The organism is Pseudomonas sp. GW823-FHT02F05 (assembly GCF_058797315.1).
Window position 1 is genome coordinate 1 of the sequence record NZ_JBXAJM010000015.1, and the last position, 57,671, is coordinate 57,671.

Sequence of the window (57,671 nt, forward strand, 5' to 3'; positions counted from 1 at the left end):
CCCCCCCCCCCCCCCCCCCCCCCCCCCCCCCCCCCCCCCCCCCCCCCCCCCCCCCCCCCCCCCCCCCCCCCCGCTCCTACAGGGTTAGGAAGCTCCAGATTGCAGTGGCTTTTAGAGGGCGATGGGTTTGCGGCCTGCGAACGAGTGCGCCAGGGTGCCGCCGTCCACCAATTCCAGCTCGCCCCCCAACGGTACGCCATGGGCGATCCGTGAAGTAATCAAACCTTTATTGGTCAGCAACTGGGCGATGTAGTGCGCGGTGGCTTCACCTTCCACCGTCGGGTTGGTTGCCAGGATCACTTCGGTAAAGGTGCCCTGCTCTTCGATTCGCGCCACCAGTTGTGGAATACCGATGGCTTCCGGCCCCAAACCGTCGAGCGGCGACAGGTGGCCCTTGAGCACAAAGTAACGCCCGCGGTAACCGGTTTGCTCCACGGCGTACACATCCATCGGCCCTTCCACCACGCACAGCAACGTGTCGTCGCGACGCGGGTCGGCGCATTGCGGGCAGAGTTCTTCTTCGGTGAGGGTGCGGCACTGGCGGCAGTGGCCCACGCCCTCCATGGCCTGGCTCAGGGCCTGGGCCAGGCGAGTGCCGCCGCTGCGGTCACGCTCCAGCAGTTGCAGCGCCATGCGCTGGGCAGTTTTCTGGCCAACGCCGGGCAAGGTGCGCAAGGCGTCGATCAGTTGGCGAATCAGGGGGCTGAAGCTCATGGGCGAAGGGTCCGACAAAACAACGAGACGCGGTTTATACCCGCGCCCCGGATTAGCGTCAAATACTCAATCCTGCGCGACGCGCACCACCAACTTGCCGAAGTTGCGCCCTTCGAGCAGGCCGATAAAGGCTTCGGGCGCCTGCTCCAGGCCGTCGACCACGTCCTCGCGGAACTTGATCTTGCCCTCGCGCACCCAAGGCGCCATGGCACTGAGGAACTCCGGCTGGCGGTCGCCGTAGTCATCGAACACGATAAAGCCCTGGATGCGCACCCGCTTGGTCAGCAAGGTGCGTTGCAGGGCCGGCAAACGGTCAGGGCCGCTGGGCGCTTCATGGGTGTTATAGCCGGCAATCAACCCGCACAGCGGCACGCGCGCTTTGGGGTTGAGCAAAGGCAGCACGGCATCGAAGACTTTACCGCCGACGTTTTCGAAGTAAATGTCCACGCCTTTGAAACAGGCCAGGGCCAGCTCATGGGCAAAATCTTCGCTCTTGTGGTCGATACAGGCGTCAAAGCCCAACTCATCCACCACGTAGCGGCACTTGTCTGCGCCACCGGCAATGCCCACCACGCGCAAGCCCTTGAGCTTGGCCACTTGGCCCACCACCGACCCCACTGCGCCAGACGCAGCCGCCACCACCAGGGTTTCCCCGGCCTTGGGCTGGCCGATATCCATCAAGCCCATATAGGCCGTCATGCCCGGCATACCCAGTACGCCCAAGGCCATCGACGGACTCGGCAACCCCTTGGGCAGCGGGATCAGGTTATGGCCTTCGCAAATGCAGTGGCTTTGCCAGCCGGTGGCGCCGACCACCAGGTCGCCCACTTCGAATTTCGGGTTGCGCGATTGCTCGACACGGCTGACAGCCCCACCGGTCATCACCTCGCCGATTTCCACGGGCGCGGCGTAGGACGGCGCGTCACTCATGCGTCCACGCATGTAAGGGTCCAGGGACAGGTACAGGGTCTTGAGCAACACCTGACCGTCTGCCAGGTCCGGCAGGCTCACACGTTCCAGGCGAAAGTTTTCCGGCGTGGGTGCGCCTTGAGGGCGTGAGACCAGAACGATGCGTTGGTTGAGCGTCATTTCTTGAGGCATCAGCGGGGCTCCTTTATCGGTGAGTGGTTTCAACGGTATAGGGTGCAGACCATCGGTGAAGGCCTGGGGTTCGATGTTTCGACCGGCCAAAAAAAATGCCAGGCGCGATGCCTGGCATTTGAGTCTAGCTAAAACCTGTATCAGAACGGCAGTTTCATGCCCGGTGGCAGTTGCATACCAGCGGTCACGCCGGACATTTTGTCCTGGCTGTTGGCTTCGATCTTGCGCACAGCGTCGTTGACGGCTGCGGCGAACAGCGCTTCGAGCATTTCCAGGTCATCTTCACCCACGCCTGGCAATACGCTTGGGTCGATGCTGACACGCTTGATGTCGTGACGACCGGTCATCACCACGCTGACCATATCGCCACCGGCTTTACCGGTGACTTCGGCGTTGGCCAGCTCTTCCTGCATCTTGGCCATTTTTTCCTGCATCTGCTGCGCCTGCTTCATCAGGCCGGCCATGCCACCTTTCATCATGGGAATCACCTCAAAAGTACGTGGATCAATGAGTAGCCCGGTGTCATGACGCTTGGGGCACCGGGGCTTCGACAGGTTCAATAGTATCGTGGCGGACGACCGCACCGAACTGTTGCATCATTTGTTGGATAAGCGGATCTGCGTGGATCGAGTCCTCGGCCTCGCGCTGGCGGTTAAGGCGCCGACGGGTCGCTGCCTGGGCCGGGGTTTCCTGCTCGGGCTTGATCAGCTCGATGGCGATGGTCAGCGTGCGCCCATGGTACTGGTTGAGCGCATCGTTGAGCCGACGCTGCTGGGTGGCGTTGAACAAGGCGCTATGGGCCGGGTCCAGGTGCAGCAGCCAGTGGTCGCCTTCGATGGAAATCAGGGTGCAGTTGGCGGCGATACTGCCGGTCATGCCGGAGATCGGCAATTTCGGAAACAATTCCAGCCATTGCAGGGCCAGGCCGGTAGCCGGGGCCGCGGCAGGTTCTGCCTCGGGCTCGGGCGCAGGTTCCGCGGTGTGCTCACTGGCCAAATCGTCCAGGTAGCTGTAGGCCGAATCCATGTCCGGCTCGATGTAGTCTTCGTCCAGCGGCGGTTCGTCGTCCAGGTCAATGCCGGGAGTGGCCGCGTCGACCTGGGCGACCGTCGGTTCAGGAACGGGGGCCGATACCCACTCAGGGGCATCCGGCACCACGCTGTCCGGAGTCGGCGCAGGCATCGGCGTCAGCTCGGGTTGCTCGCCGGTGGTTTCCAGCACGGGCTCCACGGCGGGCTGTTGCTCGGGCTCTACTTGCGCTTCGACCGGGTCATTCCAAGGCAAGTCGACCACGGGCTCGGGCTCGATGACCGGCTCGGGCTCGACCACCGGTGCGACGGCAACCGGCGCAGGTTCGGGCTCAGGTGCCGGCGCAACCGGCTCAGGCACAGCAACCGCAGGCGCAGTAACTACTGGCGCGACAACGGCCGCGCCAGCCACTGGTTTGGCGGAATCAACTGTGGCCTGGCTGATCCCCACTGGCTTTAGCGGCTGTCTCGGTGCGTCTGCCGAATCTGCCGGCCGGAATGCCAGCATGCGCAGCAGCACCATTTCAAAGCCACCCCGAGGGTCGGGTGCCAGGGGCAGGTCGCGGCGACCGATGAGGCCCATCTGGTAGTAGAACTGTACGTCTTCGGCCGGCAAGGCCTGGGCCAGGGCCAATACGCGATCTCGGTCGCCATGGCCGTTGTCCACGCCTTCCGGCAGGGCCTGGGCGATGGCGACGCGATGCAATACGTTGAGGATTTCCGAAAGCACGCCATTCCAGTCCGGGCCTTGCTCCGACAGGTGGCGCACCGCTTCGAGCAACGCCTTGGCGTCTCCTTCGATCAGCGCGTGGAGCACGTCGAACACCTGGCCGTGGTCCAGGGTACCGAGCATGGCGCGCACGTCGGCGGCCATGACCTTGCCTTCACCAAACGCGATGGCCTGGTCGGTGAGGCTCATGGCATCGCGCATCGAACCATCAGCGGCGCGGCCCAGCAACCACAGCGCGTCATCTTCGAACGGTACGTTCTCGACACCCAGCACATGGGTCAAATGCTCGACCACACGCTCGGGGGTCATGTTTTTCAGGGAGAACTGCAGGCACCGCGACAAAATCGTTGCCGGAAGTTTCTGCGGGTCGGTGGTGGCCAGGATGAACTTGACGTAGGGCGGCGGCTCTTCCAGGGTTTTCAACAAGGCGTTGAAGGAGTGGCTGGACAGCATGTGCACTTCGTCGATCAGGTAGACCTTGAAGCGGCCACGGCTCGGCGCGTACTGCACGTTGTCCAGCAGCTCGCGGGTGTCTTCGACCTTGGTTCGGCTCGCGGCATCGATCTCGATCAGGTCGACGAAACGCCCCTCGTCGATCTCACGGCACACCGAACAGGAGCCACAAGGCGTCGAGGTAATACCGGTTTCACAATTCAGGCACTTGGCGATGATGCGCGCAATCGTGGTCTTGCCCACCCCACGCGTACCGGTGAACAGGTAGGCGTGGTGCAGCCGTTGGCTGTCCAAGGCATTGATCAGAGCCTTGAGCACATGGGTCTGGCCGACCATTTCGCGGAACGAGCGCGGGCGCCATTTACGTGCAAGAACCTGATAACTCATCGAAAACCGTCGCAACTGGGAAGCAGAAGCCGGTAATGCTAGCGGAGCAAGGGGGAAATTGCATCCGGCACGCTCGTCTAATCTGACGAAGCTTGTTCGATTGGCCTCCCGGAGGGTACCTGCGGGCGTTTTGCTGGCACCTTGGAGCGCCAATGCCCTTCCAGACTGATAGCGGCGACACTTGCCAGCACGATCACCGCGCCCAGCATCACCTGCAGGGTGACGTGTTCGCCAAGCAGCGTGGCGGCCATCAGCATGGCAACCGGTGGAATCAGGTACATCGCCACCGACGCACGACTGACCTCGACGTGCTTCAACACGTAACCCCAGGCCAGATAGGCCAAGGCACTGGGAAAAATGCCCAGCACCAGCACGGCAAGATTCTCCACCATCGGTGCCTGCACGATGGCGACGGGCAGGCCCGGCAGGTTCACGCACAGCATCAGGGTGCCGGACCACACCATGTAGCACGCCATCGTCAACGGGCTGTAGCGATGGGCGTAATGTCGCTGAATGGCGAAGTACACACTCCATGAGCAGGCCGCCAACAAGATCAGCAAACCCCGTGGGTTGATATCGCCTATGCCCCGGTCGCCCCAGATCACCACCACTACGCCGGCCAACCCCAACAGCACGCAGCCCCAGCGCCAGGCGCTGACCTGCTCCTTCAAGCACAAAAACGCAATCAACACACTGAACAACGGCGCCGACTGTGCCAACACACTCGACGCAGCCGCCGTCACCCATTGCTGCCCGTAATTGAGACTGGTGTGGTGCAGGAACACCCCGAAAAAGCCCAGCACCAACAACCACGGCAGGTCGCGCAATGGTGGCCGTCCAATTCCCACCACCGAGGCCACGCCGCCCATGAATACCGACGCGATCAAAAACCGCAGCAGCGCCAATTGGCCGGGGCTGTAACTGTGCAGCCCCATGTGTACGCCGATGGGGGAATACGCCCAACAGAGGATGACGCTGGCAATGACTAGCGTAAGCTTCAAAGGTGACGGAGTATTCATCGACAGCATCCACGCAAAAGGAATGCTGCCAGTCTTGGCCCAGGCCAGGCATAGGACAATTAAGCGTTTCTGACTTCTGAAATCATTGGAACTGAGCAATGGAACTGGCCCAACTGAAAATGGTGCGAGCCGTGGCGCAAACCGGCAGCGTGGCCCAGGCTGCGCTGCAATTGCACTGCGTGCCGTCCAATATCACCACGCGCATCAAGCAGCTGGAAAGCGAGTTGGGCACACCGCTGTTTATCCGTGCTGGCCGAGGGCTGGCGATCAGCGCCGCGGGAGAGATCTTCCTGGATTACTGCGAACGTATCCTGGCCTTGGTGGATGAATCCAAACGTGCCGTGGATGCCAGCGCCATTCCCCGTGGCACCTTGCGCATCGGTGCGGTGGAATCCAGCGCCAGCGGGCGCTTGCCGCCGCTACTGGCGGAATACCACCGGCGTTATCCCGATGTCAGCCTGGAACTGGTCACCGGTGCCTGGGCGCAACTGCTGGACGACCTGCAGCACCACCGCCTGGATGTGGCGCTGGTGGCTGCCGGCGGCAAACGCACGAAGCTGGAACAGAGCGTGGTCTACAGCGAGCGCCTGGTGCTGATCGCCAGCGCGTGCAGCGCACCTATCAACAGTGCCGAGGACCTGGCCGGCCGAACCCTGCTGGTGTGGCCGCCGGGCTGCCCTTATCGCGCCGCCCTGGAAAACTGGCTCAAGCCCCATGACATCAAGCCAGCAATCGCCAGCTACGCCAGTTGGGGCACGATCATCGGATGCGTGAGCGCGGGGATTGGCGTGGCGTTGGCGCCCGAGGGGATCCTGGCGCGCTATGAACAGGCCAATCAGCTGGCATCGTATCGCTTTGAAGCACTGGCGCCCGTGGACAACCTGTTGTTCTGGCACACGGACACCCAGCGGCACCTGGCGCGAGATGCGTTTGCCGGGCTACTGCGCGAGACCTTTGGCTGACACAGTCCTAAATGTGCGACGAAAATCGCCCTGATACCAAGTAGGAGCGAGCTTGCTCGCGAAAAACTAACAAGCGCCGCGTTTATTCAGGAGGCACGCGTTATCGTTGACGTTTTTCGCGAGCAAGCTCGCTCCTACAATTCAGGGCTTCGGCGCAGCCAACCGTGCGTACTGGCCCTGGCTGATCCAGCCCGTGAACGAACGGTCATCAGCGTTGATGAATTCCACCTGCGCCCAACCGTCCTTGAACGCCAGTACGCCCACCACGTCATGCTTGACGATGTAGGGCCGCTTTGCCGCTTTGGCGCCCGGCGTTTTCAGCAAGTAAGCCTTGTCGGCAGACACCGTCACCAAGCCGATCCATTGTTTGCTGGCGGTCTGGCTCAGCTCCAGGCCGGTGGCGATTTCCGGCATCAGCACATTGATGCAGCCGGGGTGTTGACGGCCCTGCGCCACGGTCAGGGTCACCCCGTCGGACGCCGCTGCCACCCTGCCTGGGTAGGCAGCGTCCAGCCAGGTGGTGAGCGCTTCGGGCTTGCCTTGCAAGTAGAACGTGCAACCACGGGCCACACCCTCGCCCATCGACTCCTGGTAGAAACCCTCCACCTGATGCCCCGGCGTCACCGCCAGCATCAGCCCTTCATATTTGCCTGAATGCAACGCCGCCGAGCCGGCCAACGCAGGCGCCACGGCGCACCACGACAACACTCCCATCGCCAGATAACGAATCATCTTATTTCTTCCCTTCAAAGGCTTCGTAGGCTTGTTTCATCAGGACGTCATAGTTGCCGTAATCATCGCCGTTATAGTTTCGGGCCATGGCGGTAAAATCCTTGTTTTTCATGGCACTCAATAATGCCGAGTTGTGGCTGCAAAGGCTGAGATAGGCTTTGAGTTGGTTACCGGCATTGATCTTTAATGACGCCACGAACTCAAACACCGTCTTGAATCCGCACGCAGCAAAATTGAACCCCATGATTTGAAACATGCCCCAGGAGGCCGACATCAAGGCCGCTTCCTGGTCCAGCGCAAAGGCAGTGGCCATGGTCTCCCAGGCCTTGACCTGATCCTTGTTGTTCGTCTGCCATTGCGGGCCGGCTTTTTTCTTGTAGATATACGACAGCAACGGCTGCGACTGGTCGTAGATGTGCTTGGTGTACTTGCGAAAGTGGTGCCCTTCAAAAGCGATGATCGGCAACTTGGCCGGCCCAAACCCCACTTTCCCGCCCGACTCCACCGTGGCGAACGCCTTGACCACATTCACCGAAATGCCGTTGCCCAATTGCTTGGCGGCGTTCTGGAAATCCGTGTCGCTCAATGTCGTCCCGCCATCGCAGGTGGACTGCATCATCAACTGCCGGTTACGCCGCTCGGCCTCGATCACCGCACGCACGCGGTCCAGGTACACATTGACCGTGGCCTGTACCGCATCGACGTTGTTATTGCCGAAAATGTTGAGAAACGTCGGAATGCGCGTATTGGGAAAAGCCCGCACCGGTACCTTCAGCGCCTCTTCGATCAGACTGTTGAACGTCCGCCCGGTGGGGTCGATCACGCCATCGGGATGGGCGTACTTGAGATGGCGAAACTGATACTGGCTGATGCATTGCACCAACTGGCCGTCGCACTTGCCGTTTTCCAGCAAGGCAAACCCCATCTTGGGAATGATCAAATTGAATAAATACTGGATGCACTGAACATCGGCGGGCAAGTTGCGGGCTTTGCCGGGCGTCCCTACCGACGCGCTGATAAGACGAGGCAACCCTTGCAGGCTTTTCATGACAGACATCCTTGTGAGTGAAAGAAGCGATAGCACTTCAATATCAAATCCACGCCCCTGTCATATTCTGAAACAAGTGGCCGGCGCAAGCTAACAAGGCGGTCTGCGGATTGTCCAGAGGACGTTATGAAAGTTGTGAAACAGCCGGATTAAATCCGTCAGTAACCGTGGGGTTCACGGGTCTTTTGATACTTGTGGTAGTCGAGCCACTCGACCACATCGTAGGGCAGATACAACTGCACCCTGGCCCGTGAAATCGCGATATACACCGCACAGAGTCGTTGATCGAACGCGTAGGCGTCCTGGAACTTCACATTGGTCAACAGTTCCGGGGTAAGCAATACCCGGTCGAACTCCATGCCGCCCGCATCCTGCGCCAGCATCAACAGGACGCGCTCGTCCGGATGGCCAATCAACCTGTTCAAACGCGTGACATCCGCCACGTTAAAACCTTTTTCCAGCTCGGCCTCGACCCACAGAAACGCCTCATCGAACTGACAGGCTTCGCGCACCTGCTGCCAATCGGCCATGTCGCTGAAAAACGCATGGGGGCCGAGGTCATTGAACTCATTGCTATAGAAATCGGGTTTGAACAACGCGATGACCGTGTCCATGAAATGCTTGAGCGACTGCTGGGCCTCTTTGCTCGCGAGGCCGAACGCACAGCGGGCGTGGCTCAACTGGATCGCCCACTGCATGGTGTCCCAATGGGAAGCGGTCAACACCACGCAACCTTGCGGGGGTACGAAACCCTGCGGATAAAACTCAATGCCGACATCGGCATCGCGCGCGCCCTCGAAAAGCGATTTGCTTTTTTCCGAGTGCAAGCTGATCAACGGGTTGACCAGGCGCTCGACATTGCGCCCGGAACGCACGGAGTAGCACACGTCGGTATGGCGAACCTCACGGGCACGCTTGACCACGCCGCCACTGGCCTGCTGATATTCATCCCCCAAAGTGATCAGCACGTGGCGCCCGCGCTCGATGATTTGCAACAGCGGCGCCGGGATGTCCTGGCTCTCATCGATGAGCACGTGGGTATAGCGCTCGGGCACCACGCAGCCTGCAAGGCTGGCGCGCTTGATCATCAACAAGGCTTCAAACCCGGTATGCCGGCCCCAGGCCGGGTTCGCCTCAAGGTAGCCCCACAACCGGCTGGCATATTCGAGCAGCACCCTGGCATCGACGCCGGCGAGCGGTTGCTTGAAATGCGGCAAATGCTGGGCCGACAAGCTGTACTCCCAGGAGCGGCAGTAGGCCTCAAGCACCTTGAGGCACACCTCCACCACCGCTTGCCCTTCCAGGCGGCGGAAACCAAAGATATTCAGTTCTTGAGCGAGCGCCTGCTTGGTCGGCACCCTCACCGGCGTATTCAGCGGCTTTGGCCTGGGGCCATGCAATAGAGCATGGGCGAAGTCCTGAAAGGTATGCCCGGCCTTACGCTCCCGCGCTCCCACCATGCGCGCACGCAGGGTTTCGAGTTTTGCCGGGGTGCGTGCCAGCAGCAAGGTCTTTTCCGGGCGCAGGTGCTCCAGCAAAGCCACCAGCAGGTGACTCTTGCCAATGCCTGCGTAGCCTTGCACATGCAGGTCTTCGTTCAGGTTGGCACGGAAGGTTCTGAGCAGTTTGTCTTGCTCGGCGCTCAACCAGCGCTCGCGATGCCTGGGCGTGATCACCTGCTGGCTGAACGGATCATTGGCCTTGAGGTGGCGGACTTTATATTCGACATCCCATTTGCCACTGGGCAACAGGTAGTCCCGCGCCTGTACTTCCTCCTCCAACAGAAAGCGCAGCTTCAGGCTTTTGACCACATTGAGGCCGAAGTACAGCTTCCTCTGATCGAACAGCCGCTGCGCTTCAGAGAGCAGGGACACACTGGCCGAATGGCTGGCATCGACTGCCCAGTCAATCAGTTTGGCCAACACTTTTTCAGCACCATTGGCGCTCAGGTCGCTTTCCGGCACCTGCGCCAGGTTCTGGATCACCAGCACCGCCGCCAATTGCGGCTCACTCAGGGCTACAAGCGCATCGAAACCCTCGCCGCCCAACAAACCCGCACAGGTGTGCTCGGTGATCGGCAAGAATACGGGGCTGGATAAGTCGAAATGTTCCGAGTGCATAGAGCCTCGTAGCCTGGGGAAGAGACGCTTGGGAGTATGCCACTAGACGCGAAATGACCGTCATGCACTGTGCAGGAAGCATCACATATGACTGGCTGAAAATAACTTGAGTTTCAGAAGGGACTGCAGGAGGGAGCGTTATGGAGGCAACCCCACCAGCCACACCCCGGCACACAATGTTCCCGCTGTGGCTGCTGCCTTCCGGCTCTGACCAGGTTCACGGGTAATCGTTGCGGGGGGACCGATGGGGTCACCATAACGACGCTGCCTCTCGGCAAGCCGCGCCATTGTACCCATCTCATCGGAAGTTACAACCGTTGGTTCCGGATTAAAAAATGAGAAGGCTCAAGCACTTGCCATAACCCCATCGGCCCTGCCGCCCTCTTCCTGGATGACCAAGTGAATAAAGTGCAGCTTGGCAATCACCGCGGGCGGCAGCACGAAGGGGTAGAAATCCGGCTGGCCCATGGCGCGGGACAGTTCGTTGAGCATGCCGGCCAGTTCGATCCAGGCATTGACGAAGGAAAGGAATGCCGGGCCTCCAGGGTGTTGCGGGTCGTAGAGCGTGGTCAGGGGGAATGGCTGGTAATCCAGGTCCATCTCGCGGGCGCTCATACCAAAGCCCAGGGCCGTGTCCACGGCGTCCATCATGTGCAAGTAGTGGGCCCAGGTTTCGGCCCAGTCTTCCCAGGGGTGCATGGTGGCGTAGGCGCTCACGCAGGTGAGTTGCCAGTCCGGGCGCGGGCCGTTCTGGTAGTGCCGGTCGAGGGCCTCGGCATAACTGGCACGTTCATCGCCGAACAGGTTGCGAAAAGGTGTGAGCCAGTGACTGTTGGCGATCAGGCGATCCCAGTAGTAATGGCCGACTTCATGGCGAAAATGGCCAAGCAAGGTCCGGTATGGCTCGCGCATCTGTACACGGACTTTTTCGCGGTGGGCGTCATCGGCTTCCTTGATGTCCAGGGTGATCAGCCCATTGGCGTGGCCAGTGGTGGGCGCGTTGCCTTCCAGGTCGATACCGATAAAGTCGAAGGCCAGGCCAGTCTCTTCGTCAACGCTCTTGGGCACCACTTGCAGGCCCAGGCTGATCAGTTGCGCCACCAAGCGGCGCTTGGCGGTTTCGACCTTGCGCCAGCGTTCGGGGTTTTCCGCAATTGATAGGTCAGGAATGGTGCGGTTCAGGCTACAGGCCACGCACAACGGCGCGGTGCTGTGGGCAGGAATCAGCCAGTTGCACGCAGCCGGTGAGTCGAGGTTGGCGCAGCGCCGAAAAGCGCCAGCATCAAGATTGTCGTCGGCCAGCCAAGTACCGACCACCGGCCCAGGTTGCAAGGACGACAGGCGGCTTTGCTGCGGCTGGTAGCCCAATGCCGCCTGGCAGGCCAGGCACTGGCTGTTGCGAAAGAACAGCGACTGGCCACACCGGCATTGCCACACCTTGCTGTTGCGCGAGGTTTCGGCCATGAACGGAGCGGCGATGCGCGTGCTGAGTTGCTCGAAGTAGCGGAACATGGCGATCTCTCCCTGGGTGACAGAGACTAGATCATTTCTCGCTCGGGATCGTTCAACTGCTCCCTGTAGGAGCGAGCTTGCTCGCGAAGATCGTTAACGATAACGCAGGCTGCCTGGTTCACAGCGGCGCCCTCCGGTTCTTCGCGAGCAAGCTCGCTCCTACAGTGTTGAGAGATCGTTCCCACGCTCCGCGTGGGAATGCCGCCTTGGACGCTCTGCATCTGCGCGAAGGCCGTGACGCGGAGTGTCACAGGATGCGTTCCCACGCGGAGCGTGGGGACGATCAATCAGACGGTGATGTTGTGCTTGGCCAGGAAGGCGACGAAGGCCTCTTCGTCCAGTACTTTCAGGCCCAGCTCATTGGCCTTGGCCAGTTTCGAGCCAGCGCCCGGTCCCGCCACCACACAGTGGGTTTTCGCCGAAACGGAACCGGCCACCTTGGCCCCCAGGCTTTCGAGCTTGTCCTTGGCCACATCGCGGCTCATCAGCTCCAGGGAGCCCGTGAGTACCCAGGTGTGCCCGGCTTCGGGCAAGCCTTCAACGACCTTTTTCTCGCTCTGCCAATGCATACCAAAGTCCTTGAGCTGCTGCTCGATGGCCAAGGCATGGCTGGCGTTGTCGGCATTATCGAAAAAGTCCCGCACAGCCTTGGCTTGCTTCTCGGGCAGCGCCTGGCGCATATCGAGCCAGTCAGCCTTGATTACGCCTTCCAGCGAACCGAACTTGTCCGCGAGTTTCTGCGCAGCACCTGGACCCACCGACGGCACGTGCAGCTTGTCGAGCAAACCGCCCAAGGTGGTGCTGGCGGCGAATTCAGCGCTGAGTTCGCCCTGCTCCTGCAATTGCAAACCGCATTCGTCCGGTGACAATAGCGCGCCAATCACCTGCTGGTTGTGCCCGTCTTCAAAGAAGCTATGGATCTCATGGGCCACTTCCAGACCTACATCCGGCAAGTACGTCAGCACCTCTGGCAACGCCTTTTGAACGCGCTCCAGGGACGCCAGCGAGCGCGCCAGGACCTTGGCCGTCTCCTCGCCCACATCGGGAATGCCCAAGGCGTAGATAAAGCGTGCCAGGGTCGGGGTCTTGCTGTTTTCGATGGCACTGATCAGCTTCTTGCTGGAGATATCGGCAAAGCCTTCCAGGTCGATGATCTGTTCATATTTGAGTTTGTAGAGATCGGCCGGCGAACCAATGAGCTGTTCATCCACCAGTTGCTCGATGGTCTTGTCGCCCAGGCCGTCGATGTCCATGGCCCGGCGCGAGACGAAATGAATGATTGCCTGCTTGAGTTGCGCACCGCAGGCCAGGCGCCCGACGCAACGGTACACCGCGCCTTCGCTGACGGTTTCCTTGCCCTTGCTACGCTTGACCAGTTGCGTGCGCTCCACATGGGAACCGCACACCGGGCAATTCTGCGGGATCTGCACGGCGCGGGCGTTTTCCGGGCGGCGCTCGGTGACCACCGAGACCACCTGCGGAATCACATCACCGGCGCGGCGGATGATCACGGTGTCGCCAATCATCAGCCCCAGGCGTGCCACTTCGTCCATGTTATGCAGGGTGGCATTGGACACGGTCACGCCGGCCACCTTGACCGGCTTGAGGCGCGCCACCGGCGTGACCGCACCGGTACGACCGACCTGGAACTCCACGTCGAGCAGCTCAGTGAGTTCTTCCATGGCCGGGAATTTGTGCGCGATCGCCCAGCGCGGCTCGCGGGCACGGAAGCCTAGTTCACGCTGGTAGGCAATGCTGTTGACCTTGAACACCACGCCGTCGATTTCATAGCCCAGCGCATTGCGGCGCTCGCCGATGTCGCGGTAGTAGTCCAGACATTCCTGGATACCCTTGGCCAGCTTCAATTCGTGGCTGATCGGCATACCCCACTTCTGCAACTGCTTGAGGTTGCCGATATGGGTGTCGCTGATATCCGCGGTCACCTGGCCGATGCCATAGCAGCAGAATTCCAGCGGGCGACTGGCGGTGATCTTCGAATCCAGTTGGCGCAGGCTGCCCGCCGCGGCGTTGCGCGGGTTGGCGAAGGTCTTGCCGCCCACTTCCAGTTGCGAGGCGTTCAACCGCTCGAAACCGGCCTTGGACATGAACACTTCACCGCGCACTTCCAGGGTGGCTGGCCAGCCCGTGCCGTGCAGTTTCAGGGGGATATTGCGCACGGTGCGCACATTGACGCTGATGTCCTCGCCGGTGGTGCCGTCGCCCCGGGTGGCACCGCGCACCAGCTCGCCATCCTGGTACAGCAGGCTGACCGCCAGGCCATCCAGCTTCGGCTCGCAGCTGTATTCCACCGCCGCGCCAGCGCCAAATAGATCGCCCACCGGCAGATCAAGGCCCTCGGTGACCCGGCGATCAAACTCCAGCATGGTGGTTTCATCGAAGGCGTTGCCCAGGCTGAGCATCGGGATCTCGTGCTTGACCTGGGTGAACGCCGACAATGCCGCACTGCCGACCCGCTGCGTCGGTGAGTCACGCGTCACCAGTTCCGGGTGCTCGGCCTCCAGGGCCTTGAGCTCGTGGAACAGGCGGTCGTATTCGGCGTCCGGAATGCTCGGCTCGTCGAGGACGTGGTAGCGATAGTTGTGCTGATCCAGCTCAGCGCGCAGTTCGAGGATGCGGGTTTGGGCGGCGGTCATGGGTGTTCTCTCATAAAGCAAAAGAGCAGCCGAAGCTGCTCAATATGTTAGTGCACGGATTCTACAGACAACGCTTAAGATCGATCCTCAGCGTTTCTGTGTCAGGGCGCGACGCTCGAACTCGACGATGCGCTGACGGTAGTGTTCGATGGTCTGGGCGGTGAGCACGCTGCGCTGGTCGTCCTTGAGCTCGCCGTTGAGCTCCTGGGACAGCTTGCGGGCAGCGGCCACCATCACGTCGAACGCTTGTTTGGGGTGACGCGGGCCTGGCAGGCCAAGGAAGAAACTCACCGCCGGGGTGCTGAACAGGTCGATATCGTCCAGATCGAACGTGCCCGGCTTGACCGCGTTGGCCATGGAGAACAGCACTTCGCCGTTACCGGCCATGCTTTCGTGACGATGGAAGATATCCATCTCGCCAAAACGCAGGCCGCTTTCGAGGATGTTCTGCAAGAGTGCCGGGCCTTTGAAACCGCCGGCGTCGCGGCAGATCACGCTGATGACCAGGACTTCTTCGGCAGCCGGCTGATCGTTGACCGATTGGCGCGCCGCACTCTTGGCGGACGTCTCGTCCGGGAAATCGTCATCGCGGCTGCTGAAGCTCGGGCCATCATCGACGTCGAGGTTCAGGTCGCCCTGGTGCGGCTCGGCAACCGCCGCGCTACCGCGCTTGCCACGCTTGGACGACGGCTCGCGGGCTTCACGCAGCGGGGCGCTCATCGACGGCAGGTCGTGCTCGTCCAGTTGCGGCTCTTTATGGGTATCCAGCACACGGGGCGGCCCCAGCAGCTCGGCGGCGCCGTCGTCATCAGGCAAGTTGGACAGGTTTCGGTCCAGCCGGAACTTGAGCTTGCCCTTGCCACCGCGCATGCGGCGCCAGCCATCAAAAAGAATACCGGCAATGACAATAATGCCGATGACGATCAGCCACTCGCGCAGACCGATTTCCATGTAATCCCGTGCCTCTAATAAAAAATGCTGAAAAATAAGGGGTTTAGCACCGTGCAAACCGCTTTAAAACGTGGCGCCAACTCTATGTTCTGACTGACGTTTTGCCCACGCACACGAAAAATTGACATTAAACTAGCACGACCAAAGATAACTTTACACCGTCTGTCAAAATGCCTTGAACAAATATGTCCATTTGCCACTTTCCCCAGGCCGGTAAATCGCCCTACAGCGTGCTGTAAATTCTCTCTCCCAGCGTGGCTCAGGATTCCACCATCGCCATCGCCTCTTCCACATCCACCGCTACCAATCGCGAACATCCCGGCTCATGCATCGTCACCCCCATCAACTGGTCGGCCATTTCCATGGCGATCTTGTTGTGGGTGATATAGATGAACTGCACGGTCTGGGACATCTCTTTGACCAACCGAGCGTAGCGTCCAACGTTAGCGTCATCCAGCGGCGCGTCAACTTCGTCGAGCATGCAGAACGGCGCCGGGTTCAACTTGAAGATGGCAAATACCAGGGCCAATGCGGTCAGGGCTTTTTCGCCGCCAGACAATAAATGGATGGTGCTGTTCTTCTTGCCCGGAGGCCGCGCCATGATCGTTACCCCTGTATCGAGTAGATCTTCGCCCGTCAGTTCCAAGTAGGCGCTGCCACCACCGAAAACTTTTGGGAATAACGCCTGTAAACCGCCATTAATCTGATCAAAGGTATCTTTGAAGCGGTTGCGGGTTTCCTTGTCGATCTTGCGGATCACGTTTTCCAGGGTGTCCAGGGCTTCAACCAGATCGGCGTCCTGGGCATCCAAATAACGTTTACGCTCGGACTGCTGCTGGTACTCATCGATAGCGGCGAGGTTGATCGCGCCCAGGCGTTGAATACGTGCGGCAATCCGTTCAAGTTCTTCTTCGGCGTCTTTCTCGTTGGCCTGGGCGGTCAGGGTGTTGAGCACGCCGTGCAGGTCATAGCCGTCTTCCAGCAATTGGTCTTGCAAGGTCTTGCGGCGCACGGTGAGGGCTTGCCATTCCATACGCTGTTGTTCGAGCTGGCCGCGGATCAACTGCGATTGCTGCTCGGCCATGGTGCGACGCTTTTCGGCGTCGCGCAGTTCACGGTCGGCGTCTTCCAGGGCGATCTGGGCGGTCTTGAGTTCGACATCGACGGTCATGCGCTTGTCGAGCAATTCCTCAAGCTTGAGGCGCAGCTCTTCCAGCGGCGCCTCGCCCTCCTCCAGGTTGAGGCTCAGTTGCTCGCGCTTTTCGGTCAGGCGTTCGGACTGCATCTCCAGGCGCTCAAGGGCCTGGCGCGTGGAATCATGCTGGGCGCGCAACGAGCCCAGGCGTACGGCCAACTGATGGGCGTGGTCCTTGTGCTGCCGGGCTTCCTGGCGCACGCGGTCAAGGCGCTCGCGCAGGCTGTCGCGCTGGGCCAGCAGCAACTCGCGCTGTTCGGTGTCCAGGGCCATGCTGTCGAGGGCCTCCTGCAAGTGCAGGCGCGCTTCACCGATCTGTTCATGTTCCAGGGCGCGCTGTTCGCCCATCTCGGCCACTTCTTCGTCAAGACGGGTGCGGCGCAGGGTCAATTGCTCGACCTTGGCCCTGCTCGCGGAAAGTTGGGCTTTCAACTCGCCTTGCTGGCGCGCTTCGTCCTGCAACAGCCGACGCAGGTGTTCGCGGCCGGTTTCCTGCTGGCGCTGGGTAGCGCGCAGGGTTTGCAGTTCGGTTTCCAGGCTTTCCAGTGTGGCTTCGCGTTCTTCACGCTCGGCGCTCAGGTTGACGATTTCCTGGCCACGGGCCAATACGCCACTTTCCGCCTCACTGGCGCGGCGCACGCGCAGGAAGTGGCGGCCGACCCAATAACCATCGCGGCTGATCAAGCTTTCGCCGGCCGCCAATTGGCCGCGTTGGGCCAAGGCTTGCTCAAGGGTCTCCACGGGCCTGACCTGGCCCAGCCATGGCGACAGATCCATCGCCGCCTCGACCTTGTCCAGCAAGCTGCCCGGCACCCGTGCACCCTCGGGCGCCGGGCTGAGCAGGCGCAAATCGCCCTGGGCAAACCCGACCAGGTCGAAACCCGCAAAATCATCCACCAGCACCGCTTGCAGATCGGCACCCAACACGGTTTCCACCGCCAGTTCCCAGCCGGCTTCGACTTTCAAGCCTTCAGCCAGGCGCTGGCGCTCGGCCAAATGCTGGTCGCGCAGCCATTCGGCGGTGCCGGTGCCTGGGTCGAGCGCGGCCTGCTGCAAGGCTTCCAACGAAGCCAACCGACCATTGAGCCGCTGCAAGTCGCCCTGGGCTTGCTGCTGCGCCTGGGTCGCGGTGTGCAATTGCTGGCGCAGTTGCTCCAGGCGCTCCACTTGCTGTTCTTCGCTGGCCTCCAGCTCTTCCAGGGTCATTTCGCTTTCGGCCAGCTGTTCGCTCAGCGCCATGATCGCCGCGTCTTCCGGATCGGCAGCGAGCAATACGCGCTCCTCCTGCAACCGACGCTGGCGCTCGGCCAGGCGTTCCATGCTGGTTTCCAACTGCTGGATGCGCGACTGCTGCACCTCGGCCTGGCGGCGTGGCTCGGCGGATCGCAGGTTGAAGGCGTCCCACTGTTCCTGCCAGCCGTGCATGGTGGCTTCGGATTCTTCCAGGGCGGCGGCGGCTTCTTCGGCGGCGGCGCTGGTGATTTCCTGCTCGGGGGTGAGCATGTCCAGCTCTTCGCCCAGGGTCAGCAGCAAGGTACGGTCATGGCCCAGGTGCGATTCGGTTTCCAGGCGCGCGCGTTCAGCTTCCTTCAAGTCATCCTGCAACTGGCGCAAACGCTGCTGGCCGTGCTGGATACTCTGCTCGACCCGGGCAATGTCACCGCCCACCGAATAGAAGCGGCCTTGCACCAGATTGAAGCGCTCGGACAACTCATGGTGGCCGTCACGCAAGCGCTCAATGCTGGCGTCGGCATTACGCTGCTCGGCCACCAGCGCTTCAAAACTGACTTCCTGGGTGCCAATAATCGCTTCGCGCTGGCCCACCTGGTCATTCAATGCTTGCCAGCGCAGGGCCGACAATTGCGCCTTGAGCTGGCGCTCTTCACCCTTGTATTCCTGATACTTCTCGGCGGCCTGGGCCTGGCGGTGCAGGCGTTCGAGCTGGCGCTCCAGCTCTTCGCGCAGGTCGGTCAGCCGGGCGAGGTTTTCGTGGGTGCGGCGGATACGGTTTTCAGTCTCGCGGCGGCGCTCCTTGTATTTGGAGATGCCAGCCGCTTCTTCGATAAAGTTGCGCAGGTCTTCGGGCTTGGCTTCGATCAGCTTGGAGATCATGCCCTGCTCGATGATCGAGTAGCTGCGCGGGCCCAGGCCAGTGCCAAGGAAGATATCGGTGATATCGCGACGGCGACACTTGGTGCCGTTGAGGAAGTAACTGTTCTGGCTGTCGCGGGTGACTTTACGACGGATGGAAATTTCCGCGTAGGCTGCGTATTCGCCGATCAGGGTGCCGTCGGAATTATCGAATACCAGTTCGATACTGGCCTGGCTCACCGGCTTGCGGCTGGTGGAGCCGTTGAAGATGACGTCGGTCATCGACTCGCCGCGCAGGTTTTTCGCCGAGCTCTCGCCCATCACCCAGCGCACGGCGTCGATGATGTTCGACTTGCCGCAGCCATTGGGCCCCACCACCGCCGCCATGTTGCTGGGGAAGTTGACGGTGGTCGGGTCGACAAAGGATTTGAACCCCGCCAACTTGATGCACTTGAGCCGCACGCTTAGGCGTCCGCCAAGGCTGCGATGACCAGCGAACTGCTGCGCTGGCAATAGGCTGTGAGCACCAGGCGAATCTGCACCAGGTCACGGGCCAGTACTGCGGCGAGCAATTGCTCGAACAGCGCCAGGAACTCGCTCATGGACGCCTTGCGCTGATCCAGCGCCAGGTAATAGGCGCGGTTCATCGCCGGTTGCAGGTTTTCGACGGTTTCCTGCAAATACGGGTTGTTGGCGAAGGGGTACGCAGCGCGCATCACATTGAAGCTTTCTTCGACGAAAGCGCGGATGTCCTCACGCTCCAGGCTCAATTGAAGGCGTTGCTGGATCTGCAGAAACGGCGCCATGTCGGCCTGGGTCTGCCAGCCTTCGGCAACCGCATTGCCGAGCAGGATGTACATCTCGCCCATCAACGTACACAGGCTCTGCACCTTGTGCGCGGTGAGTTCGGTGACGTGGGCGCCACGGCGCGGCAGGATCGCAATCAGATGGCGGCGCTCAAGGATCAGCAAAGCTTCGCGCACGGAACCACGGCTGACGTTGAGCGCCAGCGTGACTTTCTGTTCCTGGATTCGCTCCCCAGGCATGAGATCGCCGCGAATGATACGTTCGGCGAGGTGGTGAGCAATTTGCTCGGCGAGACTGTCCGGCGCCTTGAACGTCATGTTTTCCCTTCGAAATCTGCTATCGGTACAAGCGCGGCAGTGTAGCGCATTGGCCCGCTGATGGCGCTACGCCAACCTTGGCGAATTTGGCACGAAATAAGCAACGTTGAAAGCCTGTAAGCCGCCAAAAACGCCGGTTCCAGAAGACTGAACCATAATTGAAAGTGTTGTGATCGTATTTTCTTGACCCTTAGGTCAGAAAAACATTGACCGAAAAGTCAGACATGACTAGATTCGGCGCAAAGCGGTTAACAACAATAATGAGTCTGCGAGGCCTTCCGTGATCCAGTTTTTACTTAACCAGGAACTCCGTAGCGAGCACGCCCTGGACCCCAACCTGACCGTGCTCAACTATCTGCGCGAGCATGTGGGCAAATCCGGTACCAAGGAAGGCTGCGCCAGCGGCGACTGTGGCGCGTGCACCGTGGTGGTCGGCGAGTTGCGCACCGACGAGCAAGGCGTCGAGCAGATTCGTTATCGCAGCCTCAATTCCTGCCTGACGTTCGTGTCGTCACTGCACGGCAAACAACTGATCAGCGTCGAAGACCTCAAGCACCAGGGCCAACTGCACAGCGTGCAACAGGCCATGGTCGAGTGCCACGGTTCGCAGTGCGGCTTTTGTACCCCAGGTTTCGTGATGTCGCTGTTTGCCCTGCAAAAGAACAGCGATGCCCCCGACAGCCAGAAAGCCCATGAAGCCCTGGCCGGCAACCTGTGTCGTTGCACCGGTTATCGCCCGATCCTCGCCGCCGCCGAACAGGCCTGCTGCAACAAACCCCAGGATCAATTCGACAGCCGCCAGGCTGAAACCATCGCCCGCCTCAAAGCCATCGCGCCGACGCAAACCGGTGAACTCAACAGCGGTGACAAGCGCTGCCTGGTGCCACTGACCGTCGCCGACCTGGCCGACCTCTATGACGCCTACCCGCAAGCCCGCCTGCTGGCCGGCGGCACTGACCTGGCGCTGGAGGTCACCCAGTTCCACCGCACCCTGCCGGTGATGATCTACGTCGGCAACATTGAAGCCATGAAGCGCATCGAGCAGTTCGACGACCGCCTGGAAATCGGCGCGGCCACCGCCCTCTCCGACTGCTACGCCGCGCTGCACCACGAATACCCGGACTTCGGCGAACTGCTGCAGCGCTTCGCCTCCCTGCAAATCCGCAACCAGGGCACCCTGGGCGGCAATATTGGCAACGCTTCGCCCATTGGTGATTCGCCGCCGCTGCTGATTGCCCTGGGCGCCCAGATCGTGCTGTGCAAAGGCAACACCCGCCGCACCCTGGCGCTGGAAGACTACTTCATCGACTACCGCGTCACCGCGCGCCAGGACAGCGAGTTCATCGAGACCATCATCGTGCCCAAGGGCCACACGCTGTTCCGGGCCTACAAGGTGTCCAAGCGCCTGGACGACGATATTTCCGCGGTGTGCGCAGCGTTCAACCTGAACATCGACAACGGTGTGATCAGCGCGGCTCGCGTTGCCTTCGGAGGCATGGCCGCCACACCAAAACGCGCAAAAAATTGCGAGGCCGCGTTGGTGGGCGCCATCTGGAACTTGGCCACGGTCGAGAAAGCCTGCGCCGCACTGGCACAGGACTTCACCCCACTGTCGGACTTCCGCGCCAGCAAGGAATACCGCCTGCTCAGCGCGCAGAACCTGCTGCGCAAATACTTCATCGAACTGCAAACGCCGCACATCGAGACTCGGGTGACCGCTTATGTCTAACCATCACGCCGTGGTAAAAACCCAGGCCGAACTTGCCGCACTCTTTGCCCAGGACCTCACCACCGGGGTAGGTCGCAGCGTCAAGCATGACAGCGCCGCCAAGCATGTCAGCGGTGAAGCGCAGTACATCGACGACCGCCTGGAATTTCCCAACCAGTTGCACCTGTATGCGCGCATGTCCGACCGCGCCTATGCCCGGATCATCAGCATCGACACCGCGCCCTGCTACGCCTTCGACGGCGTACGCATTGCCATCACCCATGAAGACGTACCGGGACTGAAAGACATTGGCCCGTTGATGCCCGGCGACCCGCTGCTGGCCATCGACACCGTGCAGTTCGTGGGCCAGGTGGTACTGGCCGTGGCCGCCCGCGACCTGGAGACCGCCCGCAAGGCGGCGATGGCGGCGGTGATCGAATATGAAGACCTGGAACCGGTACTGGATGTGGTCGAGGCGTTTCGCAACAAGCACTTCGTGCTCGACAGCCACACCCACCAGCGCGGCGATTCGGCCACTGCGCTGGCAAGTGCCAAGCACCGTATCCAGGGCACCTTGCATATCGGTGGCCAGGAACACTTTTATCTCGAAACCCAGATCTCATCGGTGATGCCCACCGAAGACGGCGGCATGATCGTCTACTGTTCCACGCAAAACCCCACCGAAGTGCAGAAGCTGGTGGCCGAAGTGCTTGACGTGTCGATGAACAAGATTGTCGTGGACATGCGCCGCATGGGCGGCGGGTTCGGCGGCAAGGAAACCCAGGCCGCCAGCCCGGCATGCCTGTGCGCCGTGGTGGCGCGCCTCACTGGCCAGCCGACCAAGATGCGCCTGCCACGGGTCGAAGACATGCTGATGACCGGCAAGCGTCACCCCTTCTATATCGAATACGACGTGGGGTTTGACGACAACGGCCGACTGCACGGCATCAACCTGGAACTGGCGGGTAACTGCGGTTGTTCGCCGGACCTGTCCAACTCGATTGTCGACCGCGCCATGTTCCACGCCGACAACTCGTATTACCTGGGCGACGCCACGGTCAATGGCCATCGCTGCAAGACCAACACTGCCTCCAACACGGCCTATCGCGGCTTCGGCGGCCCCCAAGGCATGGTCGCCATCGAAGAGGTAATGGACGCCATCGCGCGCCATCTGGGCCAAGACCCGCTGGCGGTGCGCAAGGCCAACTACTACGGCAAGACCGAGCGCAACGTCACCCACTACTACCAGACCGTCGAGCACAACATGCTCGAAGAAATGACCGCCGAACTGGAAGCCAGCAGCCAATATGCCGAGCGCCGCGAAGCAATCCGCCTGTACAACGCCCACAGCCCGATCCTAAAAAAAGGCCTGGCGCTGACCCCGGTGAAATTCGGTATTTCGTTCACCGCCAGCTTCCTCAACCAGGCCGGCGCGCTGATCCATATCTACACCGATGGCAGCATCCACCTGAACCACGGCGGCACCGAGATGGGCCAGGGCTTGAATACCAAGGTCGCGCAAGTCGTGGCCGAGGTATTCCAGGTCGAAATCGACCGCGTCCAGATCACCGCCACCAACACCGACAAGGTACCCAACACCTCGCCCACCGCTGCCTCCAGCGGCGCCGACCTGAACGGCAAGGCCGCGCAGAATGCGGCCGAAACCATCAAGCAGCGCCTGGTGGAGTTTGCGGCGCGCAAGTACGACGTAAGCGAGGCGGACGTGGAGTTTCGCAACGGCCATGTGCGCGTGCGCGAGCAGATCCTGAGCTTCGAGGCGTTGATCCAGCAGGCGTATTTCGCCCAGGTATCGCTCTCCAGCACAGGTTTCTACAAAACCCCGAAAATTTTCTACGACCGCAGCCAGTCACGCGGGAGACCGTTCTACTACTACGCCTTCGGGGCGGCTTGCTGCGAAGTGATCGTCGACACTCTGACCGGTGAATACAAGATGCTACGCACCGACATCCTGCATGACGTCGGCGCTTCGCTGAACCCGGCCATCGACATCGGCCAGGTGGAAGGCGGCTTCATCCAGGGCATGGGCTGGCTGACCATGGAAGAGCTGGTGTGGAACAACAAGGGCAAGCTGATGACCAACGGCCCGGCCAGCTACAAGATCCCGGCCGTGGCCGACATGCCGCTGGACCTGCGGGTGAAGCTGGTAGAGAACCGCAAGAACCCGGAGGACACGGTGTTCCATTCCAAGGCCGTGGGCGAGCCGCCGTTCATGCTCGGGATTGCTTCGTGGTGTGCGATCAAGGATGCGGTAGCGAGCTTGGCTGACTATCGCCAGCAGCCCAGGATCGATGCGCCGGCCACGCCCGAGCGGGTGTTGTGGGGGTGTGAACAGATGCGGCAGTTGCGGGCGCTAAAGGCTGTTGATCGTTCCCACGCTCCGCGTGGGAATGCCGCCCTGGACGCTGTGCGTCCGCTCTAGTGACGCTGAGCGTCACGGTATGCATTCCCACGCGGAGCGTGGGAACGATCTGACTGGAGGTAGACATGGACAACTGGATCAGCGCCCTCGCCACCCTGCAAAACCAGGGCGAACCCTGCGTGCTCGTCACCATCATCGAAGAACTCGGCTCAACCCCGCGCAACGCCGGTTCCAAGATGGTCATCAGCGCCGCGCACACCTTCGACACCATCGGCGGCGGGCACCTGGAATACAAGGCGATGCAGATCGCCCGGGACATGCTGGTGCGCGGCCAGCAGAACACCCATCTGGAGCGCTTCAGCCTCGGCGCCAGCCTGGGCCAGTGCTGCGGCGGCGTGACCGTGCTGCTGTTCGAACCCATGGGCCAGGCGCAAGCGCACATCGCCGTGTTTGGCGCCGGCCACGTCGGCCGTGCGTTGGTACCATTGCTGGCGAGTCTGCCCTGCCGGGTGCGCTGGATCGATTCCCGCGAGCAGGAATTCCCGCAGCACATCCCCGAAGGCGTGCGTAAAATTGTCAGCGAAGAGCCGGTCGACGAAATTGCCGACCTGCCTGCAGGCAGCTACTGCATCGTCATGACCCACAACCACGCGCTGGACCTGGAACTGACCGCCGCCCTGCTCAAGCGCAACGACTTCGCCTACTTCGGCCTGATCGGCTCGAAAACCAAGCGGGTCAAATTCGAACACCGCCTGCGTGATCGCGGCTTTGACGCCGCGCAGTTGCAACGCATGCGTTGCCCCATGGGCCTCCCCGAGGTCAAGGGCAAGCTTCCGGTGGAGATCGCCATCTCCATCGCCGGTGAAATCATCGCCACCTATAACGCCAATTTCGGCCAGCATCTTGCCGGCGCCGAACCTATTGCCAAACTGCTGCCGGCTTCGCGCCGCAGCCACGCTATCTGAATTGAGACGATCATGCCTTTGACTCGCAAAGCCTACCGTGCCGCCATCCTGCACAGCATCGCCGACCCTGCCATCGTGGGGATCGAAGCCTCTTATGAATATTTCGAGGACGGCCTGCTGGTGATCGACAACGGCCAGATCAGTGCCCTCGGGCACGCCAGCGACCTGCTGCCGAGCCTGCCCGCCGATATCGACATCACCCATTACCAGGACGCGCTGATCACCCCTGGCTTGATCGACACCCATATCCACCTGCCGCAGACCGGTATGGTCGGCGCCTATGGCGAGCAGTTGCTGGACTGGCTCAACACCTACACCTTCCCCTGTGAAAGCCAGTTTGCCGACAAGGCTCACGCCGAAGAAGTCGCCGATATCTTCATCAAGGAACTGCTGCGCAACGGCACCACCACAGCGCTGGTGTTCGGCAGCGTGCACCCGCAATCGGTGAATGCATTCTTTGAAGCGGCCGAGAAACTCGACCTGCGCATGATCGCCGGCAAGGTGATGATGGACCGCAACGCGCCGGACTACCTCACCGACACCGCCGAATCCGGCTACCAGGAAAGCAAGGCGCTGATCGAACGCTGGCACGGCAAGGGGCGCCTGCATTACGCGGTGACGCCACGCTTCGCCCCTACGAGCACGCCGGAGCAACTGACGCTGGCCGGTCAGTTGCTGGGCGAATACCCAGACCTGTATATGCAGACCCACATCAGCGAGAACAAGCAGGAAATCGAGTGGGTCAATGAGCTGTTCCCGGAGCGCAACGGCTACCTGGATGTCTACGACCATTACAAGCTGCTCGGCGAGCGCTCAGTGTTTGCCCACGGCGTACACCTGTGCGACGACGAATGCGCACGGCTGGCAGAGACCGGTTCGGCGGTGGCGTTCTGCCCGACTTCGAACTTCTTCCTCGGTAGCGGGTTGTTCAACCTGCCGATGGCCGAGAAACACAACTTGAACGTGGGCCTGGGCACCGACGTGGGTGGCGGCACCAGCTTCTCGCTGCTGCAAACCCTCAACGAAGCGTACAAGGTCATGCAGCTGCAAGGTGCGCGCTTGAGCCCGTTCAAGTCGCTGTACCTGGCAACCCTGGGCGGCGCTCGAGCGCTGCGCCTGGAAGACAAGATCGGCACGTTGCAGCCGGGTACCGATGCAGACTTCCTGGTATTGGATTACAACGCCACGCCGCTGCTGAGCTATCGCCTGAAACAGGCCAATAACATTGCCGAGACGTTGTTTGTGCTGATGACGTTGGGGGATGACCGGACGGTGTTGCAAACCTATGCAGCCGGGCAACTGGTGCACCAGCGCTGATTCAAGCTACATACAACCAATGTGGGAGCTGGCTTGTGTGGGAGCTGGCTTGCCTGCGATAGCATCACCGCGGTGTAACTGATACACCGCGGCGCCTGCATCGCGGGCAAGCCCGGCTCCCACACAAGCTCGCTCCCACATTTGATTGGGTTTACAACTTTACAGACGAGCGCCCAGGTTTTTTAGTCTGTAAAAGATGCGAAAACACCGCATGCAAATCATCCGACGCACTCTCTTCATCGAGGTTGAGCTTGCTGTCGATGTGATCCATGTGATGCATCATCAAGTTCACCGCCAACGTCGCATCCCGGGCTTCGATCGCGTCGATCAACTGGGTGTGCTCATCGTAGGAACAGTGCGAGCGGTTGCCGCTTTCGTACTGGGCGATGATCAATGACGTCTGGGACACCAGGCTGCGCTGGAAGCTGATCAGCGGCGCGTTCTTCGCGGCTTCGGCCAGCTTCAAATGGAATTCGCCAGAGAGACGGATACCGGCGCCGCGATCACCGCGCGAGAAGCTGTCGCGCTCGTCGTTGACCATCTGGCGCAACTCGGCCAACTGCTCGGCCGTGGCGTGCTGCACCGCCAACTCCGTGATCGCCCGCTCCACCAGGCGCCGGGCCATGAACACCTGGCGTGCTTCTTCAACGCTTGGGCTGGCAACCACCGCACCGCGATTGGGCCGCAGCAGTACCACGCTTTCATGGGCCAGGCGCGACAGCGCGCGGCGAATGATGGTGCGGCTCACGCCGAAGATCTCGCCCAGTGCCTCTTCACTCAATTTGGTTCCGGGCGCCAGGCGTTGTTCAAGGATCGCCTCGAAGATATGCGCATAGACGATATCGTCCTGGGTTCCGCTGCGACCGGCCTTGCCGGCTCGCGGTTGTTTCTTGAGAGGTTGCAACTGTTCGTTCATGGGCACTCGGGTTTGAGAACGGCGAATTAACGGTAATACGGCAACAGCGTGTCGCTGGCAAGTATCACCTAAAAACAGCGCACATTGTACACAACCCACTGCGCCAACACACTGTACGGCTGTTTGCGGGCTCGGCTGTATTGCAATGACTCGTTACGTTTGAGTTTAGGCTTGAATCAGAGCCGCCAGCGGCAAATTCCCGGCAATAAGGAACACCTCTCCATGACCGACGCCACCCAAGCGCCCTTGCGCCCGCTGGCCGACACTTCTGCGTCGGCCGTCGTCGCCGGCTTTATCGCCATGATGACCGGCTACACCAGCTCCCTGGTGCTGATGTTCCAGGCCGGCCAGGCCGCCGGCTTGACCACGGCGCAGATTTCTTCGTGGATCTGGGCGATTTCCATCGGCATGGCGGTGTGCAGCATCGGCCTGTCCCTGCGCTATCGCACACCGATCACCATCGCCTGGTCCACCCCTGGCGCGGCGCTGCTGATCACCAGCCTGGGCGGCGTGAGCTATGGCGAGGCCATCGGTGCCTACATCACCTGCGCGGTACTGGTGACGCTCTGCGGGTTGACCGGCAGCTTTGAGAAACTGGTCAAGCGGATTCCGGCGTCACTGGCGGCGGCGTTGCTGGCGGGGATCCTGTTCAAGATCGGCAGCGAGATTTTCGTCGCCGCCCAGCATCGTACCGGGCTGGTGCTGGGGATGTTCTTCACCTACCTGATCATCAAGCGCCTGTCGCCGCGTTATGCCGTGCTGGCCGCCTTGCTCATCGGTACCGCCTTGTCAGGGCTGATGGGGCTGCTGGATTTCAGCGGTTTTCATCTGGAGGTGGCGACGCCTGTTTGGACGACGCCGCACTTCTCGCTGGCGGCGACCATCAGCATCGGCATTCCGCTGTTCGTGGTGGCCATGACCTCGCAGAACATGCCCGGCGTAGCCGTGCTGCGAGCCGACGGCTACACCGTGCCGGCGTCGCCGTTGATCACTACCACTGGCCTGGCGTCATTGGTGCTGGCACCGTTCGGCTCCCACGGCATCAACCTGGCGGCGATCAGCGCCGCGATCTGCACCGGGCCGCACGCCCATGAAGACCGCAACAAGCGCTACACCGCTGCGGTGTGGTGTGGGGTGTTCTATGGGATTGCCGGGGTATTCGGCGCCACGCTGGCAGCATTGTTCGCAGCCCTGCCCAAGGAACTGGTGCTGTCGATTGCGGCGTTGGCGTTGTTTGGCTCGATCATCAATGGCTTGAGCATCGCCATGAATGAGCCGAAGGAACGGGAAGCGGCGCTGATTACCTTTATGGTCACGGCGTCAGGCTTGACGTTGTTTTCCATCGGGTCGGCGTTCTGGGGGATTGTGGCGGGGGTGTTGACGCTGCTGATTCTGAATTGGCGCAAGGCATAAAAAAACGGCGACCCTCAGGTCGCCGTTTTTTTCAGTATCACTTAGCCGCGTTGATCGGCTTTTCCGGATACCACACGTCCAGCAACGGGCTGACTTCAGCCTTGGTCAGCTCGGAACGGGTTTTCAGCCAGGCTTCGACCGCAGCACGCTGCTCTTCGGAGACCGAGCCACGCTTTTGCAGGCAAACCAGACCGTAGTCATCGCCGCCGACATAGCCCAGGCCATTGGCTTCCATGGCTTCTTTGATGAATGCTTCGAGGAAAGCGTCGATAGCTTCTTCACTCAGGCCTTCGTTGAAGTCCAGGTTCAGTTCGAAACCCAGCTCTTGAAATTCATCAACGCACAGTTTTTTGCGCAGACGCTGGGAACGGTTAGTCGCCATTGGAACAGTCCTCATAAGTATTAACGGGCGGCACTTTAGCAGTTTAAGGCGGCAATTGCCCGACTCTCTGGGACCGACGGGCAAATGCGCGCAAAAAAACCGCAATTAGCGGCTATCGTTCAGCTACAAGCAGCGCCAGCTTGGGGCATAATGCCGACACTTTCGTGACCAATGAGGGATTTTCTTCCGTACCCCTCGCCTTTTTCACCCTCCTCAGCAGTAGGGTTTTATTTCTTATGATCAAATCTTTGCGTTCAGTGTTACTTGCCAGTGTTGTCTTGCCCCTGGCCTTTTCCGTTTCCGCTGCTCCCGTCAATAACACCCTGCCACCCAGCGTTGCGCAGGCCTTGCAGAAAGCCAAGCTGCAAAATACCGCGCTGTCCCTGGTGATGCTGCCCCTGAACGGCCCTGGTACCCCTACGGTTTTCAACGCCGACGTCTCGGTAAACCCGGCTTCCACCATGAAGCTGGTCACCACTTATGCGGCCCTGGAAATGCTCGGCCCCAACCATCAGTGGAAGACCGAGTTCTACACCGATGGCACCCTCAGCGGCGGCGTATTGCGTGGCAACCTGTACCTCAAGGGCGGCGGCGATCCCAAGCTGAACATGGAAAAGCTCTGGCTGCTGATGCGCGACCTGCGCGCCAATGGCGTGCAGCAAGTCACCGGCGACCTGGTCCTGGACCGTAACTTCTTCAACCAGCCGCAATTACCCGAGTTCAACGACGACGGCAACGATGAGAACAAGCCGTTTCTGGTCAAGCCCGACGCCTTGCTGGTCAACCTAAAGGCCCTGCGCTTCGTGACCCGCAATGATTCGGGGCGGGTGATCGTATCGGTCGAGCCGCCGATTGCCAGCATTCGCATCGACAACCAGGTGAAAGTCACCAACGCCAAGCAGTGCACCGGTGACGTGCGCTACAGCCCGGTGACCGCCGCCGACGGCAGCGTGACCGTGACCGTCAGCGGCCAACTGGGTGATGGCTGCAGCTCGCAGACTTACCTGTCGCTGCTCGACCACGCCACCTACACCGCAGGCGCCGTGCGGGCGATCTGGAAAGAGTTGGGCGGTACCATCCAGGGCCGTGATATCCAGGCACCGGTGCCCAAGGATGCCAAGGTGCTGGCGCGCGCCTTCTCGCCGGACCTGGCGGAGATCATCCGTGACATCAACAAATACAGTAACAACACCATGGCCCAGCAGTTGTTCCTGAGCCTGGGTGCACAGTTTCGCAACGATGCCGATGGCGACGATGCCAAGGCCGCGCAACGCGTCGTGCGCCAGTGGCTGGCCAAGAAAGGCATCACCGCGCCGCACCTGGTGATGGAAAACGGCTCCGGCCTGTCCCGCGCCGAACGGGTCAGCGCCCGGGAGATGGCGGCCATGCTGCAAGCGGCGTGGAAAAGCCCTTATGCAGCAGAGTACATCAGCTCGATGCCGATCGCCGGCACCGACGGCACCATGCGTAAACGCCTGAAAACCACCGCCTTGCGCGGCGAAGCCCACGTAAAGACCGGCACCTTGAACACCGTACGCGCCATTGCCGGTTACAGCCGCGACAACAATGGCAATACCTGGGCGGTGGTGGCGATTCTCAACGACTCCAAGCCTTGGGGAGCCTCGTCGGTGTTGGATCAGGTGCTGCTAGACCTGTATCGCCAGCCGAAGGCCGTTGCGGCCGCGCCGGTTCTCTAAGCACCCCATTACCCTGTCTGATCGTTCCCACGCTCTGCGTGGGAATGCTGTTTTGGACGCTCTGCGTCCGCGCTCAAGGCGTGACGCGGAGCGTCTTAGGATGCATTCCCACGCAGAGCGTGGGAACGATCATTCAAGCCCGCTCCCACACACCTGTACCCGGTCCCTGCCCGCCTGCTTGGCCACATACACAGCCGAATCAGCGCGCAGCAGCAACCCATCGATGCCTTCGTCAATCCGCCAACTGGCCACGCCGAAGCTGGCGGTGACCACTCCCACCGGTTCCATCGCCGCATCGCGCAACGACTGCCACAACTGTATCGCCAGGCTGTAGGCCTGAGCGCCATCGGTGTTGGGGCACAGCACCACGAACTCTTCCCCGCCGATCCGGCAAAACACATCGGTGCGGCGCAAGCGTTGGCCGATACGCTTGCACAACTCCTGCAACACGCTGTCGCCCACGGCATGGCCGTGCTGATCGTTGATGCGCTTGAAGTGGTCGATATCGAGCATGATCAACGACAGCGCGCCAGATATACGGTTGAGCCGAAGCATTTCGCCCTTGAGACGATCCTGGAAATAGCGCCGGTTATAGATCCCTGTCAGGGAGTCGGTGATGGACAACGCGCGCAGTTCTTCCTCGACCCGTTTGAGATCAGAAATATCCGATACATAACCGTGCCAAAGCGTACCGCCTCCCGGCAACTCTTCCGGCGTCGCTTCGCCGCGAATCCAGCGCAGGCCTCGCTGGGGTAATTGCACGCGGTACTCTTCTCGCCAATGGCTCAGTTGCAACGCAGAAAGGCGTATCGACGCACGCACTCGCTCCAGATCCAAAGGGTGAATGCGCTCCAGGACCGTGCGCGCATCCTTCTGCAGCATGCCCAGCTCGATTTCATAGATATCGCGCATGCCTTCGCTGGCATAGATGAAACGCCCGTTGTCCTGAGGCTCCAGGGTGAACTGGAAGATGCCACCAGGCACATGGGCGCTGAGTTTTTTCAGCAGGCGGTCGCGGACGGCAAGGGCCTCATAGGCGCGCTTTTGCTCGGTGACATCCAGGTAAATCGCCAGGTGCCCGACCCATAGGCCATGGTCATCCAAGAGCACGGTCGGCAACATGTTGACCGTCAACTGGCTGCCATCCTTGCGCACCAGCGTCCACTCACGTCCTTCATGTTGACTGTCCGGGCTCTCCACCAGCATCGCCTGGCTCGCCGGAATGCGCTTGCCCAGCGCCCTGCTCAACGCCTCGGCGCGGGCGTCGAGTTCCACGGCCACATGCAGACGGTCCAAGGTCATATGCCCAAGCACCTCCTCGGCCTTGAAGCCCAACATCTGTTCGGCACCGGCATTGAAGGTGTTGATCACACCGCGCAGGTCAGTGGCAATGATCGCCACTTGAGTCGCCGCATTCAACACGCTGCGCAGTTGCCCATGGGCGCCACGCAACTCCTGCTCACGGGCACGCAATTGAACGGTGCGTTGCTCCACCAGTTTCAGTGCGCGCTGGCGCTGGCTGACCAACATGTAAAGCAGCGCACTGAGCAAGGCGCTGAGCAACACGCCCATCGCCAGAATGGCGTGCATCGAAGAATGGTTGGCCCTGTCGAACACTTCGCTGGCGCTCAGGCTAAGAGCGTAGACATGATCGCCCAGGGAGAGGCGGCGTGCAGCCGTCAAGCCACTGCTGCCCAACGCGTTACTGGACGCATATAACACCCGTTGCTGGGTGTCGGAGGTGTCTACGATCTGCATCACCAGGTTGTCACGGTTGGGCCTGGGCAACCCCTCGGCCACCAGCTGGCGCATGCTGATCACCGCCATCACAAAACCATAAGGCTCGGCCCCCGCGACTTTGCTCACGGGCGCCACCAATAACACGCCTGCCGCATAAGCGGGCTCCACCCCCACCAATTGCATGGGCTGTGACACCGCCAACTGGCCGCTTTGTTGTGCACGCTCCAGCGCTGCACGGCGCAGGGGCTGCGCCAGCAAATCAAAGCCCAGCGGCGAGCCCAGCAAACTCTGCGTCTGGCTGTACAGCACCGGTACGTATTCATCGCGCTCGGCCGCTGGCGCCAATTCACCGGAGGTATTCAGTTCGCGGATACTGAAGGGAATGCCACGCTGGCGAGAAATGTCCTGTTCAAACAGGCTGCGCTGCGTGCGAAATATCCGTGGTGCCCAGGCATAAGCACGGGCATGCAACAACAGCGGTTTGGCGAAACCGTCGAACTCGTTGCGGGACACCTCGCCGGAATTGACGAAGAAACGCTGCAGGCTGCCCAGGCGTTGTTCCTGGTCTTCAAAACGTTCCTGGATGCGGCTGTAGCGCTCGTTGACCAGCAACTGGAACCGCTGGCGCACCTGTTGCTGATACAGGTCGGACGCCGCCCACGCGACGACCACCGTCAGCGCGCTACCAACCATTAACACCACCAATGCCACCAGCCAAGCCGATGCCTGCTCACTGATAAAACCAAGGATTTTCGGGCGAACGACTTGCATCGGCATAGGCAACACTCACAGCGCCAGTGTGCGGGGGTGTCACTTTGGCTAGGGCTTAAGTTATAGCCATCGGTCATGGGTTTGACCAGCGCAAAACCGTCAACTGGCTTATTGTGGCGAGGGAGCTTGCTCCCGCTCGGGTGCGAAGCGCCCGCAAGTTTCCGGGGCCGCTGCGCAGCCCAGCGGGAGCAAGCTCCCTCGCCACAGAAGCTCGCTCCTATAGGGGGAAATCAGCGTGCGGTGATTTTCCAGGCGCGGTGGATCTTGGCATTGCGCGCAAAATCCGGGTCGATGGTCTTGTCGCTGATCTCCTCGACCGCATAGCGTTCGCTGAGGTTGTCTTCCAGCTGGAACTTGCGGAAGTTGTTGGAGAAGTACAGCACGCCACCCGGCGCCAGGCGCGCCATGGCCAGGTCGAGCAACTGCACATGGTCACGCTGCACGTCGAAGATGCCTTCCATGCGCTTGGAGTTGGAGAAGGTCGGCGGGTCGATGAAAATCATGTCGAATTCATCGCGGCTCGCTTCCAGCCACGCCATCACGTCACCCTGTTCCAGGCGGTTCTTGTCGGAGAAGCCGTTGAGGGAGAAATTGCGACGCGCCCAGTCCAGGTAGGTCTTGGACAGGTCGACGCTGGTGGTGCTGCGCGCGCCGCCCTTGGCAGCATGCACACTGGCTGTGGCGGTGTAGCAATACAGATTGAGGAAGCGCTTGCCCGCCGCTTCCTTCTGGATGCGCATGCGCATCGGGCGATGGTCGAGGAACAGGCCGGTGTCCAGGTAATCGGTGAGGTTGACCAGCAACTTAACCCCGCCTTCACTGACCTCGGTGAACTTGCCTTGGGCACTCTGACGCTCGTATTGCTTGGTGCCGCTCTGACGCTCACGACGCTTGACCACCACACGGCTCTTGTCGACGTTCAGTGCCTGGGGAATTGCCGCCAAGGCATCGAACATGCGGGCCGAGGCTTTTTCCGGGTCGATGGATTTAGGCGCGGCGTATTCCTGTACGTGCACCCAATCGTGGTACAGGTCGATGGCCATGGAGTATTCAGGCATGTCAGCGTCATACACACGGTAGCAATCCACCCCTTCGCGCTTGGCCCATTTGCCCAACAGCTTGAGGTTCTTCTGCAGACGGTTGGCGAACATCTGCCCGCCTTCGCTCAAGCGCGCCTGTTCCACCACGGGGGCCGGGGCGGGCTTGATCGGGTTGCCGTTCTTGTTGTACTGACGCTCTGCCGGCTCGCTCGGGGCCTGGTCGTAGGCCGCTTGCTCACGTTCGGCCTGACGCTGTTCAGGAGTGCGGCGCTCGCCCGTGACGAACTGATCCGGGTTGACCTTGATCAGCAGCAACTTGCACGGCAATGCGCCGTTCCAGAACGAATACTGTTTGTGGCTACGGATACCCATGCGCTTGCCCAGGTCCGGCGCGCCGGTAAACACCGCCGCTTCCCAGCCCATGCAGGCCTGGCGCAGGCGTTCGCCGAGGTTCTGGTAGAGGTACAACAGGCTGGCTTCATCACCCAGGCGCTCGCCGTAAGGTGGGTTACAGATGACCAGGCCTTTCTGGTTCTGGTCCGGGCGCGGCTCGAAAGTACCGACTTCGCCTTGGTACACCTTGATCCAATGGCTCAGCCCGGCGCGCTCGATGTTATTGCGAGCAGGCTGGATCAAGCGTGGGTCGGCTTCATAGCCACGCACCCACAACGGCGGCTTGTTCATGCCGATAGCGGCGCGCTCAGTGGCTTCTGCGTGCAGTTTTTTCCACAGCGCCGGGACGTGGCCCAGCCAGGTGGTGAACCCCCACAGTTCACGATTGAGGTTGGGGGCCATGTCGGCGGCGATCATCGCGCCCTCGACCAGAAAGGTACCCACACCGCACATCGGGTCTGTCAGCGCGCCGCCTTCGGCCGCAATACGCGGCCAGCCGGCGCGGATCAGGATCGCCGCCGCCAGGTTTTCCTTCAGCGGTGCCGCGCCCTGCTGCAGGCGGTAGCCGCGCTGGTGCAGGCTGTGGCCGGATAGGTCCAGGGACAGGATGGCTTCGCCACGGTCCAGGCGCAGGTGAATGCGCAGGTCAGGGTTAATCTTGTCGATGGACGGACGTTCGCCGGTCGGGGTGCGCAGTTTGTCGACGATCGCATCCTTGACCTTCAGCGCGCCGAAGTGGGTGTTGTCGATGCCCGAGCCGTGCCCGCTGAACTCCACCGCAAGGGTACCGTCGGGGACCATGTGGTCAGCCCATTCGATGTCCAGCACGCCGTGGTAAAGATCTTCGGCGTCCTTCATCGGGAAGCGCTTGAGCACCAGCAACACACGGTTGGCCAGGCGTGACCAGAGACACAGGCGGTAAGCGGTTTCCATGTCGGCCATGCCGCGCACGGCCGAGGTGTGCTCGCGGGCTTCCTCAAGGCCAAGCCCGACGGCTTCCTCGATCAGCAGGCCTTCGAGGCCCTTGGGGCAGGTGAGGAAGAGTTCAAAACGGTCCGACATGGGGCATTCCAGGCTTTTCAGCAATAAGTGAACAGGCGACGCATCGCCGGTTCGGTTTTCAATCAAGCACTTTTCTCGAAGAGTGCTCGCGTGGCACGAATGTGCCGTTCCACCCCGTCTGACGGGCCCTTGAGCCTTTATTGGCGAGGCAGAAGAAGAATGTTGTGCAATAAAAAGAAATATTCCGACCCTTCGTCGAATAATAACCGACTGCAACAGGCGGTCATTCTCACCAAGGGATTAAACCTTTCCTCTGTGCAGGGCACATCATAGCTGGCTTTGCCCTATAAAAGGGGCGAATAACCATCCCAGCTTATGGCTATAGCATCGTTATCGTTACGTGCTTATGACAAAACGATCATTGAATACATGTGACCTATTGGTTAGAACTCAACACAGGTTGGCGCCGTAACGGTGCCGACACATCGGCTCGCCACGCCGGCAGCGAGCCCACCAACGGCAGAAAAACTCTGCCCGGCCTTGGACAAGGCCGAAGGATATCTAGACAGTCAACAAGTGAGGGAAACACCCTATGAGAAGACTTAAGCGTGATCCGTTGGAAAGAGCATTTTTACGCGGATATCAATATGGCGTTCATGGAAAATCCCGTGAGCTTTGCCCATTTACTCTACCGTCGGTACGCCAAGCCTGGATCAACGGCTGGCGAGAAGGACGCGGCGACAACTGGGACGGTATGACTGGCACTGCGGGCATCCACAGACTCAACGAACTTCACGCCGTCGGCTAATCAGGGGCACTTTATTCCGACACACATCTCTGAACGAGTAACGACTTAACCACGCGCGCCCCATCCGGGCGGCGGGCTTCGGCCCAAGGGCTCCTTTATGGAGCCCTTTTTATTGCCCCGCAGATTGTCAGCGCAAGGCAGCGATGGCATCCACCGACTGGCGAATCAACGCCGGCCCTTTATAGATAAAGCCGGAGTACAACTGCACCAGGCTGGCGCCAGCCGCGATCTTCTCGGCCGCGTGCTTGCCTTCGGTAATACCGCCCACCGCGATGATCGGCAAACGCCCGGCCAACTCGGCCGCCAGCACCTTGACGATATGGGTGCTCTTGTCACGCACTGGCGCGCCCGACAGGCCGCCCGCCTCGTCACCATGGGCCAGGCCTTCGACACCCACGCGGCTGAGGGTGGTATTGGTTGCAATCACCGCGTCCATCCCCGCATCCACCAGGGCCTGGGCCACCAGTACGGTTTCTTCATCGCTCATGTCCGGCGCGATCTTGATGGCCAGGGGCACACGCTTGCCGTGACGCACGGCGAGGTCTTCCTGGCGCTGGCGCAAGGCTTCGAGCAGTTGCTTGAGGGAATCGCCAAATTGCAGGCTGCGCAGGCCCGGAGTGTTAGGCGAGCTGACGTTGACGGTGACATAGCTGGCGTGGGCGTAGACCTTGTCCAGGCATATCAGGTAGTCATCCACCGCACGTTCCACAGGGGTGTCAAAGTTCTTGCCGATGTTGATACCCAGTATGCCGGTGTATTTCGCCGCCTGAACCCGCGACAGCAGATGGTCGACGCCGAGGTTATTGAAGCCCATGCGATTAATGATCGCCTCCGCTTCCGGCAGGCGGAAAATGCGGGGCTTGGGGTTGCCCGGTTGCGGCCGTGGGGTCACGGTGCCGATTTCGACAAAGCCGAAACCCAACTGCGCAAACCCGTCGATGGCGGCGCCGTTCTTGTCCAGACCGGCTGCCAGCCCGACCGGGTTGGGGAAGTCGAGCCCCATCACCGACACCGGCATTTTCGCCGGTGCCTTGCATACCAGGCCATTGAGCCCCAGGCGGCCACCAGCACCGATCAGGTCCAGGGACAGATCGTGGGAGGTTTCCGGGGAGAGTTTGAACAACAGCTGGCGGGCCAGGTTATACATGGGCGGGCTAGACTCGGATGGCGGTAAAAGGTGGCGGTGATTATAGCCGCGGCGGTGGGTTGCATGCGAGGCATGACACTCGATCTCATTGACGCTGCGCCATCAAGGCCTCATAGCGCACCCAGATCCTCTCGGCGTAGCGCAGGCGTAATGCCTCACGCTGAGGGCCGGGGCCGGGCCCAACGTTGTAAGCGCCCACTGCCGTCCAGTTGTAGCCAAAACGCTGTATAAAATCGGCAAGAATCGAGGCGCCTACTTCCACCGACAGGCAAGGTTCGTTCAACAACCGCTCTTCGGTAATACCCTGCTTGAGCAAACGAGGCAGGTGAATGCTGTTTATCTGCATCAAGCCAATATCCCGTGTGCCGTTTCGGTTGCTGTAGTTCATCGCTTGCGCACGGTAACCCGACTCGACTGAGGCGATAGCCTGCAGTAACTCTGGCTCGAGATCGTAGCGGCTGGCCGCCTCTTCCCAGCAATAGGCCCATGCCGGGTTACAGCCCATCAGCACACTGAACAACAGGCCTCTGCCCCCGACCCTAACTTTTAACATTACTGGCCTGACCACAGACGGCGCACAGGTGCAGGACAGCCCTCGGTTGATCACCCACCCGTACCGGGCATGTAAAGCGATAGCCCTTGCCATAAATAGTCTTGATAAAGCCTTTGTCGGCCCTCAAATGCTTGCGCAGGGAATAAATACAACGCGTAAGTGACTCATCGGCTACCTCGCCCCGAGGCCAGGCCAGTTCCAGCAAGCGGTCCTTGGTCATCAGTGCGCCACCGGAGGCCAGCAGCAACCTCAGCACCTGCCCCTCTTTGGGAGGCAGCTGTATATCCGCATCCGCGCCTATCAAACGACCATCGCCGTGCAAGGTCCAGCGAGCGAAGACCAGGGATGCCGCCGCTTCTTGCGTCACGACGGCCATACGCACCTCTGTATCGACTACTGACATTCAAATCCTTACTGTGTGAACCGGCTCACCTGCCATTGGCACGACTATAAAAACCGCCCCGCAGACTCGCGTTAGGAAAAAACCCATTCAATGGTTTTTTTTGGGCCGCTGCCGGTCAGACAAATCGCTTGCGCCCCTTATCGCGACAGCCACTCCTGGAAAGTCTCCTGCAACTCAACCCCTAGCCGGTCCTCCAACTGCACCAACTCACCTAACGCCATCAATTGTCCATTGACCCGCACCTCCACACATCGTGTGACGCCTGGGTCCAAGGGCAGCACTTTTCCCGGCGCGAAAGCGGCCAAACGCTTGCGGCTGATCAATTGCTCCTGCAGCAGTATTTCCAGGTGCATGGACAAATGCCTTTTCAGGGGGAAAACTCGCGCTCCGTCCGTAAGAACGCACGTTGCACACGCTCATATTGCGCGGCGGTCAACTGAGGGGGCCCGGCCTGCGGGTCGCCACCACCGGCATGCGCCTGCCCTGGCAAGGTTTCATTCAGCACCTGGGCCACATCCAGCTCGGCGAGCAGTTTCTCGATAACTTTCACTTGGGCATGCGAGCCCTTGATCAACACACTGTTGGTATCCGGATAGGCCAGCAACGCAAGGCGGCCGTCGGCCAACCGGACCCTCTGCGCCTGGGATAGCCGGGCCCGGATCATCGAGAGCATGCCTGGTACCAGGCCCCTGTTGGTGCCCACGCCGTGCGGGTGATCTTCCACCGGGAAATTGATCACTTGCACCACGCCAAATGCAGGCGGGCGCTCTGGCGCCTTGCGAGGGGGCCGATCCATCAGTTGCGTCAGCCGCAATATATGATCGACATAGCTGGGAGGCCCGGACACGTAGAACATGCGCGCCCCGTTTGCGCGCAGCGGATAACGCGGCTCATCCAGCCCTGCACGTCGCATGATGCCACGCAGCCTGTCGACACTAATATGTTGCAGCGCCACCGCCGAGCTTCTCGCTTCGTCGGCAGCGTAGACGTGCAACACTTGGCCATCGCTGTGCCAGATCAAGCCTTCACTCGCGGCGAGCGTTTCAATGACCTGTTGCGGCGCCGCAAAATCGAATGCTCCGCTCACCTGCCTACTAGCCACGGCACGGCTGGTCACCACGGGCAGGCCCAATGACACAGACAACGCAGCAAAGAAAGCCGGCAGCCCCTCATCCTGTGCCTGGTACACCTCGCCACAGGCCGTGCGACTGCCCAGCAACAGCGCGGCGCACAGCAGCACGCTGTACAGCCAGCGGCTATTGAGGGTTGCGAGGAAATCAGCGTGCACCGTGGGAATGCCTGGCGGTCTGGCCTGAGGAAGCGGCCATACTGCGAGGCGCACGAGGTTCAATCATGATGGAAAGTTGACGGCCAGTTGCACCGGCCCCCCCCATGGCATGTGCCTTGCTATGCACTCTGTATCAGGCTCGCACCAACGGCGGTACGGGCCTACGGACAGAGGCGTCGTTTCCCTGCAATGGCCTGTAACGCCAGCCTGGGAAACGGCGCTTTTTTTTCAGAAAAGGCAGGTATTGATGAACGATCCGCTGGCTTGGGTACACGGCAGCGATGCCCCGGAAAAGAGCAGCCTGGATCTTGGGTTCATGGCCCTGACCGATTGCGCCTCGTTGGTGGTCGCCGCCACCCAGGGCTTCGCCCAACCCTACGGCCTCACACTCAACCTCAAGCGCCAGGCGTCCTGGGCCAACCTGCGCGACAAGCTGGTCAGCGGTGAACTCGACGCCGCCCACAGTCTCTACGGGCTGATTTATGCCGTACACCTGGGCATCGGCGGCGTCGCCGCCAGCCCCATGGCAGTGCTGATGGGGCTGAACCAGAATGGCCAGGGCATCAACCTGTCCCACGGCCTGCAACAGCAAGGCGTGATCACTCCTGAGGCGTTGAAAGGCCATGTGCACCAAAGCCGGACAAAACTGACCTTCGCTCAGACGTTTCCCACCGGCACCCATGCCATGTGGTTGTACTACTGGCTGGCGAGCCAAGGCATTCATCCATTGCAGGATGTGAACAGTGTGGTGGTGCCGCCGCCGCAAATGGTGGCGCACCTGCAAGCCGGACGCATCGACGGACTTTGCGTGGGTGAACCCTGGTGCGCCAGCGCAGTGCAACAAAACCAGGGCTTTACCCTGGCGACCAGCCAGGCAATCTGGCCGGACCACCCGGAAAAAGTCCTGGGCTGCACCCAAGCCTTCGTTGACGCGTACCCCAATACCGCACGCGTACTGGTCATGGCGATCCTCGAGGCCAGCCGGTTTATCGAGCAGAGCCGTGAAAACCGCCGCTCTACCGCCCAGTTGCTCAGTGCCAGTGAATACCTCGACGCACCTGTGGCCTGCATCGAACCGCGCCTGCTGGGGCACTATGACGATGGCCTGGGCAACCACTGGCAGGATCCCCATGCACTGCGCTTTTTCGCCGACGGCGAGGTGAACTTGCCTTACCTCAGCGATGGCATGTGGTTCATGACCCAGTTCCGGCGCTGGGGCTTGCTGCGGGAAGACCCTGACTACCTGGGCGTTGCCCGGCAAGTTCAGCAATTGGCACTGTATCGCCAGGCTGCCGAGGCGCTGGGCATTACCGCAGGCGACTCGGACATGCGTCGCAGCCAGTTGCTCGATGGCAAGACCTGGGACGGCAGCGACCCCGCTGGCTACGCCCGCAGCTTCCACCTGCATGCCCTGGCCGATGATGCCAATCGCCAAGCGCTGAGCTGACAGGAGCCCGACGATGCTGCGAATCCTGTTGATCAACGACACCCCGCGCAAGGTCGGGCGCCTCAAGGCCGCATTGACCGAGGCCGGCTTCGAGGTGATCGATGAGTCCGGCTTGACCATCGACCTGCCCGCACGCGTCGAAACAGTGCGTCCTGATGTGATCCTGATCGATACCGAGTCACCCGGGCGCGATGTGATGGAGCAAGTGGTGCTGGTCAGCCGCGATCAGCCACGGCCCATCGTGATGTTCACCGACGAGCACGACCCTAATGTGATGCGCCAGGCCATCAAGTCCGGCGTCAGTGCCTATATCGTCGAAGGCATCCAGGCCCAGCGCCTGCAACCGATCCTCGATGTGGCCATGGCGCGCTTCGAGAGTGACCAGGCCCTGCGCGCCCAGCTCCATGCCCGCGACCAGCAACTGGCCGAGCGCAAGCGCATCGAGTTGGCCAAGGGCCTGCTGATGAAGATGAAGAGCTGCAACGAGGAAGAGGCCTACACCCTGATGCGCCGCCAGGCCATGAGCCGTCAACAGAAACTGATCCAGGTGGCGGAGCAGATTATTGCCATGAGCGAGTTGCTCGGCTGATCTGGCTCAGCTCTTGCTAAAGAATTATCACAGGTAGCCAACGGCGGTTGCCCCTTCACGACAAAGACGTCGCCCACCCGGTTTGCCCTCGCGAACCCGGTGGCGGCGTTTTTTCGTTTCTAGACCCCCAACCGTTGAGGTGCGTGATGAAATCAAGCTTCTGGAAATCCGGGCACACCCCGACCCTGTTTGCCGCGTTCCTGTATTTCGACCTGAGCTTCATGGTCTGGTACCTGCTGGGCCCCCTGGCGGTGCAGATTGCCGCTGATTTGCACCTGACCACCCAACAGCGCGGCCTGGTGGTGGCCACCCCAATCCTGGCGGGCGCGGTACTGCGCTTCTTGATGGGGATGCTGGCCGACAAGCTGTCGCCCAAGACCGCCGGGCTGATTGGCCAGGTGATTGTGATCGTGGCGCTGTTCTGCGCCTGGAAACTGGGGATCCACAGCTACGAACAAGCGCTGCTGCTGGGCATGTTCCTGGGCATGGCCGGTGCGTCCTTCGCGGTCGCCCTGCCTTTGGCGTCACAGTGGTACCCCGCGGAGCACCAGGGCAAGGCGATGGGCATCGCCGGCGCCGGTAACTCCGGCACCGTGTTTGCGGCGTTGCTGGCGCCCGTGCTGGCGGCCGCCTTTGGTTGGAGCAATGTATTCGGCTTTGCGCTGATCCCACTGGTGCTGACCCTGATCGTATTCGCCTGGCTTGCGCGCAATGCGCCTGAACGGCCGAAAGCCAAATCCATGGCCGACTACTTCAAGGCCCTGGGCGACCGCGACAGCTGGTGGTTCATGTTTTTCTACAGCGTGACCTTCGGCGGGTTTATCGGCCTGGCCAGCGCGCTGCCCGGCTACTTCAACGACCAGTACGGCCTGAGCCCGGTGACCGCCGGCTATTACACCGCCGCCTGTGTGTTCGGCGGCAGCCTGATGCGCCCATTGGGTGGCGCCCTGGCAGACCGGTTCGGCGGGATCAAGACCCTGCTCGGCATGTACAGCGTGGCGGTGATCTGCATTGCGGCAGTGGGGTTCAACCTGCCCAGTTCCTACGCGGCGCTGGCGCTTTTCGTCTGCACCATGCTCGGCCTGGGCGCTGGCAATGGGGCGGTATTCCAACTGGTGCCGCAGCGTTTTCGCAGTGAGATCGGCGTCATGACCGGCCTGATCGGCATGGCCGGTGGCATCGGTGGCTTCGCCCTTGCGGCGGGCATGGGCGCGATCAAGCAGAGTACTGGCAGCTATCAACTGGCCCTGTGGTTGTTCGCCAGCCTCGGTGTGTTGGCCTGGTTCGGCCTGCATGGGGTGAAACGGCGCTGGAGAACCACCTGGGGTTCGGCCGCCGTGACCGCCGCCCGCGTCTGATGAGCCTGCAACTGAGCGTCGCCCAGGCCAGTGCCATCGGCCCGCGCAGCGAGAACCAGGACGCGCTGCGGGTGGTCACGCCCATGGCGGAACTGGCCGCGAGCAAAGGCTACCTGTGCGCACTGGCCGACGGCGTCAGCCAGTGCGCCGACGGTGGCCTGGCCGCACGCTCGACCCTGCAGGCCCTGGCCCTGGACTACTACGCTACGCCACAGACCTGGGGCGTGGCCCAGGCGCTGGAGCGCTTGTTACTGGCGCAGAATCGCTGGTTGCAAGCCAACGGCGGCGGCCAACCGTTGCTCACCACCCTGAGCGCCCTGGTGTTTCGCGGCCAGCGTTTCACCCTGGCCCATGTCGGTGATTGCCGGGCGTATCGTTGGCTTGACGACGAGTTGCAACGCATCAGCGAAGACCATGTGTGGGAACAGCCGGGCATGCAACATGTGCTCAAGCGCGCCCTCGGCCTGGATCAGCATCTGGTGCTGGATTTCCTCGATGGCCCATTGCGCGAGGGCGAGTGTTTCCTGCTACTCAGCGATGGGGTGTGGGCCACGCTGGGCGATCACAGCATCGGCGCGATCCTGCGCGAACAAAGCGACCTCGAGCTGGCCGTCAACACCCTAGTCAACGCCGCCCACCTGGCGGGTAGTCAAGACAACGCCAGCGCCTTGCTGGTGCGCATCGATCAACTCGGCGCGGCCACCCTCGGCGACGCCTTGGTGCAGTTGCAGCAATGGCCACTGCCGCCACCGCTGAAAGTCGGGCAAACCTTTGAAGGCTGGCAGGTGCAAAGCGTGCTGGCGCAGAGTCGGCAGTCGTTGCTGTACCGCGTGCACGACGCCCAGGGGCAACCCTGGCTGCTCAAGACCTTGCCGTTGCGTTGCGACGATACCGACGCCGCCCAGGCCTTGTTATCGGAGGAATGGTTTCTGCGCCGGGTCGCCGGCCGGGCCTTTCCCGAAGTGCATGCCGCCAGTGGCCGTCAGCATTTGTACTACGTGATGCGCGAATACGCCGGGCAAACCCTGGCCCAACTGTTCCAACAACAGGGCCCGCTGCCGTTGGCACAATGGCAGTCGATTGCCGAACGCTTGCTGCGCGCCGTGGGCCTGTTGCATCGCCGGCAGATCCTGCACCGCGACATCAAGCCAGAAAACCTGCTGCTGGGAGAAGATGGAGAACTGCGGGTGCTGGACTTCGGCCTGGCCTATTGCCCCGGGCTCTCCGAGGACCGTGCGCAACTGCTGCCCGGCACCCCGAGTTTCATCGCGCCCGAGGCGTTCGCTGGCGAGCAGCCTACGGCACAACAGGACTTATATAGCGTCGGCGTGACCTTGTATTACCTGCTGACTGGGCATTACCCCTACGGTGAAATCGAGGCCTTCCAACGGCCCAGGTTTTCCCAACCCGTCAGCGCCAGCCGTTATCGCCCCGACTTGCCGGAATGGTTGCCACACAGCCTGGAACGAGCGGTGACCGCTGTCTCGGCCCAACGTTATGAAACCGCCGAAGAATGGCTGTTGGTGCTGGAACAGGCCGATCGCCGTGAATTGAGCATACGCCCACGCCCCTTGCTCGAACGCGAACCCTTGAAAGTCTGGCAGACCCTGGCGATGGCTTCGCTGCTACTCAATCTGGTGCTGCTGTACTGGCTGATGCACCACTAGCGGGCAGAATGCGCCGACGCTCCGTGTAAACGCCCAGTAAACCTGGGCTATGGGGACTTGGCACAGCTGCTGCATTAACGTTCTCAACACCCCACATATAGCCGCTCCTTCAACGACGAAGGGCCGAGCTTCCCGAGAGAACGGGACCAGGACAAAGGCGTCCTCGCTAGCTGACTAGCGGGGATGCCTTTTTTGTTTGCGCACGATTTGTCGAGCCATTGCGGAGAACGACATGAAAAAACTCAAACTGGTGATGATCGGCAACGGCATGGCCGGGGTTCGCACCCTTGAAGAACTGCTCAAGCTGAGCAACGAGCTGTACGACATCACCGTGTTTGGCGCCGAGCCTCACACCAACTACAACCGCATCCTGCTGTCGCCGGTACTGGCCGGTGAGCAAACCTTCGAAGAGATCGTGCTCAACGACCTGGATTGGTACCTGGACAACAACGTCAAGTTGCTGCTCAACCGCAAAGTGGTGCAGATCGACCGGGTCAAGCGCAAAGTCATCGCCGAAGACGGCACCGAGGCCGAATATGACCGCCTGCTGATCGCTACCGGGTCCACGCCGTTTATCCTGCCAATTCCCGGCAACAGCTTGCAGGGCGTGATTGGTTACCGCGACATTGCCGATACACAGGCGATGATCGACACCGCCAAGACCCACAAGCATGCGGTGGTGATCGGCGGCGGCCTGCTCGGCCTGGAAGCGGCCAACGGCCTGATGCTGCGCGGCATGCACGTGACGGTGGTGCACATCGGTGAATGGCTGCTGGAGCGGCAACTGGACAAGACCAGCGGCCAGCTACTGCAAACCGAACTGGAAAGTCGCGGCCTGGTGTTTCGCCTGTGCGAGCAAACCCAGGCCCTGCACGATGCCGGCAATGGCCGCGTCGGCTCGGTGCAGTTCAAGAATGGCGACATCATCCCGGCCGACCTGGTGGTGATGGCTGCCGGCATCCGCCCCAATACCGAACTCGCGGAAAAGTCCGGCATCCCCTGCAACCGTGGGATCCTGGTCAACGACACGATGCAAACCTACGACCCGCGTATCTATGCGATCGGTGAATGCGCCAGCCATCGCGGCATCGCCTATGGCCTGGTGGCGCCCTTGTTCGAACAGGCCAAGGTCTGCGCCAACCACCTGGCCCAATTGGGCTTTGCCACTTACAAGGGCTCGGTGACCTCGACAAAGCTGAAAGTCACCGGCATCGACCTGTTCTCCGCCGGCGACTTCATGGGCGGCGAAGGCACCGAAACCATCACGCTCTCCGACCCGATTGGCGGCGTGTACAAGAAGCTGGTGATCAAGGACGACATCCTGGTCGGCGCCTGCCTGTACGGCGATACCGCCGATGGCGGCTGGTATTTCCGCCAGATCCGTGAGAACCACGCCATCGGTGAAATCCGCGATCATCTGATGTTCGGTGAAAATGCACTCGGCGATGTCGGCCACCAAGGCCAGGACAAAGCCATGAGCATGGCCGACAGCGCCGAAGTCTGCGGCTGCAACGGTGTGTGCAAAGGCACCATCGTCAAGGCGATCCAGGAACAAGGGCTGTTCAGTGTCGATGAGGTGAAAAAACACACCAAGGCCGCCAGTTCCTGCGGCTCCTGTGCCGGGCTAGTCGAGCAGATCCTGATCAACACCGTGGGCGGCGCCGCCGACGTCAAACCCAAAAGTGAAAAAGCCATCTGTGGCTGCAGCGACCTCAACCACGGGCAGATCCGCCAGGCCATCCGAGAGCAGCACCTGCTGACCATCGACAGCACCATGCGCTACCTGAACTGGCGCACCCCCAATGGCTGCGCCACCTGCCGCCCGGCCCTCAACTATTACCTGATCTCCACCTGGCCCGGCGAAGCCAAGGACGACCCGCAATCGCGGCTGATCAACGAACGGGCCCACGCCAATATTCAAAAAGACGGCACCTACTCTGTGGTCCCACGGATGTGGGGCGGCGTGACCAATCCTTCGGAGCTGCGCCGCATCGCCGATGTGGCCGACAAGTACAACGTGCCGATGGTCAAGGTTACCGGCGGCCAACGAATTGACTTGCTCGGTATCAAGAAGCAGGACTTGCCAGGGGTATGGAAGGACCTGGATATGCCGTCCGGGCATGCCTATGGCAAATCCATCCGCACCGTCAAAACCTGTGTGGGCAGCGAGTTCTGCCGGTTTGGCACGCAGAACTCGACGCAACTGGGCATCGAGCTGGAGCATGACCTGTTCAACATGTGGTCGCCTCACAAGGTCAAGTTGGCGGTCTCCGGGTGCCCACGCAACTGCTCGGAAGCGGGCATCAAGGACGTAGGCATTATCGGTGTCGACTCGGGCTGGGAGATGTACATCGGTGGCAACGGCGGGATCAAGACCGAAGTCGCAGAGTTCTTCGTCAAGGTGAAGACCGCAGAGGAAGTGCGCGAATACAACGGCGCATTCCTGCAGCTATACCGCGAAGAAGCCTTCTACCTGGAGCGCACCGTGCACTACCTGCAGCGGGTGGGCATGGAGCATATCAAGAAGGCTGTGCTGGAAGACCCGGCCCGCCGCCAGGCCCTCAATGAGCGTTTGCAGTTCTCGTTGTCATTCGAGCAGGACCCGTGGAAAGAACGCCTGGAACAGCCGCTGCTGAAAAAGGAATTCGACGTGATCCCCGTCAAACAACTGGAGGTCTCGCTATGAACTGGCTGGATATCTGCGCGCTCGATGAAATCAACGCCCTGGGCTCGCGCATCATCAGCGGGCCGAAAGGTGACATTGCGATTTTTCGCACCAGTGACGATGAAGTCTTTGCCCTCGACGACCGCTGCCCACACAAAGGCGGGCCGCTGTCCCAAGGCTTGATCTACGGCAAGCGGGTGGCCTGCCCGCTGCACAACTGGCAGATCGACCTGGCGACTGGCCAAGCCCAGGCCCCGGATATCGGCTGCGCCCACCATCATCAAGCCCGGGTCGAAAACGGCCGGGTGATGCTGGCTCTGCGGGACGCGGGTTGATGAACCGCCAGACCACCGCGTCCACCTGTTGTTATTGCGGGGTGGGCTGCGGCGTGCTGATCGAGCATGACGGCGAACAGATCCTGGGGGTGCAAGGCGACCCCAGCCATCCGGCCAACTTCGGCAAGTTGTGCAGCAAAGGCGCGAGCCTGCACCTGACCGGCGACTTGAGCGCCCGTGCGCTTTACCCGCAACTACGCTTGGGCAAAGAACTGGCGCGCACTCGCACCGACTGGGACACCGCCCTGGAACACGCGGCCAACGTGTTTGCCGAGACGATTGCCGAACACGGGCCCGACAGCGTGGCGTTCTATATCTCCGGGCAACTGCTGACCGAGGACTACTACAGCTTCAACAAGTTGGCGCGGGCGTTGGTGGGCACTAATAATATCGACAGTAACTCCCGGCTGTGCATGTCTTCGGCGGTGGTCGGCTACAAGCGCAGCCTGGGCGCCGATGCGCCGCCGTGCAGCTATGAAGACCTGGAAAACAGCGACTGCGTGATGATCGTCGGCAGCAATATGGCCTACGCCCACCCGGTATTGTTCCGACGCCTGGAGCAAGCCAAGGCGCAACGCCCGCAGATGAAAGTGCTGGTGATTGACCCTCGGCGTACCGACACCTGCGACTTGGCCGACCTGCACTTGGCCATCTTGCCGGGAACGGATGTGGCGTTGTTCCACGGAATTTTGCATTTACTGCTGTGGGAAGACTGGATCGACCGTGCGTTTATCCAGGCCCATACCGACGGCCTGGCCGAACTCAAGCGCCTGGTGCATGACTACACGCCGCAGATGGTCACGCAGCTGTGCGGCATCAGCGTCGAACAACTGCGCCTGTGCGCGCAGTGGGTCGGCACCTCCAGCAGCTTTTTGTCGCTGTGGTGCATGGGGCTTAACCAATCCACCGCCGGCAGCGCCAAAAACAGCGCGTTGATCAACCTGCATCTAGCCACGGGGACCATTGGCCGGCCGGGCTGCGGGCCGTTTTCCCTGACCGGTCAACCGAACGCCATGGGCGGGCGCGAAACCGGCAGCCTGTCCAACTTGCTGCCGGGCCACCGCGAAGCAGCCAACCCTGAACACCGCGCTGAAGTGGCGGCCTATTGGGGCGTGGAACAACTGCCCGCGACTACGGGCCTACCCGCCATCGAACTGTTTGAACAAGTGCAGGCTGGCAAGATCAAGGCGTTGTGGATTGCCTGTACCAACCCTGCCCAATCGCTGCCCGACCAGAACGCGGTGCGCGCCGCTTTGGCAGCGTGCCCGTTCGTGGTGTTGCAGGAAGCGTTTCGTACCACCGAAACCGCCGCCTATGCCGACCTGCTACTGCCCGCCGCCAGTTGGGGTGAAAAAGACGGCACGGTGACCAACTCCGAGCGGCGTATTTCCCACGTGCGCCGTGCCATCAACCCACCGGGTGAAGCACGCGCGGATTGGGCGATCACGGTGGATTTCGCACAGCGCCTGGAGCGTCGTCTGCGTCCGGGGTTGCCGAGCCTGTTCGCCTTTGAGCAAGCGGCGCAGCTGTTTGATGAATTCAAGTCACTGACCCAAGGCCGTGACCTGGATATGTCCGGCATCAGCCACGCCCTGCTCGACCGGCTCGGCCCGCAGCAGTGGCCCTTTCCCGAGGGTGCGCAAGCGGGTACGTCGCGCCTGTACACCGACGGCATTTTCCCTACTGACACGGGCCGGGCGCGATTTGTCGCCGAGCCTTACCGCGCCGCCAAGGAACAGCGCGATGCGCGATTCCCCCTGACCCTGATCACCGGTCGCCTGCGTGATCAATGGCACGGGATGAGCCGCACCGGCACGGCAGCGCAGCTGTTCGGGCACGTCAGTGAAGCATTGTTGAGCCTGCATCCGGATGAGCTACGCCGCCACCGCTTCAAAGAGGGTGACCTGGTCAGCCTGAAAAGCCGTCGCGGCAGCGTGATCGTCGCCGTCGGCAGCGATGACAGTGTGCGTCCCGGCCAAGCGTTTCTGCCCATGCACTGGGGCGACCGCTTTCTCAAGGGCGGCGTCAATACCCTCACTCAACCGGCGTTCGACCCTTTGTCCAAGCAGCCGGAGCTCAAGCACAGCGGTGTGCGCCTGGAAGCAGTGCAACTGCCGTGGCAGCTGTTTGCGCTGATCGAAGGCGATGTACAGCAGCACTTCGAAGCCTTGCGCCCACTGTGTGAAACCTTTGCCTACGTCAGCCTGAGCCTGGCTGGCCGTGAACGCCCCGCGCTGCTGGTGCGCGCCGCGCATACCGAGGCGCCCGACCTGCAACTCTTGACCCGTATCGACCAACTGCTGGGCCTCAACGACGGCCCGGTAATGGCCTATGACGACCCGCGCCGCTCAATCGGCAAGCGCGTAAAAATCGAGAAAGGTCGCATCACCGCCCTGCGCCTGGCCGGCGAAACCCTGGCCCGTCACTGGCTGCAAAGCCTGTGGCTGGAAGGCCGGGCCGATGGGCAACTGCGGCGCTGGTTACTGGCGCCCTTGAGCGCGCCGCCGGGCGGTACCACGGCCAGCAACAAGATTGTGTGCAACTGCAAGAACGTCAGCGAAAACGCCGTGTGTGCCGGTATCGGCAGCGGCCTGGACCTGGATGGCCTCAAACAGGCCCTGGGCTGCGGCACCCAATGCGGCTCCTGCGTGCCGGAAATCAAACGTCTTTTGGCCAGCAACCCGCAGCCAATCGCCATCAGTGTTTAAGGGGAACAACATGAGCGCAAAAGTGTGGCTGGTAGGCGCAGGACCGGGTGACCCGGAGTTGCTGACCCTGAAAGCGGTCCGGGCTCTGCAGGCAGCGGACGTCGTGCTGATTGATGATCTGGTCAACCCGACAGTACTGGAACACTGCACCAGCGCTCGGGTAATTACCGTCGGCAAGCGCGGGGGATGTCGTTCTACCCCGCAGGATTTTATTCACCGCCTGATGTTGCGTTATGCACGCCAGGGTAAGTGCGTAGTACGCCTTAAAGGCGGTGACCCGTGTATTTTTGGCCGCGGTGGCGAGGAGGCAACCTGGCTGCGCGAGCGTGGAATCGAGGTGGAATTGGTCAATGGCATCACCTCAGGGCTGGCCGGGGCGACCCAGTGTGACATCCCTTTGACCTTGCGCGGAGTGAGCCGTGGAGTGACCTTGGTCACCGCGCATACCCAGGATGACAGTAGCTTGAACTGGCGTGCGCTGGCGGAGGGTGGAACCACGCTGGTGGTGTATATGGGCGTGGCCAAGCTGGAAGAAATCCGCGAACAGCTGCTCAACGGCGGCATGGCTGCGGATATGCCGGTGGCAATGATCGAAAACGCTTCATTGCCCCAGCAACGCGAATGCCGCAGCTCCCTGGCGGCCATGCATGAAGCTGCAAAAGCCTTTGCACTGAAGAGCCCGGCCATCCTGGTGATTGGCCAGGTTGCCGGCGCCGCACAGATGGCTAGCATCGCCGCTGCGGCAAGCGCCTGAGGCAAATCGCAGGCGAAAAAAAGCCCGGCCTGAGCCGGGCTTTTCTTTACTACTCAGTAATTACTGAGCGGTAGCTTCAACCGACGCTTCTACGCGACGGTTAACAGCGCGACCAGCTTCAGTTGCGTTGTCAGCAACTGGGCGGGATTCGCCGTAACCAACAGCAGTTACACGGCTAGGAGCAACGCCGTCTTTAACCAGGACTTGCTTAACAGCGTCAGCACGACGCTGGGACAGCTTCTGGTTGTAAGCGTCTGGACCTACGGAGTCAGTGTGACCAGCAACTTCTACGTTGGTAGCTGGGTACTGAGCCATGAAGTCGGCCAGGTTTTTAACGTCGCCGTAGCTGTTAGGCTTAACAACGGCCTTGTCGAAGTCGAACTTAACGTCCAGCTCAACACGAACAACCTGAGCAACCGGAGCTTCTGGCTCTGGAACTGGCTCTGGAGCTGGTGCTGGGGTAGGAGCTGGAGCAGCTGCGCCAGCGTTACCGCCGAAGTTCACGCCCAGGCCAACCAGTGCGGAGTAGTCCCACTTGCCGTTGTCCAGACCGTAGTCAGCTTCAACACCAGCACGAGCGTACAGGTTGTTGGTGAAGTAGTACTTCACGCCGGTACCGATGGTAGCGAAAGTGGTCTGGTCGCGACCGCTGTGGCCGTCAGCCTGAACGTTGGTACGGCTCTGGTGGCCGAAACCGCCTTCAACGTATGGACGCAGGCTATCAACGCCAGCCTGACCGAAGTGGTACTGAGCAACGAGGCTGCCAGTGTCACCTTTGATCTTCTGGTTGCCAGTGCCGTCGTTCGAACGGGTGTGGTTGGTCTTGTCGTACGACAGATTCAACGACAGATCGTCGGTCAGGAAGTAACCAATGCGAGCGCCTGGGTTGAAGCCGTCTTCGATGTGCTTAACGCTATCGTTGTACTGCTTCTTGTAGAACAGCTCGCCTTCAACTGCGCCTTGGCCTTGTGCCAGAACGCCGAAAGAAGTAGCGGCAATAAGAGAACCAATGGCCAAGCCCAAGGTGTTTTTCAGTTTCATCCGTTAAATCCCCATCTGGTGATTGTAAAGCAGTCCCACAAACCGGGGGACAACTCGGCGACAAGTCTAACAGAACTTGCCTACACGTAAGAGATATTTGCTACGCACTAAGTTTCAGTCTCGCCCGCAAATTTCTCACGTAATTTATCAAGAGCACGCTTGTACCGCATTTTTGTAGCACTCAAACCCATATGCATGATGTCAGCGATTTCCTGAAATTCCAGCTCTGCGACAAATCGAAGCACCAGAATTTCGCGGTCAATCGGGTTCACATGCACCAACCAGCGATCAAGTCCGCCCTTTTCCTCGGGTGCCGGCGCCTTCTCTTCAGACGCCTCCTCAAGGGGGTCCAGACTCAAAGCGTCCATCAAGCGACGCTTTCGCCGTTCCTTCCGATACTGCGTGATGCACTCGTTGTACGTGATGCTGTACAGCCAGGTCTTGAACTTCGATTTGCCCTCGAAGTTCTTCAGGCCGTATAGCACCTTGAGCATCACTTCCTGACAGACATCATCCGCGTCTCTATCGTTCCCCAAATACCTTGAACAAACGTTGAACAGAGTGCGTTGATACCTGCGCATCAATTCTTCGTACGCGCGTGTTACGTGAAACAGCTCCGTGTGCGAGCGCGCGACCAACTCCTCATCAGAGAGCTCACGGGGGTCATAGCGCGTGGACAGCGTTTGGGCTTTATTCAAAACAAGTCGTGCCGACAGTCAGGTCAATGTCCGCTGCAACCCGGTCACCCGGGTTTGCGGCGGCGTACATTAGCAGGATTTGCCGGATTAGCGGCTACTGACCTGCTGCTCCAGGAGAATCCGGTTCGACAGCGACACCAGTTCCCCGTCATCGGTCAGCACGGTCGTCTTGACTGTGCCGATCTCCTCGATTTGCCCTTCGACCTCGCCCACACGCACCTGTTGCCCAACTTGATACAGCTCACGCACATAGATTCCCGCAAGAATCTGACCGGCAATTTCCCGGCTTCCCAACCCCATGGCCAGCGCAACTGCCAGACCAACGGTAATCAAAACAATCACAATAACGTGGTTGAGCAGGTCAGTCTTGACCTCCAACTGGCTGATCGCGACGGAAATACTGATGATGATCACCAGCCCCTGTGCGATTCGCCCCAGGCCTGCCGCGTAGTCCAACCCCACGCCTTCGGCGGCCCCGCGCACCAGCCCGTTGGCCAGTTGCGCGAGTAAAACCCCCACCAGCAGCACCAGCGCGCCGCCGAAAACTTTCGGCAAATACAGTGCCAGCATGTCGAGCGTAGCTGAAACTCGCTCAAGTCCAAGGGACTGCGCTGCAGAAACCAGAAAAATAAGTAGAACAAACCAATAGACGATCTTGCCGATCAGGGTCGAAATCGGTACTTGCAACCCCGCGCGGCCGAGCAATTTGGTCAGGCCAGTGCCCGCCATCAGGCGATCGAGCCCCAGTTTGGCGAGCAATTTGGACAGCAGGGTATCGAGCAGCTTGGCCACGACAAAACCCAGCAATACCAGGACCAGGGCACCAAACAGGTTGGGAATGAAATTCGCCACCTTGGTCCACAATGCGGTCATCGCGGTGACCAGGCTCTGGGTCCAGAGATCAAGTTCCATATTCAATCAGCCTTATCAGCAGTGCTAGCAAGAGGTTTACGACGGGAAACCGGTGACACATGGGCCGAACCGTTGTTCAGGGCCATCATCAACGCCGGCAACCAACGCCCGAGCAGACCGAACAGGTCACCCGCCCCTACCTGACGGTTGGCGGTTTTCAGTACGCGGCCCAGGCAGGCATCGTCATCACGGTTGGATGGCGAAGCATTGAGCATGTCACGCAAAGACTGTTCGAACGGATCGTGCATAGAGACCTCTCGCAAGTGATTTAAAAGACGAGGGTAAAATTCATCGGGTCACATCGGCCGTTTCTTACGTTCAGGTCATATTCAGGTCAAACCCAGCGCAATCGCCGAAACAGCCACCATTGCCCCAGTGCCACAGACACCATCAACAGGCACGCAATCATGAATCCATAAGGGCTGGCAGAGAACGGAATGCCGCCCACATTGATACCGAGCAAACCGGTAAGAAAACTCATCGGCAAGAAGATCCCGGTGATGATCCCGAAGCGGTACATGGTGCGGTTCATGCGCAGGCTCAAGCGCCGGTCTTCAGCCTCCAGCACAAGCCCCACGCGCTCTCTGGCCAATTCCAGCTCTTCCAGGTAACGGGTCAGGCTGTTGTGCAGTTCGTTCCAATAGTCGGCATCGTCGTCGCAGAACCACGCCAATTTGATTCGTGTCAGCTGGGCGAAAATATCCCGCTGTGGGGCCAGGAAGCGCTTGAGTCCGGCGGCTCTTCGACGGATCTGCAGAACGCTGCCGTGCTCCGGGGTATACCGTTCGTCGGCATCGAGTTTTTCTTCCTCGGAATCGACGATTTCAGACAAGCCAGCGACCAGATCCTGCACTTTGTTGGTCAGGTACTGAGCCATATAAAGGATGAGTTCAGACGCCGTCCTGGGGCCTTTGCCGTCTGCCAGTTGCACCAGCAACTCATCGGTAGCGCGCAAGGGGCGCAAACGCAGGGAAATCACTCGGTTGGCGGCGGCGAAGATACGCACCGACACCATGTCTTCCGGCTCCGCGCCTGGGTTGAGATTGATCCCGCGCAGAAACAACAGCAACTCGGCGTCCGGCAGCGGCAACAGGCGTGGACGGGTGTTTTCCTCCAGCAGCAAGTCACAGGCAAACTCGCTAAGGCCGCTGGATTTACGCAGCCAGGTCTGGGTTTGAGGATGGCTGCGATCCCAGTGCAGCCACAGGCTTTCCTGGGGCTGCAACTGCAAATCGTCGAGTTCAGTCCGGGCAATCGAACGCGCACCGCCTTTACCGTCCAGCACCAGGGCATGCACCAGCCCCCATTGCGCGTTTTCTTCTTCGAACATCCTCACCCCGATCGGTTGCGGCAGATTATTCAGGCATTTTCAGCGGGCTGGGTGACACGATCACCCCGTTGTTATCGGCATAAATGTACTCACCGGGGCGGAACGTCACGCCTGCGAATGTCACCGGCACGTTCAGGTCGCCAAGGCCGCGCTTGTCGGTTTTTTTCGGATGAGAGGCCAGGGCCTGCACACCCAGGTCGGTCTGGGCGATGACGTCTACATCACGGATGCACCCGTAGATCACCAGCCCTTCCCAACCATTTTTCGCGGCTTTCTCGGCAATCATGTCGCCCAGCAACGCGCAGCGCAGCGAACCACCACCGTCTACCACCAGCACTTTACCAGCGCCCGGCAGGTCAGCCTGCGCCTTGACCAGCGAGTTATCCTCGAAACATTTGAGGGTGACTATCTCGCCACCAAAGGAGTCTCGGCCACCGAAGTTGCTGAACATCGGCTCCACTACCTGCACCAGCTCCGGGTAGGCGTCACACAGGTCGGGGGTCACGTAATGGTTCATCGAGAAACTCCTGTCATCAAAGAAGAGGTCGAACATCCACGGTGTACATCAAGAAAACGCCCCGCGACAGGCATTCTTTAAGCGCCTGCGGGTGGGCGGCGGCCATGATCAAACCACGATCAGCGCAACGCAATACACGTTACGCGACTGAATATGACCAGAAGCGCGTGGCGCGTCATATCTTAGCCGCAACCATTCAAGAGTGAAACGCCCTTGGTAGAGCGTTTCGTCAAACCGCTGCGGACACCTCCGGTTGCGTACCCAACAAGGGTGTCAGCGGGTCGTTCAACCAACGCTCGACCAAAGGCCACACTTGGGCCTGGGCCGCTTTGCTGACCAGCATCTGCACATGGCCGAAATCCTCGCTGAAACCTTGCTGACGTCCCAGGCACAGGTACTGGCGATGCTCGCTGCCCACTTGCTCGAAGAGCTTGCGGCAGGCCCAGTCCGGGTCTTGCCGGTCGCCCGCTGCGCTCACCGCCAACAGCGGCACATCGACCTGCGCCAAGCCTTTCCACCAGTCATGCTCGGCATCGCCAAACCGGCCGAACAGGCCGTTCCAACGCATCGCTTCGATCATCACGCCGGCCGGCTCGTCCTCGGGCCCACGCTTGAAGCGCGGGCCGGACAGATGGGCAAGGCGCTTGAGGATAAAGCGACCGCTCCACTCCACCGGTGGAATTTTCAACGGCCAGTGGGTGCGACTGACCTGGCAGCCGAACAACGCCACCGAGGCCACCCCCGATGCATCCAAGTGCCGCCCACCCAAGGCCGCAGCCAGGGTAGTGGCACCGAGGGAATGCCCGATCCAGTGCGGAATCTGCCCGCTTTGCTCACACACAAACGCCCCCACGGCCGGCAAATCGTAGCGCGCGTAATCGGCGACACGGTTTCTGGCGTAGTCGTGATTGCGTTTGGACAAACCATGGCCGCGCATTTCCGGGATCCACACATCAAATCCGCGACGCGCCAGGTAAGCCCCCAGGCCGATACCTTTGGGCGAATACCAGAAACGCCGGTTGGAAAAACTGCCATGCAACAAAATAATCGGCGTGCCCCGGTTTTCCGGGACATCGGCCAGGCCCAAACGGGTAACCGCCAGCTCGACGGTGCCGTCCGGGCTGTTACCGGGTTTGAGCCGGTAGACGTCTTCACTCAGGTCGCCGCGACGTTCAGCGCTGATCAGGGCGACAGGAAACAGATGGCTGCTGCTTTGCATAATGCTCTTGCACAAAAAAGGGCGGCGTCCGCAAGGATTCCCGCCCTGTACAGATAAGAATGCCGGTCACCCGCAACGAGTGACCGGCACTTTTGACCTTACGCCCTTAGGCGGACGCTTGGCCTTCAGCCAGGAAGAACCAGGTTTCCAGCACGGAATCGGGGTTCAGCGAGACGCTCTCGATCCCCTGCTCCATCAGCCATTTGGCCAGGTCAGGGTGGTCCGAAGGGCCTTGGCCGCAGATACCGATGTACTTGCCAGCCTTGTTACAAGCCTGGATGGCGTTGGCCAGCAGCTTCTTGACCGCTGGGTTACGCTCGTCGAACAGGTGGGCGATGATCCCCGAATCGCGGTCCAGGCCCAAGGTCAACTGGGTCAGGTCGTTGGAGCCGATGGAGAAACCGTCGAAGAACTCCAGGAACTCTTCAGCCAGGATGGCGTTCGACGGCAATTCGCACATCATGATCACGCGCAGGCCGTTCTCGCCGCGGGTCAGACCGTTTTCTGCCAGCAGGTCCACGACCTGGCTCGCTTCGCCCAGGGTGCGCACGAACGGCACCATGATCTCGACGTTGGTCAGGCCCATCTCGTTGCGCACACGCTTGAGCGCACGGCATTCGAGCTCGAAGCAGTCACGGAAGGCTTCGCTGATGTAACGCGAGGCGCCGCGGAAACCCAGCATCGGGT

General features: G+C 60.8%; 46 protein-coding genes, 1 other RNA gene and 1 pseudogene (1 of these 48 running past the window's edge). 17 read left to right on the forward strand and 31 right to left on the reverse strand.

What is annotated here, in order from left to right; translation table 11 throughout:
• Positions 1–111: 111 nt before the first annotated feature.
• The 5 genes from recR to AC1RAC_RS18255 form a co-directional block, all read right to left on the reverse strand.
• Positions 112–714 carry a recombination mediator RecR gene (recR, locus tag AC1RAC_RS18235; protein WP_014719453.1) on the reverse strand — a complete coding sequence of 201 codons (603 nt, stop codon included), beginning with the start codon at positions 712–714 and terminating at the stop codon, positions 112–114.
• A gap of 66 nt (positions 715–780) precedes the next feature.
• Entirely contained in the window at positions 781–1,815 is a 1,035-nt protein-coding gene (gene curA, locus AC1RAC_RS18240) for an NADPH-dependent curcumin/dihydrocurcumin reductase (protein ID WP_034128391.1), read from the reverse strand.
• Between the two features lie 140 nt (positions 1,816–1,955).
• Positions 1,956–2,294, reverse strand: coding sequence for a YbaB/EbfC family nucleoid-associated protein (locus tag AC1RAC_RS18245; protein WP_003193199.1), 339 nt, complete (start codon positions 2,292–2,294; stop codon positions 1,956–1,958).
• Between the two features lie 43 nt (positions 2,295–2,337).
• Positions 2,338–4,413, reverse strand: coding sequence for a DNA polymerase III subunit gamma/tau (dnaX, locus tag AC1RAC_RS18250; protein ID WP_034128390.1), 2,076 nt, complete (start codon positions 4,411–4,413; stop codon positions 2,338–2,340).
• 77 nt (positions 4,414–4,490) lie between these two features.
• A complete protein-coding gene (locus AC1RAC_RS18255) occupies positions 4,491–5,432 on the reverse strand; it encodes a DMT family transporter (protein WP_181124892.1) in 942 nt (313 codons plus the stop codon).
• 98 nt (positions 5,433–5,530) lie between these two features.
• Between AC1RAC_RS18255 and AC1RAC_RS18260 the strand changes: the two genes are divergently transcribed.
• Positions 5,531–6,394 (forward strand): LysR family transcriptional regulator, encoded by an 864-nt coding sequence (locus AC1RAC_RS18260; RefSeq protein WP_060772981.1) that lies wholly within the window; start codon positions 5,531–5,533, stop codon positions 6,392–6,394.
• A 141-nt stretch (positions 6,395–6,535) separates the two neighbouring features.
• Here AC1RAC_RS18260 and AC1RAC_RS18265 read toward each other — a convergent pair whose 3' ends face one another.
• The 5 genes from AC1RAC_RS18265 to AC1RAC_RS18285 all read right to left on the reverse strand — a co-directional run bounded on the left by AC1RAC_RS18265 (position 6,536) and on the right by AC1RAC_RS18285 (position 11,806).
• Positions 6,536–7,126, reverse strand: a complete 591-nt coding sequence (locus tag AC1RAC_RS18265; RefSeq protein WP_089041915.1) for a hypothetical protein — start codon at positions 7,124–7,126, stop codon at positions 6,536–6,538.
• A gap of 1 nt (position 7,127) precedes the next feature.
• The gene (locus tag AC1RAC_RS18270) at positions 7,128–8,174 is read right to left on the reverse strand and encodes an N-acetylmuramidase family protein (RefSeq protein WP_034128386.1); all 1,047 of its coding nucleotides are present in this window, start codon (positions 8,172–8,174) and stop codon (positions 7,128–7,130) included.
• 158 nt (positions 8,175–8,332) lie between these two features.
• The gene (locus tag AC1RAC_RS18275; protein WP_492616872.1) at positions 8,333–10,294 is read right to left on the reverse strand and encodes a hypothetical protein; all 1,962 of its coding nucleotides are present in this window, start codon (positions 10,292–10,294) and stop codon (positions 8,333–8,335) included.
• Between the two features lie 150 nt (positions 10,295–10,444).
• Positions 10,445–10,541, reverse strand: an RNA gene (gene ffs / locus AC1RAC_RS18280) — signal recognition particle sRNA small type.
• Positions 10,542–10,639: 98 nt separating this feature from the next.
• The gene (locus AC1RAC_RS18285; RefSeq protein ID WP_236281957.1) at positions 10,640–11,806 is read right to left on the reverse strand and encodes a zinc-binding metallopeptidase family protein; all 1,167 of its coding nucleotides are present in this window, start codon (positions 11,804–11,806) and stop codon (positions 10,640–10,642) included.
• A gap of 47 nt (positions 11,807–11,853) precedes the next feature.
• On the opposite strand from AC1RAC_RS18285, the pseudogene AC1RAC_RS18290 reads away from it, so the two are divergent.
• Positions 11,854–11,973, forward strand: a pseudogene (locus AC1RAC_RS18290) (outer membrane lipoprotein carrier protein LolA); the annotation flags it as partial.
• 120 nt (positions 11,974–12,093) lie between these two features.
• Here AC1RAC_RS18290 and ligA read toward each other — a convergent pair.
• The 4 genes from ligA to AC1RAC_RS18310 form a co-directional block, all read right to left on the reverse strand.
• The gene (ligA, locus tag AC1RAC_RS18295) at positions 12,094–14,460 is read right to left on the reverse strand and encodes an NAD-dependent DNA ligase LigA (RefSeq protein ID WP_034128382.1); all 2,367 of its coding nucleotides are present in this window, start codon (positions 14,458–14,460) and stop codon (positions 12,094–12,096) included.
• 87 nt (positions 14,461–14,547) lie between these two features.
• A complete protein-coding gene (gene zipA / locus AC1RAC_RS18300; RefSeq protein ID WP_054898611.1) occupies positions 14,548–15,411 on the reverse strand; it encodes a cell division protein ZipA in 864 nt (287 codons plus the stop codon).
• Positions 15,412–15,670: 259 nt separating this feature from the next.
• A complete protein-coding gene (smc, locus tag AC1RAC_RS18305; RefSeq protein ID WP_054921729.1) occupies positions 15,671–19,159 on the reverse strand; it encodes a chromosome segregation protein SMC in 3,489 nt (1,162 codons plus the stop codon).
• Positions 19,160–19,161: 2 nt separating this feature from the next.
• Positions 19,162–19,821 (reverse strand): GntR family transcriptional regulator, encoded by a 660-nt coding sequence (locus AC1RAC_RS18310; protein WP_034128379.1) that lies wholly within the window; start codon positions 19,819–19,821, stop codon positions 19,162–19,164.
• Positions 19,822–20,101: 280 nt separating this feature from the next.
• On the opposite strand from AC1RAC_RS18310, the gene xdhA reads away from it, so the two are divergent.
• The 4 genes from xdhA (at position 20,102) to guaD (ending at position 26,191) form a co-directional block, all read left to right on the forward strand.
• A complete protein-coding gene (gene xdhA / locus AC1RAC_RS18315; protein ID WP_057976245.1) occupies positions 20,102–21,550 on the forward strand; it encodes a xanthine dehydrogenase small subunit in 1,449 nt (482 codons plus the stop codon).
• Entirely contained in the window at positions 21,543–23,969 is a 2,427-nt protein-coding gene (xdhB, locus tag AC1RAC_RS18320) for a xanthine dehydrogenase molybdopterin binding subunit (RefSeq protein WP_492616873.1), read from the forward strand. Before xdhA ends, xdhB begins: the two co-directional genes overlap by 8 nt.
• Before the next feature lie 65 nt (positions 23,970–24,034).
• A complete protein-coding gene (gene xdhC / locus AC1RAC_RS18325; RefSeq protein ID WP_034128376.1) occupies positions 24,035–24,874 on the forward strand; it encodes a xanthine dehydrogenase accessory protein XdhC in 840 nt (279 codons plus the stop codon).
• 12 nt (positions 24,875–24,886) lie between these two features.
• Positions 24,887–26,191: a guanine deaminase gene (gene guaD / locus AC1RAC_RS18330; protein WP_034128375.1), complete on the forward strand. Its 1,305-nt coding sequence runs from the start codon at positions 24,887–24,889 to the stop codon at positions 26,189–26,191.
• A 151-nt stretch (positions 26,192–26,342) separates the two neighbouring features.
• On the opposite strand, the gene AC1RAC_RS18335 is transcribed toward guaD, so the two are convergent.
• Positions 26,343–27,107 (reverse strand): GntR family transcriptional regulator, encoded by a 765-nt coding sequence (locus AC1RAC_RS18335; protein ID WP_014719469.1) that lies wholly within the window; start codon positions 27,105–27,107, stop codon positions 26,343–26,345.
• Between the two features lie 222 nt (positions 27,108–27,329).
• Between AC1RAC_RS18335 and AC1RAC_RS18340 the strand changes: the two genes are divergently transcribed.
• Positions 27,330–28,520 carry a benzoate/H(+) symporter BenE family transporter gene (locus AC1RAC_RS18340; protein WP_019820510.1) on the forward strand — a complete coding sequence of 397 codons (1,191 nt, stop codon included), beginning with the start codon at positions 27,330–27,332 and terminating at the stop codon, positions 28,518–28,520.
• Positions 28,521–28,557: 37 nt separating this feature from the next.
• Here the strand turns inward: AC1RAC_RS18340 and AC1RAC_RS18345 are convergent, their stop codons facing one another.
• Positions 28,558–28,902, reverse strand: a complete 345-nt coding sequence (locus tag AC1RAC_RS18345) for a YggL family protein (protein ID WP_003193255.1) — start codon at positions 28,900–28,902, stop codon at positions 28,558–28,560.
• A 236-nt stretch (positions 28,903–29,138) separates the two neighbouring features.
• Here AC1RAC_RS18345 and dacB point away from each other — a divergent pair, with 236 nt between their 5' ends.
• Positions 29,139–30,599 carry a D-alanyl-D-alanine carboxypeptidase/D-alanyl-D-alanine endopeptidase gene (gene dacB / locus AC1RAC_RS18350; RefSeq protein WP_034128373.1) on the forward strand — a complete coding sequence of 487 codons (1,461 nt, stop codon included), beginning with the start codon at positions 29,139–29,141 and terminating at the stop codon, positions 30,597–30,599.
• A 129-nt stretch (positions 30,600–30,728) separates the two neighbouring features.
• Here dacB and AC1RAC_RS18355 read toward each other — a convergent pair whose 3' ends face one another.
• Together AC1RAC_RS18355 and rlmKL are read right to left on the reverse strand one after the other, a co-directional pair.
• Positions 30,729–33,116: a sensor domain-containing diguanylate cyclase gene (locus AC1RAC_RS18355; RefSeq protein ID WP_492616874.1), complete on the reverse strand. Its 2,388-nt coding sequence runs from the start codon at positions 33,114–33,116 to the stop codon at positions 30,729–30,731.
• Between the two features lie 224 nt (positions 33,117–33,340).
• Complete coding sequence (gene rlmKL / locus AC1RAC_RS18360) at positions 33,341–35,605, reverse strand: bifunctional 23S rRNA (guanine(2069)-N(7))-methyltransferase RlmK/23S rRNA (guanine(2445)-N(2))-methyltransferase RlmL (protein WP_034128371.1); 2,265 nt, start codon at positions 35,603–35,605, stop codon at positions 33,341–33,343.
• Between the two features lie 532 nt (positions 35,606–36,137).
• On the opposite strand from rlmKL, the gene rmf reads away from it, so the two are divergent.
• Complete coding sequence (gene rmf, locus AC1RAC_RS18365; RefSeq protein ID WP_002553055.1) at positions 36,138–36,353, forward strand: ribosome modulation factor; 216 nt, start codon at positions 36,138–36,140, stop codon at positions 36,351–36,353.
• Positions 36,354–36,480: 127 nt separating this feature from the next.
• Here rmf and AC1RAC_RS18370 read toward each other — a convergent pair whose 3' ends face one another.
• The 5 genes from AC1RAC_RS18370 to AC1RAC_RS18390 all read right to left on the reverse strand — a co-directional run bounded on the left by AC1RAC_RS18370 (position 36,481) and on the right by AC1RAC_RS18390 (position 39,744).
• On the reverse strand, positions 36,481–37,500 hold the full coding sequence (locus AC1RAC_RS18370) for a quinone-dependent dihydroorotate dehydrogenase (protein ID WP_197881199.1): 1,020 nt from the start codon (positions 37,498–37,500) through the stop codon (positions 36,481–36,483).
• An 85-nt stretch (positions 37,501–37,585) separates the two neighbouring features.
• On the reverse strand, positions 37,586–38,053 hold the full coding sequence (locus AC1RAC_RS18375; RefSeq protein WP_034128369.1) for a transglycosylase SLT domain-containing protein: 468 nt from the start codon (positions 38,051–38,053) through the stop codon (positions 37,586–37,588).
• Entirely contained in the window at positions 38,040–38,429 is a 390-nt protein-coding gene (locus AC1RAC_RS18380; RefSeq protein WP_054897216.1) for a winged helix-turn-helix domain-containing protein, read from the reverse strand. The genes AC1RAC_RS18375 and AC1RAC_RS18380 overlap by 14 nt, the downstream gene beginning before the upstream one ends.
• A gap of 164 nt (positions 38,430–38,593) precedes the next feature.
• The gene (locus AC1RAC_RS18385; RefSeq protein WP_034128368.1) at positions 38,594–38,809 is read right to left on the reverse strand and encodes a FliM/FliN family flagellar motor switch protein; all 216 of its coding nucleotides are present in this window, start codon (positions 38,807–38,809) and stop codon (positions 38,594–38,596) included.
• Between the two features lie 14 nt (positions 38,810–38,823).
• A complete protein-coding gene (locus tag AC1RAC_RS18390) occupies positions 38,824–39,744 on the reverse strand; it encodes a secretin N-terminal domain-containing protein (RefSeq protein ID WP_492616875.1) in 921 nt (306 codons plus the stop codon).
• Positions 39,745–39,991: 247 nt separating this feature from the next.
• Here AC1RAC_RS18390 and AC1RAC_RS18395 point away from each other — a divergent pair, with 247 nt between their 5' ends.
• The 8 genes from AC1RAC_RS18395 to cobA all read left to right on the forward strand — a co-directional run bounded on the left by AC1RAC_RS18395 (position 39,992) and on the right by cobA (position 51,267).
• Entirely contained in the window at positions 39,992–41,191 is a 1,200-nt protein-coding gene (locus tag AC1RAC_RS18395; RefSeq protein WP_492616876.1) for a CmpA/NrtA family ABC transporter substrate-binding protein, read from the forward strand.
• A 13-nt stretch (positions 41,192–41,204) separates the two neighbouring features.
• The gene (locus AC1RAC_RS18400; RefSeq protein ID WP_003193274.1) at positions 41,205–41,780 is read left to right on the forward strand and encodes an ANTAR domain-containing response regulator; all 576 of its coding nucleotides are present in this window, start codon (positions 41,205–41,207) and stop codon (positions 41,778–41,780) included.
• A gap of 146 nt (positions 41,781–41,926) precedes the next feature.
• Complete coding sequence (locus tag AC1RAC_RS18405; protein ID WP_032903097.1) at positions 41,927–43,138, forward strand: nitrate/nitrite transporter; 1,212 nt, start codon at positions 41,927–41,929, stop codon at positions 43,136–43,138.
• Complete coding sequence (locus AC1RAC_RS18410; RefSeq protein WP_492616877.1) at positions 43,138–44,805, forward strand: bifunctional protein-serine/threonine kinase/phosphatase; 1,668 nt, start codon at positions 43,138–43,140, stop codon at positions 44,803–44,805. The genes AC1RAC_RS18405 and AC1RAC_RS18410 overlap by 1 nt, the downstream gene beginning before the upstream one ends.
• A gap of 232 nt (positions 44,806–45,037) precedes the next feature.
• Entirely contained in the window at positions 45,038–47,491 is a 2,454-nt protein-coding gene (gene nirB, locus AC1RAC_RS18415) for a nitrite reductase large subunit NirB (RefSeq protein ID WP_034128365.1), read from the forward strand.
• On the forward strand, positions 47,488–47,805 hold the full coding sequence (nirD, locus tag AC1RAC_RS18420) for a nitrite reductase small subunit NirD (RefSeq protein ID WP_014719483.1): 318 nt from the start codon (positions 47,488–47,490) through the stop codon (positions 47,803–47,805). Before nirB ends, nirD begins: the two co-directional genes overlap by 4 nt.
• Complete coding sequence (locus tag AC1RAC_RS18425) at positions 47,805–50,513, forward strand: nitrate reductase (RefSeq protein ID WP_492616878.1); 2,709 nt, start codon at positions 47,805–47,807, stop codon at positions 50,511–50,513. The genes nirD and AC1RAC_RS18425 overlap by 1 nt, the downstream gene beginning before the upstream one ends.
• 10 nt (positions 50,514–50,523) lie before the next feature.
• Complete coding sequence (cobA, locus tag AC1RAC_RS18430; RefSeq protein ID WP_057976264.1) at positions 50,524–51,267, forward strand: uroporphyrinogen-III C-methyltransferase; 744 nt, start codon at positions 50,524–50,526, stop codon at positions 51,265–51,267.
• A gap of 60 nt (positions 51,268–51,327) precedes the next feature.
• On the opposite strand, the gene AC1RAC_RS18435 is transcribed toward cobA, so the two are convergent.
• From AC1RAC_RS18435 to ppsA, 8 genes are all read right to left on the reverse strand, one after another.
• The gene (locus AC1RAC_RS18435) at positions 51,328–52,308 is read right to left on the reverse strand and encodes an OmpA family protein (protein WP_019820540.1); all 981 of its coding nucleotides are present in this window, start codon (positions 52,306–52,308) and stop codon (positions 51,328–51,330) included.
• A gap of 107 nt (positions 52,309–52,415) precedes the next feature.
• Positions 52,416–53,006: an RNA polymerase sigma factor SigX gene (sigX, locus tag AC1RAC_RS18440; protein WP_003193286.1), complete on the reverse strand. Its 591-nt coding sequence runs from the start codon at positions 53,004–53,006 to the stop codon at positions 52,416–52,418.
• Between the two features lie 87 nt (positions 53,007–53,093).
• The gene (locus AC1RAC_RS18445) at positions 53,094–53,918 is read right to left on the reverse strand and encodes a mechanosensitive ion channel family protein (protein WP_003193288.1); all 825 of its coding nucleotides are present in this window, start codon (positions 53,916–53,918) and stop codon (positions 53,094–53,096) included.
• Positions 53,919–53,920: 2 nt separating this feature from the next.
• Positions 53,921–54,166, reverse strand: coding sequence for a hypothetical protein (locus AC1RAC_RS18450; protein ID WP_014719486.1), 246 nt, complete (start codon positions 54,164–54,166; stop codon positions 53,921–53,923).
• Between the two features lie 86 nt (positions 54,167–54,252).
• Entirely contained in the window at positions 54,253–55,248 is a 996-nt protein-coding gene (locus AC1RAC_RS18455) for a zinc transporter ZntB (protein ID WP_054897192.1), read from the reverse strand.
• Between the two features lie 25 nt (positions 55,249–55,273).
• Complete coding sequence (rraA, locus tag AC1RAC_RS18460; protein ID WP_014719488.1) at positions 55,274–55,765, reverse strand: ribonuclease E activity regulator RraA; 492 nt, start codon at positions 55,763–55,765, stop codon at positions 55,274–55,276.
• Between the two features lie 229 nt (positions 55,766–55,994).
• A complete protein-coding gene (locus AC1RAC_RS18465) occupies positions 55,995–56,984 on the reverse strand; it encodes an alpha/beta fold hydrolase (RefSeq protein WP_034128358.1) in 990 nt (329 codons plus the stop codon).
• Between the two features lie 106 nt (positions 56,985–57,090).
• Positions 57,091–57,671, reverse strand: partial view of a phosphoenolpyruvate synthase gene (gene ppsA / locus AC1RAC_RS18470; protein ID WP_003193296.1) — the end only. 1,795 nt of this gene lie beyond the right edge of the window; the window shows 581 of its 2,376 coding nt (coding positions 1,796–2,376); its start codon lies off the right edge, out of view — the gene reads right to left on this strand; it ends in the stop codon at positions 57,091–57,093.

Coding starts and splice junctions, on each gene's coding strand:
- AC1RAC_RS18375 (WP_034128369.1), bottom strand. CDS start 38,053: ATGTTAAAAGTTAGGGTCGGGGGCAGAGGCCTGTTGTTCAGTGTGCTG.
- xdhC (WP_034128376.1), top strand. CDS start 24,035: ATGGACAACTGGATCAGCGCCCTCGCCACCCTGCAAAACCAGGGCGAA.
- rlmKL (WP_034128371.1), bottom strand. CDS start 35,605: ATGTCGGACCGTTTTGAACTCTTCCTCACCTGCCCCAAGGGCCTCGAA.
- AC1RAC_RS18370 (WP_197881199.1), bottom strand. CDS start 37,500: ATGTATAACCTGGCCCGCCAGCTGTTGTTCAAACTCTCCCCGGAAACC.
- AC1RAC_RS18465 (WP_034128358.1), bottom strand. CDS start 56,984: ATGCAAAGCAGCAGCCATCTGTTTCCTGTCGCCCTGATCAGCGCTGAA.
- nirD (WP_014719483.1), top strand. CDS start 47,488: ATGAACTGGCTGGATATCTGCGCGCTCGATGAAATCAACGCCCTGGGC.
- AC1RAC_RS18450 (WP_014719486.1), bottom strand. CDS start 54,166: ATGCACGATCCGTTCGAACAGTCTTTGCGTGACATGCTCAATGCTTCG.
- dnaX (WP_034128390.1), bottom strand. CDS start 4,413: ATGAGTTATCAGGTTCTTGCACGTAAATGGCGCCCGCGCTCGTTCCGC.
- dacB (WP_034128373.1), top strand. CDS start 29,139: ATGATCAAATCTTTGCGTTCAGTGTTACTTGCCAGTGTTGTCTTGCCC.
- AC1RAC_RS18385 (WP_034128368.1), bottom strand. CDS start 38,809: ATGCACCTGGAAATACTGCTGCAGGAGCAATTGATCAGCCGCAAGCGT.
- AC1RAC_RS18345 (WP_003193255.1), bottom strand. CDS start 28,902: ATGGCGACTAACCGTTCCCAGCGTCTGCGCAAAAAACTGTGCGTTGAT.
- nirB (WP_034128365.1), top strand. CDS start 45,038: ATGAAAAAACTCAAACTGGTGATGATCGGCAACGGCATGGCCGGGGTT.
- guaD (WP_034128375.1), top strand. CDS start 24,887: ATGCCTTTGACTCGCAAAGCCTACCGTGCCGCCATCCTGCACAGCATC.
- rraA (WP_014719488.1), bottom strand. CDS start 55,765: ATGAACCATTACGTGACCCCCGACCTGTGTGACGCCTACCCGGAGCTG.
- zipA (WP_054898611.1), bottom strand. CDS start 15,411: ATGGAAATCGGTCTGCGCGAGTGGCTGATCGTCATCGGCATTATTGTC.
- AC1RAC_RS18310 (WP_034128379.1), bottom strand. CDS start 19,821: ATGACGTTCAAGGCGCCGGACAGTCTCGCCGAGCAAATTGCTCACCAC.
- AC1RAC_RS18355 (WP_492616874.1), bottom strand. CDS start 33,116: ATGCCGATGCAAGTCGTTCGCCCGAAAATCCTTGGTTTTATCAGTGAG.
- AC1RAC_RS18340 (WP_019820510.1), top strand. CDS start 27,330: ATGACCGACGCCACCCAAGCGCCCTTGCGCCCGCTGGCCGACACTTCT.
- AC1RAC_RS18410 (WP_492616877.1), top strand. CDS start 43,138: ATGAGCCTGCAACTGAGCGTCGCCCAGGCCAGTGCCATCGGCCCGCGC.
- AC1RAC_RS18425 (WP_492616878.1), top strand. CDS start 47,805: ATGAACCGCCAGACCACCGCGTCCACCTGTTGTTATTGCGGGGTGGGC.
- xdhB (WP_492616873.1), top strand. CDS start 21,543: ATGTCTAACCATCACGCCGTGGTAAAAACCCAGGCCGAACTTGCCGCA.
- curA (WP_034128391.1), bottom strand. CDS start 1,815: ATGCCTCAAGAAATGACGCTCAACCAACGCATCGTTCTGGTCTCACGC.
- AC1RAC_RS18395 (WP_492616876.1), top strand. CDS start 39,992: ATGAACGATCCGCTGGCTTGGGTACACGGCAGCGATGCCCCGGAAAAG.
- AC1RAC_RS18455 (WP_054897192.1), bottom strand. CDS start 55,248: ATGTTCGAAGAAGAAAACGCGCAATGGGGGCTGGTGCATGCCCTGGTG.
- AC1RAC_RS18260 (WP_060772981.1), top strand. CDS start 5,531: ATGGAACTGGCCCAACTGAAAATGGTGCGAGCCGTGGCGCAAACCGGC.
- AC1RAC_RS18405 (WP_032903097.1), top strand. CDS start 41,927: ATGAAATCAAGCTTCTGGAAATCCGGGCACACCCCGACCCTGTTTGCC.
- ligA (WP_034128382.1), bottom strand. CDS start 14,460: ATGACCGCCGCCCAAACCCGCATCCTCGAACTGCGCGCTGAGCTGGAT.
- rmf (WP_002553055.1), top strand. CDS start 36,138: ATGAGAAGACTTAAGCGTGATCCGTTGGAAAGAGCATTTTTACGCGGA.
- AC1RAC_RS18265 (WP_089041915.1), bottom strand. CDS start 7,126: ATGATTCGTTATCTGGCGATGGGAGTGTTGTCGTGGTGCGCCGTGGCG.
- cobA (WP_057976264.1), top strand. CDS start 50,524: ATGAGCGCAAAAGTGTGGCTGGTAGGCGCAGGACCGGGTGACCCGGAG.
- recR (WP_014719453.1), bottom strand. CDS start 714: ATGAGCTTCAGCCCCCTGATTCGCCAACTGATCGACGCCTTGCGCACC.
- AC1RAC_RS18270 (WP_034128386.1), bottom strand. CDS start 8,174: ATGAAAAGCCTGCAAGGGTTGCCTCGTCTTATCAGCGCGTCGGTAGGG.
- AC1RAC_RS18245 (WP_003193199.1), bottom strand. CDS start 2,294: ATGATGAAAGGTGGCATGGCCGGCCTGATGAAGCAGGCGCAGCAGATG.
- AC1RAC_RS18255 (WP_181124892.1), bottom strand. CDS start 5,432: ATGAATACTCCGTCACCTTTGAAGCTTACGCTAGTCATTGCCAGCGTC.
- AC1RAC_RS18335 (WP_014719469.1), bottom strand. CDS start 27,107: ATGAACGAACAGTTGCAACCTCTCAAGAAACAACCGCGAGCCGGCAAG.
- AC1RAC_RS18380 (WP_054897216.1), bottom strand. CDS start 38,429: ATGGCCGTCGTGACGCAAGAAGCGGCGGCATCCCTGGTCTTCGCTCGC.
- AC1RAC_RS18400 (WP_003193274.1), top strand. CDS start 41,205: ATGCTGCGAATCCTGTTGATCAACGACACCCCGCGCAAGGTCGGGCGC.
- AC1RAC_RS18285 (WP_236281957.1), bottom strand. CDS start 11,806: ATGTTCCGCTACTTCGAGCAACTCAGCACGCGCATCGCCGCTCCGTTC.
- AC1RAC_RS18435 (WP_019820540.1), bottom strand. CDS start 52,308: ATGAAACTGAAAAACACCTTGGGCTTGGCCATTGGTTCTCTTATTGCC.
- AC1RAC_RS18275 (WP_492616872.1), bottom strand. CDS start 10,294: ATGCACTCGGAACATTTCGACTTATCCAGCCCCGTATTCTTGCCGATC.
- AC1RAC_RS18445 (WP_003193288.1), bottom strand. CDS start 53,918: ATGGAACTTGATCTCTGGACCCAGAGCCTGGTCACCGCGATGACCGCA.